General features: G+C 74.1%; 43 protein-coding genes and 1 pseudogene (1 of these 44 running past the window's edge). 23 read left to right on the forward strand and 21 right to left on the reverse strand.

Annotation, left to right across the window (positions count from 1 at the left end; genetic code table 11):
• Positions 1 to 1,370, reverse strand: partial view of a carboxyl transferase domain-containing protein gene (locus QPK52_RS17680; protein WP_410538449.1) — the 5' portion only. It extends 262 nt beyond the left edge of the window; the window shows 1,370 of its 1,632 coding nt (coding positions 1–1,370); it begins with the start codon at positions 1,368 to 1,370; the stop codon falls past the left edge of the window.
• 87 nt (positions 1,371 to 1,457) lie between these two features.
• On the opposite strand from QPK52_RS17680, the gene QPK52_RS17685 reads away from it, so the two are divergent.
• The 3 genes from QPK52_RS17685 (at position 1,458) to tesB (ending at position 4,486) form a co-directional block, all read left to right on the forward strand.
• The gene (locus QPK52_RS17685) at positions 1,458 to 2,150 is read left to right on the forward strand and encodes a TetR/AcrR family transcriptional regulator (RefSeq protein WP_410538450.1); all 693 of its coding nucleotides are present in this window, start codon (positions 1,458 to 1,460) and stop codon (positions 2,148 to 2,150) included.
• Positions 2,151 to 2,349: 199 nt separating this feature from the next.
• On the forward strand, positions 2,350 to 3,507 hold the full coding sequence (locus tag QPK52_RS17690) for an acyl-CoA dehydrogenase family protein (RefSeq protein ID WP_410538452.1): 1,158 nt from the start codon (positions 2,350 to 2,352) through the stop codon (positions 3,505 to 3,507).
• Between the two features lie 55 nt (positions 3,508 to 3,562).
• The gene (gene tesB, locus QPK52_RS17695; protein WP_410538453.1) at positions 3,563 to 4,486 is read left to right on the forward strand and encodes an acyl-CoA thioesterase II; all 924 of its coding nucleotides are present in this window, start codon (positions 3,563 to 3,565) and stop codon (positions 4,484 to 4,486) included.
• Positions 4,487 to 4,584: 98 nt separating this feature from the next.
• On the opposite strand, the gene erm is transcribed toward tesB, so the two are convergent.
• Positions 4,585 to 5,352: an ErmE/ErmH/ErmO/ErmR family 23S rRNA (adenine(2058)-N(6))-methyltransferase gene (erm, locus tag QPK52_RS17700; RefSeq protein ID WP_410538454.1), complete on the reverse strand. Its 768-nt coding sequence runs from the start codon at positions 5,350 to 5,352 to the stop codon at positions 4,585 to 4,587.
• 505 nt (positions 5,353 to 5,857) lie between these two features.
• Positions 5,858 to 6,652: a phosphatase gene (locus QPK52_RS17705; protein WP_410538455.1), complete on the reverse strand. Its 795-nt coding sequence runs from the start codon at positions 6,650 to 6,652 to the stop codon at positions 5,858 to 5,860.
• Positions 6,653 to 6,813: 161 nt separating this feature from the next.
• On the opposite strand from QPK52_RS17705, the gene speB reads away from it, so the two are divergent.
• Positions 6,814 to 7,794, forward strand: a complete 981-nt coding sequence (gene speB, locus QPK52_RS17710; RefSeq protein WP_410538456.1) for an agmatinase — start codon at positions 6,814 to 6,816, stop codon at positions 7,792 to 7,794.
• Between the two features lie 129 nt (positions 7,795 to 7,923).
• On the opposite strand, the gene QPK52_RS17715 is transcribed toward speB, so the two are convergent.
• Positions 7,924 to 8,526 (reverse strand): TetR/AcrR family transcriptional regulator, encoded by a 603-nt coding sequence (locus QPK52_RS17715; RefSeq protein WP_410538457.1) that lies wholly within the window; start codon positions 8,524 to 8,526, stop codon positions 7,924 to 7,926.
• A 71-nt stretch (positions 8,527 to 8,597) separates the two neighbouring features.
• Between QPK52_RS17715 and QPK52_RS17720 the strand changes: the two genes are divergently transcribed.
• Both QPK52_RS17720 and QPK52_RS17725 read left to right on the forward strand, forming a co-directional pair.
• The gene (locus tag QPK52_RS17720; RefSeq protein WP_410538458.1) at positions 8,598 to 9,512 is read left to right on the forward strand and encodes an oxidoreductase; all 915 of its coding nucleotides are present in this window, start codon (positions 8,598 to 8,600) and stop codon (positions 9,510 to 9,512) included.
• Positions 9,513 to 9,920: 408 nt separating this feature from the next.
• Positions 9,921 to 10,208, forward strand: coding sequence for a hypothetical protein (locus QPK52_RS17725; RefSeq protein ID WP_410538459.1), 288 nt, complete (start codon positions 9,921 to 9,923; stop codon positions 10,206 to 10,208).
• Positions 10,209 to 10,604: 396 nt separating this feature from the next.
• On the opposite strand, the pseudogene QPK52_RS17730 reads toward QPK52_RS17725, so the two are convergent.
• Positions 10,605 to 11,021: pseudogene (locus tag QPK52_RS17730) on the reverse strand (ankyrin repeat domain-containing protein); the annotation flags it as partial.
• Between the two features lie 198 nt (positions 11,022 to 11,219).
• On the opposite strand from QPK52_RS17730, the gene QPK52_RS17735 reads away from it, so the two are divergent.
• A complete protein-coding gene (locus QPK52_RS17735; RefSeq protein WP_410538460.1) occupies positions 11,220 to 15,098 on the forward strand; it encodes an ABC transporter ATP-binding protein in 3,879 nt (1,292 codons plus the stop codon).
• Between the two features lie 56 nt (positions 15,099 to 15,154).
• On the opposite strand, the gene QPK52_RS17740 is transcribed toward QPK52_RS17735, so the two are convergent.
• Together QPK52_RS17740 and QPK52_RS17745 are read right to left on the reverse strand one after the other, a co-directional pair.
• On the reverse strand, positions 15,155 to 15,376 hold the full coding sequence (locus QPK52_RS17740) for a hypothetical protein (protein WP_410538461.1): 222 nt from the start codon (positions 15,374 to 15,376) through the stop codon (positions 15,155 to 15,157).
• Positions 15,377 to 15,393: 17 nt separating this feature from the next.
• On the reverse strand, positions 15,394 to 15,936 hold the full coding sequence (locus QPK52_RS17745) for an NUDIX domain-containing protein (protein WP_410538462.1): 543 nt from the start codon (positions 15,934 to 15,936) through the stop codon (positions 15,394 to 15,396).
• Between the two features lie 173 nt (positions 15,937 to 16,109).
• On the opposite strand from QPK52_RS17745, the gene QPK52_RS17750 reads away from it, so the two are divergent.
• Complete coding sequence (locus tag QPK52_RS17750) at positions 16,110 to 17,525, forward strand: S28 family serine protease (protein ID WP_093654279.1); 1,416 nt, start codon at positions 16,110 to 16,112, stop codon at positions 17,523 to 17,525.
• 103 nt (positions 17,526 to 17,628) lie between these two features.
• Here QPK52_RS17750 and QPK52_RS17755 read toward each other — a convergent pair whose 3' ends face one another.
• Positions 17,629 to 18,765, reverse strand: coding sequence for a LacI family DNA-binding transcriptional regulator (locus QPK52_RS17755; RefSeq protein WP_410538464.1), 1,137 nt, complete (start codon positions 18,763 to 18,765; stop codon positions 17,629 to 17,631).
• A gap of 118 nt (positions 18,766 to 18,883) precedes the next feature.
• On the opposite strand from QPK52_RS17755, the gene QPK52_RS17760 reads away from it, so the two are divergent.
• From QPK52_RS17760 to QPK52_RS17770, 3 genes are read left to right on the forward strand one after another with little or no spacing between them, the layout of a single operon-like run.
• The gene (locus QPK52_RS17760) at positions 18,884 to 20,053 is read left to right on the forward strand and encodes a Gfo/Idh/MocA family protein (protein WP_410538465.1); all 1,170 of its coding nucleotides are present in this window, start codon (positions 18,884 to 18,886) and stop codon (positions 20,051 to 20,053) included.
• Positions 20,050 to 21,228: a dihydrodipicolinate synthase family protein gene (locus QPK52_RS17765; protein ID WP_410538466.1), complete on the forward strand. Its 1,179-nt coding sequence runs from the start codon at positions 20,050 to 20,052 to the stop codon at positions 21,226 to 21,228. The genes QPK52_RS17760 and QPK52_RS17765 overlap by 4 nt, the downstream gene beginning before the upstream one ends.
• On the forward strand, positions 21,225 to 22,115 hold the full coding sequence (locus QPK52_RS17770) for a sugar phosphate isomerase/epimerase family protein (RefSeq protein ID WP_410538467.1): 891 nt from the start codon (positions 21,225 to 21,227) through the stop codon (positions 22,113 to 22,115). The genes QPK52_RS17765 and QPK52_RS17770 overlap by 4 nt, the downstream gene beginning before the upstream one ends.
• Before the next feature lie 102 nt (positions 22,116 to 22,217).
• On the opposite strand, the gene QPK52_RS17775 is transcribed toward QPK52_RS17770, so the two are convergent.
• A complete protein-coding gene (locus QPK52_RS17775; RefSeq protein ID WP_410538469.1) occupies positions 22,218 to 22,454 on the reverse strand; it encodes a hypothetical protein in 237 nt (78 codons plus the stop codon).
• 465 nt (positions 22,455 to 22,919) lie between these two features.
• Here QPK52_RS17775 and QPK52_RS17780 point away from each other — a divergent pair, with 465 nt between their 5' ends.
• Both QPK52_RS17780 and QPK52_RS17785 read left to right on the forward strand, forming a co-directional pair.
• On the forward strand, positions 22,920 to 25,142 hold the full coding sequence (locus tag QPK52_RS17780; RefSeq protein ID WP_410538470.1) for an ATP-dependent RecD-like DNA helicase: 2,223 nt from the start codon (positions 22,920 to 22,922) through the stop codon (positions 25,140 to 25,142).
• Positions 25,143 to 25,274: 132 nt separating this feature from the next.
• Positions 25,275 to 26,579, forward strand: a complete 1,305-nt coding sequence (locus QPK52_RS17785; RefSeq protein ID WP_410538471.1) for a citrate synthase — start codon at positions 25,275 to 25,277, stop codon at positions 26,577 to 26,579.
• A gap of 473 nt (positions 26,580 to 27,052) precedes the next feature.
• On the opposite strand, the gene QPK52_RS17790 is transcribed toward QPK52_RS17785, so the two are convergent.
• The 7 genes from QPK52_RS17790 to QPK52_RS17820 all read right to left on the reverse strand — a co-directional run bounded on the left by QPK52_RS17790 (position 27,053) and on the right by QPK52_RS17820 (position 34,561).
• Complete coding sequence (locus QPK52_RS17790; protein WP_410538472.1) at positions 27,053 to 28,966, reverse strand: ABC transporter ATP-binding protein; 1,914 nt, start codon at positions 28,964 to 28,966, stop codon at positions 27,053 to 27,055.
• On the reverse strand, positions 28,963 to 29,400 hold the full coding sequence (locus QPK52_RS17795; RefSeq protein ID WP_410538473.1) for a lasso peptide biosynthesis B2 protein: 438 nt from the start codon (positions 29,398 to 29,400) through the stop codon (positions 28,963 to 28,965). Before QPK52_RS17795 ends, QPK52_RS17790 begins: the two co-directional genes overlap by 4 nt.
• Complete coding sequence (locus tag QPK52_RS17800) at positions 29,397 to 29,648, reverse strand: lasso peptide biosynthesis PqqD family chaperone (RefSeq protein ID WP_410538474.1); 252 nt, start codon at positions 29,646 to 29,648, stop codon at positions 29,397 to 29,399. Before QPK52_RS17800 ends, QPK52_RS17795 begins: the two co-directional genes overlap by 4 nt.
• Positions 29,645 to 31,534 carry an asparagine synthase-related protein gene (locus QPK52_RS17805; RefSeq protein ID WP_410540373.1) on the reverse strand — a complete coding sequence of 630 codons (1,890 nt, stop codon included), beginning with the start codon at positions 31,532 to 31,534 and terminating at the stop codon, positions 29,645 to 29,647. Before QPK52_RS17805 ends, QPK52_RS17800 begins: the two co-directional genes overlap by 4 nt.
• Positions 31,535 to 31,553: 19 nt before the next feature.
• On the reverse strand, positions 31,554 to 31,673 hold the full coding sequence (locus QPK52_RS17810) for a keywimysin-related RiPP (RefSeq protein ID WP_107436728.1): 120 nt from the start codon (positions 31,671 to 31,673) through the stop codon (positions 31,554 to 31,556).
• Between the two features lie 282 nt (positions 31,674 to 31,955).
• A complete protein-coding gene (locus tag QPK52_RS17815; RefSeq protein ID WP_410538475.1) occupies positions 31,956 to 34,256 on the reverse strand; it encodes a heavy metal translocating P-type ATPase in 2,301 nt (766 codons plus the stop codon).
• A gap of 86 nt (positions 34,257 to 34,342) precedes the next feature.
• The gene (locus QPK52_RS17820; protein ID WP_093654300.1) at positions 34,343 to 34,561 is read right to left on the reverse strand and encodes a heavy-metal-associated domain-containing protein; all 219 of its coding nucleotides are present in this window, start codon (positions 34,559 to 34,561) and stop codon (positions 34,343 to 34,345) included.
• A 394-nt stretch (positions 34,562 to 34,955) separates the two neighbouring features.
• Between QPK52_RS17820 and QPK52_RS17825 the strand changes: the two genes are divergently transcribed.
• A complete protein-coding gene (locus QPK52_RS17825; protein ID WP_410538476.1) occupies positions 34,956 to 35,669 on the forward strand; it encodes a DUF4328 domain-containing protein in 714 nt (237 codons plus the stop codon).
• Between the two features lie 146 nt (positions 35,670 to 35,815).
• Here QPK52_RS17825 and nhaA read toward each other — a convergent pair whose 3' ends face one another.
• A complete protein-coding gene (gene nhaA, locus QPK52_RS17830) occupies positions 35,816 to 37,177 on the reverse strand; it encodes a Na+/H+ antiporter NhaA (protein ID WP_410538477.1) in 1,362 nt (453 codons plus the stop codon).
• 392 nt (positions 37,178 to 37,569) lie between these two features.
• On the opposite strand from nhaA, the gene QPK52_RS17835 reads away from it, so the two are divergent.
• The 5 genes from QPK52_RS17835 to QPK52_RS17855 all read left to right on the forward strand — a co-directional run bounded on the left by QPK52_RS17835 (position 37,570) and on the right by QPK52_RS17855 (position 47,378).
• The gene (locus QPK52_RS17835; RefSeq protein WP_410538478.1) at positions 37,570 to 38,676 is read left to right on the forward strand and encodes a PucR family transcriptional regulator; all 1,107 of its coding nucleotides are present in this window, start codon (positions 37,570 to 37,572) and stop codon (positions 38,674 to 38,676) included.
• 247 nt (positions 38,677 to 38,923) lie between these two features.
• Positions 38,924 to 39,592 carry a hypothetical protein gene (locus tag QPK52_RS17840; protein WP_410538479.1) on the forward strand — a complete coding sequence of 223 codons (669 nt, stop codon included), beginning with the start codon at positions 38,924 to 38,926 and terminating at the stop codon, positions 39,590 to 39,592.
• A 70-nt stretch (positions 39,593 to 39,662) separates the two neighbouring features.
• Positions 39,663 to 41,726 (forward strand): flotillin family protein, encoded by a 2,064-nt coding sequence (locus QPK52_RS17845; protein ID WP_410538480.1) that lies wholly within the window; start codon positions 39,663 to 39,665, stop codon positions 41,724 to 41,726.
• A 196-nt stretch (positions 41,727 to 41,922) separates the two neighbouring features.
• Positions 41,923 to 46,911: a DNA repair ATPase gene (locus QPK52_RS17850; RefSeq protein WP_410540374.1), complete on the forward strand. Its 4,989-nt coding sequence runs from the start codon at positions 41,923 to 41,925 to the stop codon at positions 46,909 to 46,911.
• The gene (locus QPK52_RS17855) at positions 46,908 to 47,378 is read left to right on the forward strand and encodes a helix-turn-helix domain-containing protein (RefSeq protein WP_410538481.1); all 471 of its coding nucleotides are present in this window, start codon (positions 46,908 to 46,910) and stop codon (positions 47,376 to 47,378) included. Before QPK52_RS17850 ends, QPK52_RS17855 begins: the two co-directional genes overlap by 4 nt.
• Positions 47,379 to 47,516: 138 nt before the next feature.
• Here the strand turns inward: QPK52_RS17855 and QPK52_RS17860 are convergent, their stop codons facing one another.
• Positions 47,517 to 48,641 (reverse strand): GGDEF domain-containing protein, encoded by a 1,125-nt coding sequence (locus tag QPK52_RS17860; protein WP_410538482.1) that lies wholly within the window; start codon positions 48,639 to 48,641, stop codon positions 47,517 to 47,519.
• A 214-nt stretch (positions 48,642 to 48,855) separates the two neighbouring features.
• On the opposite strand from QPK52_RS17860, the gene QPK52_RS17865 reads away from it, so the two are divergent.
• The 3 genes from QPK52_RS17865 (at position 48,856) to QPK52_RS17875 (ending at position 51,640) form a co-directional block, all read left to right on the forward strand.
• A complete protein-coding gene (locus tag QPK52_RS17865) occupies positions 48,856 to 49,344 on the forward strand; it encodes an XRE family transcriptional regulator (RefSeq protein ID WP_410538483.1) in 489 nt (162 codons plus the stop codon).
• Positions 49,345 to 49,520: 176 nt separating this feature from the next.
• Positions 49,521 to 50,372, forward strand: a complete 852-nt coding sequence (locus QPK52_RS17870; RefSeq protein ID WP_410538484.1) for a phosphate/phosphite/phosphonate ABC transporter substrate-binding protein — start codon at positions 49,521 to 49,523, stop codon at positions 50,370 to 50,372.
• A complete protein-coding gene (locus QPK52_RS17875) occupies positions 50,369 to 51,640 on the forward strand; it encodes a ferritin-like domain-containing protein (protein ID WP_410538485.1) in 1,272 nt (423 codons plus the stop codon). The genes QPK52_RS17870 and QPK52_RS17875 overlap by 4 nt, the downstream gene beginning before the upstream one ends.
• A gap of 107 nt (positions 51,641 to 51,747) precedes the next feature.
• Here QPK52_RS17875 and QPK52_RS17880 read toward each other — a convergent pair whose 3' ends face one another.
• From QPK52_RS17880 to QPK52_RS17890, 3 genes are all read right to left on the reverse strand, one after another.
• Positions 51,748 to 53,064 carry an SPFH domain-containing protein gene (locus QPK52_RS17880; RefSeq protein ID WP_410538486.1) on the reverse strand — a complete coding sequence of 439 codons (1,317 nt, stop codon included), beginning with the start codon at positions 53,062 to 53,064 and terminating at the stop codon, positions 51,748 to 51,750.
• Positions 53,061 to 54,812 carry an SPFH domain-containing protein gene (locus QPK52_RS17885; RefSeq protein ID WP_410538487.1) on the reverse strand — a complete coding sequence of 584 codons (1,752 nt, stop codon included), beginning with the start codon at positions 54,810 to 54,812 and terminating at the stop codon, positions 53,061 to 53,063. The genes QPK52_RS17880 and QPK52_RS17885 overlap by 4 nt, the downstream gene beginning before the upstream one ends.
• 264 nt (positions 54,813 to 55,076) lie before the next feature.
• A complete protein-coding gene (locus QPK52_RS17890; RefSeq protein WP_410538488.1) occupies positions 55,077 to 55,799 on the reverse strand; it encodes a hypothetical protein in 723 nt (240 codons plus the stop codon).
• Positions 55,800 to 56,564: 765 nt separating this feature from the next.
• On the opposite strand from QPK52_RS17890, the gene QPK52_RS17895 reads away from it, so the two are divergent.
• A complete protein-coding gene (locus QPK52_RS17895) occupies positions 56,565 to 57,491 on the forward strand; it encodes a DUF5937 family protein (protein ID WP_410538489.1) in 927 nt (308 codons plus the stop codon).
• Positions 57,492 to 57,671: the final 180 nt, after the last annotated feature.

A 57,671-nucleotide genomic window follows, 5' to 3' on the forward strand; every position in this document is an offset into this window, starting at 1 on the left:
AGCACCGACGCGGCCTGCTCGCCGCCCATCACCGAGATCTTGGCGTTGGGCCACATCCACATGAAGCGCGGCGAGTACGCCCGGCCGCACATCGAGTAGTTGCCCGCTCCGTAGGAGCCGCCGACGACGACCGTCAGCTTGGGCACCCGGGTGCAGGCCACGGCCGTCACCATCTTGGCGCCGTGCTTGGCGATGCCGCCCGCCTCGTACTGGCGGCCCACCATGAAGCCGGAGATGTTCTGCAGGAACACCAGCGGTATGCCGCGCTGGTCGCACAGCTCGATGAAGTGCGCGCCCTTCTGGGCGGACTCGGCGAACAGGATGCCGTTGTTGGCGACGATCCCGACCGGGTGGCCGTGGATGCGGGCGAAGCCCGTCACCAGCGTCGTGCCGTACTCGGCCTTGAACTCCGCGAACCGGGAGCCGTCGACGACACGGGCGATGACCTCGCGCACGTCGTAGGGGGTGCGCGGGTCCACGGGGACCGCGCCGTAGAGCCCGGCCGGGTCGACCTTCGGCTCCTCCACCGGCTCCACCGGCCACGGCAGCGGGCCGCGGCGGGGGAGGGTGACCACGATGTCCCGCACGATGCGCAGGGCGTGGGCGTCGTCCTCGGCGAGGTGGTCGGTCACCCCGGAGGTGCGCGAGTGGACCTCGCCGCCGCCCAGCTCCTCGGCCGTGACGACCTCGCCGGTGGCCGCCTTCACTAGCGGCGGCCCGCCCAGGAAGATCGTGCCCTGGCCGCGCACGATCACGGCCTCGTCGCTCATCGCCGGCACGTAGGCGCCGCCCGCCGTGCACGAGCCGAGGACGGCGGCGATCTGCGGGATGCCCGCGCCGGACATCCGGGCCTGGTTGTAGAAGATCCGCCCGAAGTGCTCGCGGTCGGGGAAGACCTCGTCCTGCATGGGCAGGAAGGCGCCGCCGGAGTCCACCAGGTACACGCACGGCAGCCGGTTCTCCAGGGCCACCTCCTGCGCGCGCAGGTGCTTCTTGACCGTCATCGGGTAGTACGTGCCGCCCTTGACCGTGGCGTCGTTGGCGACGACCACCACCTCGCGGCCCGACACCCGCCCGATGCCGGCGATCACGCCCGCGGCCGGGGCCTGGCCGTCGTACATCCCGTCCGCCGCGAGCGGAGCCAGCTCCAGGAAGGGGGACCCCGGATCCAGCAGGGTGTCCACCCGGTCCCGCGGCAGCAGCTTGCCGCGCGCGGTGTGCCGCGCCCGTGCCCGCTCGCCGCCGCCCAGCCGTGCCGCGGCGAGCTTCTCGCGCAGTCGCGCGGCCAGCTCGCGGTGCGCGGCCTCGTTCGCCCTCGCCGCCTCTGACGCCGGATCGACGGCGCTGACCAGCGGAGGTGCCTGCTGCATGCCCTTCGAGCCCCCTTGCTCGGTTAGTGAGCGTTAACCTCGTCCATCAGGTTAACGCCCGCTAACCCGGCTGTCTACAATTCCCTCATGACCACCAGGACCGACGCCCCCACCCGCCGAGAGCAGATCCTCGGCGAGGCCGCCCGCCTGTTCGCCGAGCGCGGCTTCCACGGCGTCGGCGTGGACGAGATAGGCGCGGCGGTCGGCATCAGCGGCCCCGGTCTCTACCGCCACTTCGCGGGCAAGGACGCGATGCTCGCGGAGCTGCTGGTGGGCATCAGCGAGCGGCTGTACTCGGGCGGGCGCAGGTGCCTGGCGGAGTCCGGCGAGGCGGGCCTCGCGCCGGGGGCGACGCTGGACGCGCTCATCGGCCGCCACATCGACTTCGCACTCGACGACCGCGCCCTGATCACTCTCCACGACCGGGAGCTGGACCGGCTGCGCGACAGCGACCGCAAGCTGGTGCGCCAGCTCCAGCGCCAGTACGTGGAGCTGTGGGTGGGCGTCGTGCGCCAGGTGCATCCGGAGCTGCCGGAGAAGGAGGCCCGCGCCTCCGTCCACGCCGTCTTCGGCCTGCTCAACTCCACGCCCCATCTGAGCCGCCCCTCCTCGCTGCCGGACCGCGACGCGGCGGCCGCACTCCTGCACCGGCTGGCCCGCGGCGCCTTCGCCGCGGCCGCGGCGGACGGCGGTGCGACCGGCGGCGCGGGCGGCGTGTACCGCGTGGAGGGCGGCGCGGAGGGCGGCGTGAACGACGGCGGGGCGGGCGCCGAGGGCTGAGGCCCGTCCCGGGTCTCGCCGCGAGCCCCGCCCGGGCCCCGCGCAGGCGCCCGCCGTGCGCGCATGGCCGCGCATGACCGCGTATGACACCGCCCACAGCGGCGGACAACCACCGGAACACCCCTGGACAGCCGATTCGGCCCTTCGGTAGCTTGCGTCTGAGCAAGCGCTTAGTTTTCCGGCCCCAGGAGGCGATGACGTGCGTCGCACGGTGTTCAACGAGGACCACGAGGCGTTCCGCGAGACCATCCGCGACTTCATCGCCGCCGAGGTCGTGCCCCACTACGGCCAGTGGGAGAAGCAGGGCTACGTCCCCCGCGAGCTCTACCTGAAACTCGGCGAGCTGGGCGTCTTCGGCATCGAGGTGCCCGAGGAGTACGGCGGTGCCGGCGAGACCAGCTTCAAGTACAGCGCGGTCATCTACGAGGAGACCGCCCGTGCCGGCGTCAGCTTCGGCGGCTCCGGCGTCCACACGGCGCTGTGCCTGCCCTATCTGCTGAAGTACGCGAACGAGGAGCAGAAGCGCCGCTGGCTGCCGCCCTTCGTCACCGGCGAGATGATGACCGCCATCGCCATGACCGAGCCCGGCGCCGGCTCGGACCTGGCCGGCATGAAGACCACCGCGAAGCTGTCCGAGGACGGCACGCACTACATACTCAACGGCGCCAAGACATTCATCACCGGCGGCGTCCAGGCCGACCGCGTCCTGGTCTGCTGCCGCACCGCCCCGCCGACCCCCGAGGACCGCCGCGGGGGCATCTCCATCCTGGTGGTGGACACGAAGAGCGAGGGCTACGCCGTCGGCCGCAACCTCGACAAGCTGGGCCTGAAGTCCTCCGACACCGCCGAGCTGTCCTTCACCGACGTCCGTGTCCCCGTCGAGGACCTGCTCGGCGAGGAGGGCAAGGCGTTCTCCTACCTCACCCACAACCTCCCGCAGGAGCGCCTGGGCATCGCGATCGGCGCATACGCGCAGTCCGCCGCCGCCGTCCGCTTCGCCCACGAGTACGTCAGGGACCGCACGGTCTTCGGCAAGCCCGTGGCCTCCTTCCAGAACACCAAGTTCGTGCTGGCCGACTGCCAGGCGGACGTGGACGCCATGCAGGCGGTCGTGGACCGCGCGCTGGACGCCCTGGACGCCGGGGAGCTGACCCCCGCCGACGCCGCCTCCGTCAAGCTGTTCACCACCGAGACCGCCGCCAAGGTCATCGACAAGTGCCTCCAGCTGCACGGCGGTTACGGCTACATGCGGGAGTACCCGATCTCGCGCCTGTACGCCGACACCCGCGTCACCCGCATCTACGGGGGCACCAGCGAGGTCATGCGGTCCATCATCGCCAAGTCGATGGGCCTGTGAGCGGCCGGGAACGGGGCGGCCGGGCACGGAACCGAGCGGAGGACACCTACCTTCCATGACGAACGACGGCACGGGCGCGGGCGCCGGCGAGGCGCCCCCGTCCGCCCTGCTGGACCTGGTCGGCCTGCTCGACCTGGAGCGGATCGACCGCGACATCTTCCGCGGCCAGAGCCGTTCGGCGGTCGTCCCCCGGGTCTTCGGCGGGCAGGTGGCCGCGCAGGCGCTCGTCGCGGCCTTCCGCACCGTCCCCGACGACCGGCTCGCGCACTCGCTGCACGCCTACTTCCTGCGCCCCGGCGACCCGGACGCGCCGATCGTCTACACGGTCGACCGCATCCGCGACGGGCGGTCCTTCACCACCCGCCGGGTCGTCGCCGTCCAGCACGGGCAGCCGATCTTCCATCTGTCGGCGTCCTTCCAGACCGGCGAGGACGGGCTGGAGCACCAGGAGCCGATGCCGGCCGCCCCGGACCCGGAGACGCTGCCGGACTCCACCGAGCTGCTGCCGCGCCACGCCCATCTGTTCAGCGACCCCGGCGTCGCCGACCGCCTCGCCGAGGCGCGCGCGGCGGTCGACCTGCGGTACGTCACCGAACCGCCGTACGCGACGGCCGGGCAGCCGCGCGAGCCGCGCTCCCAGGTCTGGTTCCGCACGGCCGGCAAGCTCGACGGCGACCTCGACCGGCCGATGCTCCACCTCTGCCTGGCCGCCTACATCTCCGACATGAGCCTGCTGGAGCCCGTCCTCCTCGCCCACGGCCGCGGCGGCTGGACGGTCGGGGACGTGGTGGGCGCGAGCCTGGACCACGCGATGTGGTTCCACCGTCCCTTCCGGGTGGACGAGTGGCTGCTGTACGACCAGTCCAGCCCCACCTCCCAGTCCGGCCGCGGCCTGGGCCACGGCCGGATCTTCACCGCCGACGGACGGCTGGCGATCACGGTGATGCAGGAGGGCGTGGTGCGGGTGCCGCGCGGCTGAGGCCCGTACGGCGGGGCGCCCGTGCGGCGGGCCGCTCAGGGGTTCCCGCCCGGCCCCGCATCCTCGCCGGGGCCCGGCGAGGACGTCCCACAGGCCGTTCAGCCCCGTCCCAGTTCGTCGAACAGCACCAGCCACTGACGCGGGGCGACCAGCCCCACGGGGGTGTCCGTGCCGACCCCCGCCGCCGCGCAGGCGGCCCGGACCCGGCGTGTGCGGTGCCGCCGCGCCAGCGTGGCCGCCAGCGAGCCGCCCACCCCGGTGAAACCGTGCTCCACGAAGGCCCGGTAGCCGGGGAGCCGGTCCGGGGGCAGCAGGGGCGTGGAACGGCGCTCGATCCGGAGCGCGGCCGAGTCGGTGCGCGGCACGGGCACGAAGCTCCCGCGCCCGACCCGGCAGCCCAGCAGCCAGTCGTGGCAAGGCCAGCTGAGCACCGTCAGCAGCGGCCAGCGGCCGTAGTCCCCGGTGTGCTTGCGCGCGTACTCCCGCTGGGTGAGCAGCGTCGCGGAGGTCAGCGCGGGGGCTGCCAGGCACCACCGCACGATGTCGGTCGTGCGCGAGTAGGGGATGTTGCCCACCACGGCGAACGGCTCGCGCGGAGGGGAGGCCCGCAGGAAGTCGCCCCGTACGGGGCGGACCTCGGGGCGTCCCGCGAAACGGCGTTCCAGCCGGGCGGCCAGGCGCGGGTCGATCTCGTACGCCACCACCTCGCGGCAGGTACGGGCCAGCGCGGCGGTGAGCGGTCCCTCCCCGGCGCCGGGCTCGACCACCAGGTCGCCGGGGCCGACCCGGGAGAAGCGCACCAGGCGGCGTACGGCGTCGGTGTCGTGCAGGAAGTTCTGGGAGAGCGTGATGCGGCGGCGTGCCACGGGCGAAGTCCTCTGTTCGAGGACAGGCCGGGCCGGGCGCGGCGGAGCGCGTGCGTGGACGGTTCCACAAAGGTGCGGGCGCGCGGGGCTTCGGGCCTGTCCGGGTCCACGGGAGACACCGGGGCCCGGGCACGCATGCGGAAGGACCGCGCGGGGACGCGGGGAGCGCGGGGGAGCGGGCGCGTACGCGTGACGGCGTACGCGAAGGGCGCGTCCGTACGGAGGGGCGCCCGGGGGCGCCTGCGGACGGCTGCTCGGGGTCAGACGCTCGACGGGTCCCGGCGTGCCGGGGCCGAACGCCGACCGCGCGGGCGGCTGGTCGTCTGCGGACACCAGCCGGAGCGCCGCGCGACGGCGCCCGCACCGCTGATGATCGCCATGAAGGCTGCGGAACCCATGGCCGCGACGCTAGGGGCCGCACCCGCCGGCGGGCAACCGGATTTACGGGCCGCCGGCAGCCCGCGGGCGTCCGCCGCCGGACGGCCGGGCGCCCCGCCCGCCCCCGCTACGCGGGCGTCAGCCCCGCCGCGTCCAGCAGGTACGCCGTCATCGGCTCGTAGTAGCGCGGATTGATCACGTGGTCGTCCAGGGGGACGGCGACCGCGAGGGTGCCCTCCGCCTCGCCGATGAAGAGCGCCGGGTCGTTGCAGTCGGCGAAGCCGACCGTGGGGATGCCGCGCTGCGCCGCGCAGCCCGCCCAGCCGTGGTCGGCGAAGACCAGGTCCGGCAGGGGCTCGCCCTCGCGCTGGAGGGCGTCGAGGATCGCGGTCATCGGCTCGGGGGAGTGGGTGTGCCACAGCGTCGCCCCGCGCTCGTGCATCGCGATGTCCGCGAGCTGCACCACCACGCCCTGGTCCGCGATCAGCCCCAGCGGCACCCGTACGATCTCGCACCCGGCCAGCCGCAGCGCGTTCGCCACCTTGCTGTGCAGATCGATCAGCGCGCCCGGGTGGCCGGTGGCGAACAGCACCCGGTGGCCGGCCTCCGCGGCCTTGCGCAGCTCGACCGCGGCCCGGTCCAGGGCGGCCACCGTCAGCTCCGGGTCGATGGTGTCCTGGCCCTGGCGGTGCCCGGGGTCGTCGACGACCCCGCAGCGCTCGGCCATCACCGCCAGCACGTCCTGCTCGTCGGCCCAGCGGTCGCCCAGCTCCAGACCCAGCCAGTAGTGCCGGTCGCCGTTGGCGAGCCTGCGGTAGTGGTCCAGGTTGTTCTCGCGCGGGGTGGCGACGTCCCCGGCGATACGGGTGCGGACGAGGTGGTCGATCAGCTCGGAGCGGGAGGGGGCGGCGGTTATCGGCATGGGGGCATTGTCTCCCGAGGGGGCCCGCCGGGCGATCCGCTTCCGCCCGCGGCGCCCCGCAGTGCACCCGCCGCCTCCTGTACGGGCCGTCCAAAAGGGGACGGGCGGCTGTCGGATCCGTACATGTCCGCCGAGGCGGGCCCCTGCCTACCCTCGGCCGCATGAGCAGCGACCAGCAGCAGCCCCGCGGACCCGTCGACTCCTCCCGCGTCCCGCGCTTCGCGGGCCCGGCGACCTTCGCCCGCCTGCCCCGCCTGGACGAGGTGGGCCGCGCCGACGTCGCCGTCGTCGGGGTGCCCTTCGACTCGGGCGTCTCCTACCGGCCCGGCGCCCGCTTCGGCTCCAACGCCGTCCGCGAGGCGTCCCGTCTGCTGCGCCCGTACAACCCGGCCCAGGACGCCTCGCCCTTCGCACTCGCCCAGGTCGCCGACGCGGGCGACATCGCCGCCAACCCCTTCGACATCCACGAGGCGGTCGAGACGGTGGAGCGGGCGGCCGGTGAGCTGCTGGACACCGGCGCCCGGCTGATGACGCTGGGCGGCGACCACACCATCGCCCTGCCGCTGCTGCGCGCGGTGGCCCGCAGGCACGGCCCCGTCGCCCTGCTCCACTTCGACGCCCACCTGGACACCTGGGACACCTACTTCGGCGCCGAGTACACCCACGGCACGCCCTTCCGGCGCGCGGTGGAGGAGGGCATCCTCGACACCTCCGCGCTCTCCCACGTCGGCACCCGCGGCCCGCTGTACGGCAAGAAGGACCTCACCGACGACGCCAAGATGGGCTTCGGCATCGTCACCTCCGCCGATGTGATGCGGCGCGGCGTGGACGAGGTCGCCGACCAGCTCCGCCAGCGCATCGGCGACCGCCCGCTGTACGTCTCCATCGACATCGACTGCCTCGACCCGGCCCACGCGCCCGGCACCGGCACCCCGGAGGCGGGCGGCATGACCTCCCGCGAACTGCTGGAGATCCTGCGCGGGCTGGCCTCCTGCAACCTGGTCTCGGCCGACGTGGTCGAGGTCGCCCCGGCGTACGACCACGCCGAGATCACCTCGGTGGCCGCCTCCCACACCGCCTACGAGCTGACGACGATCATGTCCCGGCAGATCGCGGCGGGCAGGGAGTCCGCGCAGAGGTAGGCCCGCGGCCGTCCGTCCCCGTGGTCTCACCGTCCGTCCGCACGGTGGCCACGGGGCCGCGGAGGCAGGCATCGCGGGCTCGGCGTGCGGCGGCCGAGGTCCGCACAGGGCGTACGCGCGCCGGGCGGGTCAGCGGGGCTTGAGGCCGTGCAGCAGGTGGTGGATCAGGTCATTGGTCATGCCGAGGGCCTCGGCCGGTTCGAGCATGCCGCCCGCCGTGAAGCCGGCGATGCCGTGGAGGGCGGCGCCGGTGAAGAGCGTGAGGCGTTCCGGGTCGGCCTCGACGATCTCGCCGCGCCGCTGCGCGTCCGCGATCACCCGTTCGAAGAAGCCCACCGTCCGGTCGACCCCGGCGGCCATCTGCCCGGCGGCCTCGGGCTCGTGCTTGCGGGCGTACATGAGGGCCAGGAGTTCGGCGTTCTCGGCGGCGAAGGCGAGGTAGGCGCGGGCGAGGACGGTCAGGCGGGGCTGGAGCGGGAGCGCGGGGTCGTCGGCGCCTTCCAGGATCCGGCCCAGCCGGTCGTAGCCGGCCAGGGCCAGGGCGTCGAGCAGGGCCTGTTTGTCCTTGAAGTGGCGGCCGGGCGCGGCGTGGCTGACGCCTGTCTCGCGGGCCAGTTCGCGCAGGGACAGGGAGGCGACCCCCTTCTCCCGCAGGGTGCGCTCGGCGCTCTCCAGCAGGGCGGCGCGCAGGTCGCCGTGGTGGTAGGGGCGGCTTCGGGGCATGTGGGCCATCGTATCCCGATGTTGACGACGACATCTTTGTAGTCATTGCCATCATTGTTGTCATCGTCTACTTTGAGGTCATGGCAAACGACGGGAACAAGCGATGGAACGCCGCCCTCCTCCCCGGCCTCGCCGGCCGCACGGCCGTCGTCACGGGCGCCAACAGCGGCATCGGGCTCACCGCGGCGGACGCCCTGGCCCGCGCGGGCGCGCACGTGGTGTTCGCGGTGCGGGACGTGGAGCGGGGCCGCGCGGCGGCGGCGACGGTGGACGGCAGCACGGAGGTGCGCCGCCTGGACCTGGCGGACCTTTCCTCCGTGCGCGACTTCGCGGCGGGCTGGCAGGGGCGCCCCCTGGACCTGCTGATCAACAACGCCGGGGTGATGATGATCCCGCGGCAGAGCACGCGGGACGGCTTCGAGATGCAGTTCGGCACGAACCACCTCGGCCACTTCGCACTGACGAACCTGCTCCTGCCGTACGTCACCGGCCGCGTCGTCACGGTGTCCTCCTCCGCGCACCGCTGGGGCGGCGCGCGGATCCGCTTCGACGACCCGAACCTGGAAGCGGGTTACTCCCCGCGGGGCGCCTACGCCCAGTCCAAGCTGGCGAACCTGCTGTTCACCCTGGAACTCCAGCGCCGCCTGACGGAGTCGGGCTCCCCGGTCCGCGCCCTGGCCGCCCATCCCGGATACGCGGCCACCAACCTCCAGAGCCACGCGGCCAGCCCCCTCGCCCGCGCCTTCATGCGGCTCGGCAACAGGTTCCTCGCCCAGGACGACCGGGCGGGCGCCCTGCCGACCCTGTACGCGGCGACGGCCGACCTCCCCGGCGCGAGCTACGTCGGCCCGGACGGGGTGGCGGAGACGCGGGGCGGGCCGACGCTGGTGGGGCGCAGCGCGGCGGCGAGTGATCCGGTGGCGGCGCGGCGTCTGTGGGCGATGTCGGAGGAGATGACGGGGGTCGGCTTTCCGGTGGTGCCCGCGGAGCGCTGAGAGGGTGCTCCGCCGGGGCGCAGGGCCGGGTCTGCGCGCGGCCGGAGGCGGGTGGGGCCGTCCCGGCCGGGCGGAGGCGGCCGCGACGGCTGTTGCGGCTGCAACCGCTTCCGGAGTTGTGGTCGCGGCGCGTCGCCGCACGGGTTCCACCGACCGGGACCCCCTGGTTTTCGGTCACGTTTGGAGCAGTGCGTATCCGGACGTAAGCACAGGGTTTCGAAGGCGGCGAAAACGATCGATCACATCGTCGCTGGTGACCGGCGTGCGCACCCCGTACCCCCGGGGGTTACAGCAGGCTACTGGTTTAACACGCAACGTTACTCGAAATGATCGTCGAAGGTGCATCCGGCGACGCTTCCCGACAGACTCACGTTCGCTATCCGTTACACCCCGACGGAAGGACGCGTCATGCGGAACGCGGTGAAGTGCGCCCTGGTGAGCGGCCTGCTGGCCGCGGGCACGCTCGCCCCGCTGTGCGGTGCGGCGCTCGCCGCGCCGGCGCCCCACGCGCCCTCGGCGCTGGTGCTCGCCACCGCGCCGGAGCGCACGGGGGAGGCGGACGGCGCGGGCGGGCCGGTCTGCGCCTTCGAGGGCTCCGGAAGCCCGGGGGAGTCAGGGAGCCGTTCCACACCGGAGATCCTCTGCGTGTGGCCGGACGGCGCGGAGGGAGGCGGCGCGGAGGTGTTCGCCATCTGACGAAACCTTCCGGCGGAAACCGGGGTCCGCACCGCCTGGGACCCCACTGAGACGGCCGGTCGCCGTGCACGCCCCGGACAGGCGGCGCGAGCGGTCCGGCGGGCCCCGCGGTCCCTCCTCACCGCGGGGCGGGCCGATCGAGCGGACGGGCGGAGAGCCGGTCCTGTGGGGGGTGCTGGCACGCACCGCCCGTCGACGCCGCGGCCCCACCAAGGGCGCGGTCCGGAGAGAATGCCTGGCTCTCCGGGCCGCGCCCCCTGTCGTTCACCACCCGCCGCCGACGCGGCCCTCACCACCGGGGAGCCGGTCGGCTTTCGCACACACGGTTGCACGGTCGGCACGCGGCGGCCGCCGGTGCCGCGCCACCGGTCCCTCCGCGGCGAGCCGCCGCCCGCCCTCCTCCGGGCGGAGCGCCGCGAGCAGCAGGGCGGTCGTCTCGGCGTGGGACTCGCGCAGGGCCCAGTCGAGCGGGGAGAGGCCGGTGCCCCCGTCCTCACGGAGCAGGGGATCGGCACCATGGCTGAGGAGCGTCCGCACCGTCCCGGTGTGTCCCCAGCAGGCGGCCGCGCACAGCGGGGTGCCCTCCTGGCCGCGCCCGCTCTCGGTGTCCGGGTGGGCTCCGGCCGCCAGGAGCGCCTCGGCCACGTCGCCGTTGCCCTGGACGGCCGCCGCGTAGAGCGGGGTGGTGCCCTCGGCGTCGGCGGTCTCGGCGGGAGCCCCGGCCCGCAGCAGCGCGGTCACCTGTGGAAGGTCTCCACTGCTCGCCGCCCACACCAGTCGCGCCGACAGCCTCTTGCGACGTCGCCTGTTCACGGCCGTCACCCTACGGTCCGGTGCCGGTCCGGTGCCGGTCCGGTGCCGGATCACCACCGGAGAACGGGAAGCCCGGTCCGCCTGCCCTCCAGCGGGATGAAATACGGTCGCCCGCGCGTTGGTCCACTGGTGCAGTGGACACACAGGGCGACGCACGGTCGCACACGGCGACGCACGGCCAGCGGGAGGTAACCGGAAGTGGCGGGTACGCAGGCGGGGGAGACCGGGAAAGCCGGGGGCAAGGGGGAGGCCGGCGACGCGCGGCGGCCGGGCTGGGCTCGGCGGCTGACCGCGTACTGCTGGCGGTACCGCCGCAACGTGCTGCTGTCGCTGGGCGCCTCGCTCGCCGGCATGGCCGTGATGGCGCTCGTCCCCCTGGTCACCAAGGTGGTCATCGACGACATCGTCATAGGCGGCGGTGACGGGCTCGGCCTGTGGATCGGCCTGCTGGCCGCCGCCGCGGTCGCGGTGTACGGGCTGACGTACGTGCGCCGCTACTACGGCGGCAGGCTCGCGCTCGACGTCCAGCACGACCTGCGCACCGAGATGTACGACTCCATCACCCGCCTCGACGGGCGGCGGCAGGACGAGCTGTCCACCGGCCAGGTCGTCGGGCGGGGCACCAGCGACCTCCAGCTCATCCAGGGCCTGCTGTTCATGACGCCGATGATGATCGGCAACATCCTGCTCTTCGTCATCTCGCTGGTCGTGATGGTCTCCCTCTCCCCGCTGCTGACGCTGGTGGCGCTGGCCGTCGCGCCCGCCCTGACGTTCATCGCCCGGCGCAGCCGCGACCGGCTCTTCCCCGCCAGCTGGTACGCCCAGGCCCAGGCCGGCGCCGTGGCCGGTGTGGTGGACGGGGCGGTCGGCGGCGTGCGCGTGGTCAAGGGCTTCGGGCAGGAGGAGCAGGAGACCGGCAAGCTGCGCGCGGCCGGCCGCGAGCTGTTCGCCGCCCGGCTGCGCACGGTGAAGCTGAACGCGCGCTACACCCCCGCCCTGCAGGCGGTCCCGGCCCTCGGCCAGGTCGCGATGCTCGCCTTCGGCGGCTGGATGGCCACCCGCGGCCAGATCACCCTGGGCACCTTCGTCGCCTTCTCCACCTACCTCGCCCAGCTCGTCGGGCCGGTGCGGATGCTGACCATGATGCTGACGGTCGGCCAGCAGGCGCGGGCGGGCGTCGAGCGCGTCCTGGAGCTGATCGACACCGAGCCGGCCATCCGCGAGAGCGAGGACGCCCGCGAGCTGCCCGCCGACGCCCCCGCCACCGTCGAGTTCGACCGCGTCGGCTTCGCCTACGACACCGGCCCCGACGCGCGGCCGGTGCTGGAGGACTTCTCGCTGAGCATCTCGCCCGGCGAGACCGTCGCCGTCGTCGGCACCTCCGGAAGCGGCAAGTCCACCGTCTCGCTGCTGCTGCCGCGCTTCTACGACGTGACCTCGGGCGCGGTGCGGGTCGGCGGGCACGACGTGCGCGAGCTGACCTCCGCCTCGCTGCGCGCGGCCATCGGCCTGGTGCCCGAGCACAGCTTCCTGTTCTCCGACACCGTCCGCGCCAACATCGCCTACGGCCACCCCGACGCCACCGACGAGCAGGTACGGGCCGCCGCGCGCGCCGCCCAGGCCGACGGCTTCATCTCCGACCTGCCGGACGGCTACGACACCGCCGTCGGCGAGCAGGGCCTGACCCTCTCCGGCGGCCAGCGCCAGCGCATCGCCCTGGCCCGGGCCATCCTCGCCGACCCCAGACTGCTGGTGCTGGACGACGCGACCTCCGCCGTGGACGCCCGGGTGGAGCACGAGATCCACGAGGCGCTGCGCGGTGTGATGGCCGGCCGCACCACCCTGCTGATCGCCCACCGCCGCTCCACCCTCTCCCTGGCCGACCGCATCGCCGTGCTCGACGGCGGGCGGCTGGTGGACGTCGGCACCGACGCCGAGCTCCAGGAGCGCTGCGAGCTGTACCGCAGGCTGCTCAGCGACCCCGACGAGCTGGGCGGCGTCGAACGCGACCCGGCCGGGCAGGTCGCCGCGTCCCGCGGGGCGTCCGGGGAGGTGTCCGGGGACGCGGCGGAGGACGGTGAGTCCGACGGCCGGGCCGACGGCGTCACCCCCGAGCTGTGGATCAGGGAGGGTGACCCGGAGGACACCGCCGCCACCACCCCCGGCGCGCCCGCCCCCGCCACCGGCGGGCCGGGCTTCGCGGGAGCCCTGGCCGGGGTCCCGGCCACCCCCGAGATGCTCGACAAGGTCGCCGCCCTGCCCCCGGCCACCGACACCCCCGGCATCGACGAGGAGCGCGCCACCGCCGCCGAGTCCGCCTACGGGCTGCGCCATCTGCTGCGGGGCTTCCGCGGGCCGCTGCTGCTGAGCCTGCTGCTGGTCGTGATCGACGCGGTCGCCGGTCTGCTGCTGCCGGTCCTGGTGCGGCACGGCATCGACGAGGGCGTCCAGCAGGCGGCGCTCGGCGCGGTCTGGGCCGCCTCCGCGCTGGCGCTGGTCGTCGTCCTCGTCCAGTGGGCCGCGCAGACCGGGGAGACCCGCGCCATCGGCCGCACCGGCGAGCGGATCCTCTACACCCTCCGGGTCAAGATCTTCGCCCAGCTCCAGCGCCTCGGGCTCGACTACTACGAGCGCGAGCTGACCGGGAAGATCATGACCCGGATGACCACCGACGTGGACGCCCTGACGACCTTCCTGCAGACCGGGCTGGTCCAGGCGATCGTCGCGGTGCTGACCTTCTTCGGCATCATGGTCGCCCTCGTCGTCATCGACGCGGGGCTCGCGCTGGTGGTCCTGGCGACCCTGCCGCCGCTGGTGATCGGCACGGTCTTCTTCCGCCGCCAGAGCATCAAGGCCTACGAGCTGGCGCGCGAGCGCGTCAGCGGCGTCAACGCCGCCCTCCAGGAGGGCGTCGCCGGTCTGCGGATCGTGCAGGCGTTCCGCCGCGAGGAGCGTGACGCGCGACGCTTCGCCGAACTCAGCGACGGCTACCGCCGGGCGCGTGTGCGCGGCCAGTGGCTGATCTCGGTGTACTTCCCCTTCATCCAGTTCCTCGCCTCCCTGGCGACCGCCGCCGTGCTGATCGTCGGCGCGAACCGGGTGGGCGACGGCACGCTGACGGCGGGCGCGCTGGTGGCGTACCTGCTCTACATCGAGCTGTTCTTCGCCCCCGTGCAACAGCTCTCGCAGGTCTTCGACGGCTACCAGCAGGCGGTCGTCTCCCTGGGCCGCGTCCAGGAGCTGCTGCGCGAGCGGACCACGACGCCGCTGCCCGAGAAGCCGCGCGAGGTGGGCCGGCTGCGCGGCGAGATCGTCTTCGAGAACGTCGCCTTCCGGTACAACGCCGGGGACGGCGCGGGCGCGGACGCCGACGGCGGCGAGAACGCGCTGTCCGGCGTCGATCTGACGATCCCCGCCGGGCAGACGGTCGCCTTCGTCGGCGAGACGGGCGCCGGCAAGTCCACGCTGGTCAAGCTGGTCGCCCGGTTCTACGACCCGACCTCGGGCACCGTCCGGGTGGACGGGGTCGACCTGCGCGAGCTGGACCTGGCCGGCTACCGCCACCGGCTCGGGGTGGTGCCGCAGGAGTCGTACCTCTTCCCCGGCACGGTGCGCGACGCCATCGCCTACGGCCGTCCCGACGCCACCGACGCCGAGGTGGAGGCCGCCGCGCGGGCGGTCGGCGCGCACGACATGATCGCCACGCTCTCCGGCGGCTATCTGCACCCGGTCGCCGAGAAGGGGCGCAACCTCTCCGCCGGCCAGCGGCAGCTGATCGCCCTGGCCCGCGCGGAGCTGGTGCGCCCCGACATCCTGCTGCTGGACGAGGCCACCGCGGCCCTGGACCTGGCCACCGAGGCGCTGGTCAACCAGGCCACCGACCGCCTGGCGGGCCGCCGCACCACCCTGGTCGTCGCCCACCGCCTCACCACGGCCGCCCGCGCGGACCGGGTGGTGGTCCTGGACCACGGCCGGGTGGTGGAGGACGGCACCCACGCGGAACTGCTGGAGCGCGGCGGGCGGTACGCGGAGCTGTGGCGCACCTACGCGGGCGTGCCGGCGGGCGCGGGGGTGTGAGCGCGGAGGCATGAGTGCGCCCCTTCGCCGAGCGCGCCCCGGACGAAGGGGCGCGCTCAGCGGCGGTTGCGCGGGTGGTCGCGGGCCGTGCGCTCGTTGCCGCGCCGGTGGTTCCCCGTCCAGCGGGCCATCACCTGCTGCGGGTCGCCCGAGTCCACCTCCGCCAGGAAGCGCCGGGCGCGCTCACCGCGCAGGGTGGTGACCGGGCGGCCGTGGTGGGCGACGGTCACCGTGCCGTCGCCGTACGCGTCGTAGGAGAAACCTCCGGGTGCGGGCATACGGGCGACCGTACGGGTCAGGGGCGGCAGAGCGCAGCCAGGTATTCGTCCACCGTCTGCACCACACCGCCCTCCAGCGGCTCGTCGCCCTCCCGCCAGTGGACGGCGGCGATCTCCTCGCCGGGTGTGAACGGGGCCGGGCCGCCGGCCTCGGCGGTGAACAGGGCGCCGTACATCACCCGGCGCTCGGGGCCGAGAGCGGTGCGGGCGAAACCGGCGAACCGCAGCCCCTCCGGCGCCACCTCCTGGCCGCTCTCCTCGCGCAGTTCGCGTACGGCCGCCTGCCGGGGCGTCTCGCCGGGCTCGATCCGGCCGCCCGGCAGCTCCCAGCAGTCGCGCCCGCGCACCCGCACCATCAGCAGCCGCCCCTGGTGCCACAGTGCCACCAGGACGTAGCCCACGCGCGCGTCGTCGAAGGCCGCGTCCTCCGGCTCCCGGTGGAAGCCCAGCAGTTCCATCCCCAGCGGCCCGCGCGCCAGCGGGGCCTGCCCGTCCGTCCCGGCATCCGTCCCGGTGTCTTTCCCGGCGCTCGTCGTGCTGTCCGTCGCGGCGTCGGTCATGGCGGTGAGCGTACGCCCGCCGCCGGTGCCCGCGGTACGGGGCCGGGAGCGGCCCGCGGAGCGGTGCGCGGCGGGCGCGGTCCCCGGATTCGGGCGCCAACCCGGTCTGGCGGGCCCGGTGTTGCGCCGGATAGGTTCGCCGCGTTCACGGACAAGCCCATGGGAGGGCATACATGCGCAAGGCGCTCAGAGCCCTGCTGACCCTGCTGGTGCTCATCGGCACCGTCAGCGTCGGCAGCGCGTCGGCGGGGGCCGCCACCGCGGCCGGGACCGACATCGAGGACCGCATCCTCGCGATACCGGGGATGCGCCTGATCGAGGAGAAGCCGGTCGACGGCTACCGCTTCTTCGTGCTGGGCTACCGGCAGCCCGTCGACCACCGCAGGCCCTCGGAGGGCACCTTCGAGCAGCGTCTGACGGTGCTGCACAAGGGCGAGGACCGGCCCACCGTCTTCTACACCTCCGGCTACGGGCTGCGCACCACGCCCTCGCGCAGCGAGCCGACGAGGATGACCGACGGCAACCAGGTCTCCATGGAGTACCGCTTCTTCACCCCGTCGCGGCCCCAGCCCGCCGACTGGTCCAAGCTCGACATCTGGCAGGCGGCCAGCGACCAGCACCGCATCTTCCGCGCCCTGCACCGGATCTACGACGAGGAGTGGATCTCCACCGGCGGCAGCAAGGGCGGGATGACGGCCACGTACTACCGCCGCTTCTACCCGGACGACATGGACGGCACGGTCGCCTACGTCGCGCCCAACGACGTCAACAACAAGGAGGACTCGGCCTACGACGAGTTCTTCGCCACCGTCTCCACCGCCGAGTGCCGCGAGCGGCTGAACGCCGTGCAGCGCGAGGTCTTCGTGCGCCGCGACGAGATCGTGGCCCGCTACGAGGCGTGGGCGAAGGAGGAGGGCTACACCTTCACCACCGTCGGCAGCGCCGACAAGGCCTTCGAGAACGTGGGCCTGGACCTGGTGTGGGCCTGGTGGCAGTACGGGTCGGAGTCCGACTGCGGCCAGGTGCCCGCGGCGAGCGCGAGCACCGACGAGCTGTACGCCTTCGTCGACCAGGTGGCGGGCTTCTCCTTCTACACCGACCAGGGCCTGGAGTACTACACGCCGTACTACTACCAGGCCGGCACCCAGCTTGGCGCGCCGAACTTCGACACCCCGCACCTGGACGGGCTGCTGCGCTACCCCGGCATCTACGACCCGCGCTCCTACGTCCCGCGCGACATCCCGATGAGCTTCGACCGGAAGGCGATGCGCGACATCGACAAGTGGGTGCGTAAGGACGCCGAGCGGATGCTGTTCGTCTACGGCGAGAACGACCCGTGGGGAGCGGAGCCCTTCCGGCTGGGCCGCGGCAGTGAGGACTCCTACGTCCTGACCGCGCCCGGCGCCAACCACGGCGCGAACATCGCCGGGCTGGAGGAGGACGACCGGGCCCTCGCCACCGGCGCCCTGATGCGGTGGGCCGGTCTGGACGCCGACGCGTCGGCGAACCGGAAGGCGGCGCCGCTCGCGCCGTACGACGCGAAGCTGGACCGGGCCGACAAGGCCGATCGGCGGATGCTGCGCCCGTAGGGCGCCTCCGTACACGGGAGCGGTGGGCGCGGCCGGTGATCCGGTCGCGCCCACCGCCGCATCCGGCCCGGGCAGGAGTCCGCCGACCGGCTTGCGGGGAAGGTCAGTCGGTGCGCGGGGCCGCGGTCGAGGCGCGGACCATCAGCTCGGTGCGGACGGTCGCCACGTCCCCGGGGGGCGCCGACTCCCGGCCCAGCGCCAGCCGTCCGGCGCGGGCGCCCGCCTCGTGGAGCGGGATGCGGACGGTGGTCAGGGAGGGGGACGCGTCCGCGCTGAAGGGCAGGTCGTCGAAGCCGGCCACGGAGACGTCCCCGGGGATGCTCAGGCCCGCCTCGCGCAGCGCGGCGCAGACGCCGAGGGCGACGGTGTCGTTGGCGGCCAGCACGGCCGTCAGGCCCGGCTCGCGGCGCAGCAGCTCCAGGGCGCCGTCGTAGCCGGAGGAACGGTCGTACGCGCCGTGCACGGTGAGGCGGTCGGCCTCCGCGAGCAGGCCTTGGCCGTGGTCGCGGCCGTGATCGCGGTCGTGGTCGGCCAGTGCGGCCCGGTGGCCCTCCAGCCGGTGCCGGGTGGTGGTCCGTTCGGCCGGGCCCGCCACGTAGCCGATGCGGCGGTGGCCGAGGGCGAGGAGGTGCTCGGTCAGGCGGCGGGCGCCGCCGCGGTTGTCGAAGGCCACGGTGAGCGGCGCCCCGGTGCCGCCCGGTCCGGTGCCCGCGGCGCCCTTCCCGCCGCCTTGGCCCCCGTCGCCGCCCGCCTCCGGCAGCGGCGGCCTGCCGCACAGCACCACCCGGGTGCCGGCGGCGGCCAGCCGGCGCAGCCGGGCGGCCAGCGCCTCGGCGTGCCCGGGGTCCTCCACCGCGCTGCCGGTCAGGACGACGGCGGCGGCGCGCTGGCGCTGGAGGAGCGTGAGGTAGGTCAGTTCGCGCTCGGGGGAGCCGCCGGTGTTGCACACCACCGCCAGTTTCCCGCCGGCCTTCTCCGGCCCCATCTCCGACTGGACCGCGCTTGCCATGATCCCGAAGAACGGGTCGGCGATGTCGTTGACGAGGACGCCGACGAGATCGGAGGTGGCCGCGGCCAGGGAGCTGGCCGGTCCGTTCACGACGTACTCCAGCTCCTCCACCGCGCGCAGCACCCGGCTGCGGGTGGCCCCGGCCACCGGGTAGTTGCCGCTCAGTACGCGCGAGACGGTGGCCGCCGAGACCCCGGCCCGGGCCGCCACGTCCGCCAGCGTCACTGCCATCGATTCCTCCGGTGCGGTTCTCGTCCGCGGGTGTTGTCTGCGGGTCTTGTCGTGGGTGCTGTGGGCAGGCTAGCTTGCCCTGGGATAGAAAGCGCTTTCTAAAGCGAGAGGGAAGCTCATGACACGCAGGGTCGTACGGATCGCCATGAACGGCGTCACCGGCCGGATGGGGTACCGCCAGCATCTGGTCCGCTCCATCCTCGCCATCCGCGAACAGGGCGGACTGGAGCTGGGCGACGGCGATGTGCTGTGGCCCGAACCGGTCCTCGTCGGGCGCCGCGAGCACGCGCTGAAGGCGCTCGCCGAGCGCCACGGTCTCGACCCCGACGCCGTGAGCTGCGACCTCGACGCCGTACTGGCCGACGAGAGCGTCGAGATCTACTTCGACGCCCAGGTCACCTCCGCCCGCGAGGCCGCCATCCGCAAGGCGATCGCCGCCGGCAAGCACGTCTACACCGAGAAGCCCACCGCCACCGGCCTCGACGGCGCCCTGGAGCTGGCCCGGCTCGCCCGCGAGGCCGGCGTCAAGCACGGCGTGGTGCAGGACAAGCTCTTTCTACCGGGGCTGCTCAAGCTCAAGCGACTGATCGACGGCGGCTTCTTCGGCCGCATCCTGTCGGTGCGCGGCGAGTTCGGCTACTGGGTCTTCGAGGGCGACTGGCAGCCCGCCCAGCGCCCCTCGTGGAACTACCGGGCCGAGGACGGCGGCGGCATCGTCGTCGACATGTTCCCCCACTGGGAGTACGTCCTCCACGAGCTGTTCGGCCCGGTGCGCACCGTCCAGGCCGTCACCGCCACCCACATCCCGCAGCGCTGGGACGAGCAGGGCAAGCCGTACCAGGCCACCGCCGACGACGCCGCCTACGGCATCTTCCAGCTCGACGGCGGGATCGTCGCCCAGATCAACTCCTCCTGGACGGTGCGGGTCAACCGCGACGAGCTGGTGGAGTTCCAGGTCGACGGCACCGAGGGGTCGGCCGTCGCCGGACTGCGCACCTGCCGCGTCCAGCACCGCTCCGCCACCCCCAAGCCGGTGTGGAACCCCGACCTCCCGGTGACCGAGTCCTTCCGCGACCAGTGGCAGGAGGTGCCGGACAACCACCCCGAGGGCGGGGAGTTCGACAACGGTTTCAAGGCGCAGTGGGAGCTGTTCCTGCGCCATGTGGCGCTGGACGAGCCCTACACCTGGGACCTGCTGGCCGGCGCCCGCGGCGTCCAGCTCGCCGAACTCGGCCTGGCCTCGGCCGCCGAGGGCCGCCGCCTCGACGTACCGGAGCTGAGCCTGTGATCCGCCTGCCCGACGCCTGCGGCGTCCTGCGCGAGTACGCCCCCCGCACCGAGCCCGCGGTGCCCGCCGTCCCCGCCGCCGGGAGCCCGCCGCTGGTCTCCCGCACGGTGTTCTCCGCCGCCCACGTCGTCGCCGACCCCTTCGCGGACACCACGCCCGACGGCCCGGCCGCCGTGGACTGGGACGCCACGCTCGCCTTCCGCCGCCATCTGTGGTCCCACGGGCTCGGGGTGGCCGAGGCCATGGACACCGCCCAGCGCGGCATGGGCCTGGACTGGGCCGCCGCCGCCGAGCTGATCCGCCGCTCCGCCGCCGAGGCCGCCGCCTGCGGGGGCCGTATCGCCTGCGGCGTGGGCACCGACCAGCTCACCGGCCCCGCCTCCTGTCTGGACGAGGTCCGCGCCGCCTACGAGGAGCAGCTCGCCGTGGTGGAGGAGGCCGGCGCCCAGGCGATCGTGATGGCCTCCCGCGCCACGGCCGCCCTCGCCCGGAGCCCCGAGGACTACCTGGAGCTCTACGGGCACCTGCTGCGCCAGGCGTCCGAGCCGGTGATCCTGCACTGGCTCGGCCCGATGTTCGACCCGGCGCTCACCGGCTACTGGGGCAGCGAGGACCTGGACGCCGCCACGGAGACCTTCCTCGCCGTCATCGCCGAGCACCCCGACAAGGTCGACGGCGTCAAGATCTCCCTGCTGGACGCGGGCCGCGAGGTCGCGCTGCGCCGCAGACTGCCGGGCGGAGTGCGCTGCTACACCGGCGACGACTTCAACTACCCCGAGCTGATCGCGGGCGAGGACCCCGCGGCCGGCGGACGCTTCAGCCACGCGCTGCTGGGCATCTTCGACCCGCTGGCGCCGCTGGCGGCCGAGGCCGTGCGGGTGCTGGACACCGGGGACCCGGCCGGCTTCCGCAAGCTGCTGGACCCCACCGTCGAGCTGTCCCGCCACCTGTTCCAGGCCCCGACCCGCTACTACAAGACCGGCGTGGTGTTCCTCGCCTGGCTGGCCGGGCACCAGGAGCACTTCACCATGGTCGGCGGGATGCAGTCCGCCCGCTCGCTGCCGCACCTGGCACGGGCGTACGAACTGGCCGACTCCCTCGGGCTGTTCCCCGACCCGGCACTGGCCGAGGCGAGGATGCGGCAGCTGCTGGCGGTCCACGGGGTGGCGGCATGACCGTGCCCTCGGAGTCCTCGGAGTCCTCGGTACTCCCCGATTCCCCCGGATCCCCCGGCGGCGGCACCGCCCGCTTCTCCATCAACCAGGAGACCGTCAGGCAGCTCTCCCTGCCCGAACTGGCCGAGGCCTGCGCCTCGCTGGGCGTCGGCGGCGTCGGCCTGTGGCGCGCACCGGTCCAGAAGTACGGGGTGGAGGCCACCGCCCGTCTGGTGCGGGACGCGGGCCTGACCGTCACCAGCCTGTGCCGCGGCGGCTTCCTCACCGCCGCCGACCCCGCCGCGCGCCGTACGGCGCTGGACGACAACCGGGCGGCGGTCGACGAGGCGGCCGGGGTGGGCACCGACACCCTGGTCCTGGTCTCCGGCGGACTGCCCGACGGCGACCGCGACCTGTACGGCGCCCGCGAGCGGATCGCCGACGCGCTGGCCGAACTGGCCCCCTACGCGGCCGAGCGCGGGGTGCGGCTGGCCATCGAGCCGCTGCACCCGATGTTCGCCTCGGACCGCTGCGTGGTCTCCACCCTCGGACAGGCCCTGGACCTGGCCGAGCGCTTCCCGGCCGAGCAGGTCGGCGTGGTCGTGGACACGTACCACATCTGGTGGGACGACCGGGCTCCCGCGCAGATCGACCGCGCGGGGGAGGGCGGCCGCATCGCCGCCTTCCAGCTCGCCGACTGGTGCACCCCGCTGCCGGCGGGCGTGCTGCTGGGCCGCGGGCAGCTCGGGGACGGCTCGATCGACTTCCGCTTCTGGCGCCGCCGGGTCGCGGCGGCCGGCTACACCGGCTGGACCGAGGTGGAGATCTTCAACGAGGCCCTGTGGGACCGCGACGGCCGTGAGGCGCTCGCGGAGACGGCGGAGCGCTTCCGCGCCCACGTCCTGTAGGGGCGGCACCGGGGCCACCGGACGGGCGCGGTCCGCCACCGTCGCGCCGCGGACCGCGCCGGGCCGCCGTCGCCTCCCGTCGTACGGGAGGCGACGGCGGCGTCACCGCGCGCCGCCGCGGTCCTGCTCGGCGCCCTCCGCACCCTTGCCGCCCTCGGCCTGCGAGGGGGTGGCGGCCGGGCCCTCGTCCTCCTTGCCGGCGGCCTTCCCGGAGGCGCCCTCACTCGCGGCGGACTTCGCCGCGGCGGCCTCGTGCCGCTCGCTCAGCCCGCGTGACTGGTCGATACCCTCCTCGTCGTCCCGCTCGCCCTCGGCCTGGGATGGCGTCCACCCGCTCATGCGCCGTCTCCTCACTGTCGTCACCGTCGTCCTCCGCCGCTCCCGTCCGCCGGAGGACCTGTCCTGCGGACCGGCCGGGCGGAGTCATCGAAAGCCCCTGTCGGGTACCCAGACCTGTGCCGATTCCACTTCCGGCCCCCGCCACGGAGATCCCGCGGAGATCCGGCGGAGATCCGGCGGAAAAAATCATGCTCCGCCGTGCAACCCTTCCGGTCCGTCACGGGTCATAACCGGTGTCGGTCGAACCGGGGAGGGATCTCGGGGGAGGGTGAGACCGGCGGGGGGACACGAGGGGCCGGGCCGCACAGGCCGGGCCCCTCGTAACATTCCGCGGCGCTCCGCTTCCGGCGGGGCCCGTTCCGCGCCCGTTCCGCGCCCGCACCGGAGCACCTCGCCCCGCCCCGTCCCCACGGCTCCCCGCGGCCGGGATTCCGGTTGTCGGTCCCCGGCGTTACGGTCTGTGACATGTCGTTCCAACCCGCCGTGCTCGAGGCCGTCCTCGAGCGCATCACCTACGCCAACGAGGAAAACGGCTACACGGTCGCCCGCGTCGACACCGGGCGCGGCGGCGAGCTGCTCACCGTCGTCGGCTCGCTGCTCGGTGCGCAGGTGGGGGAGTCGCTGCGGATGGAGGGCCGCTGGGGCTCGCACCCGCAGTACGGCCGCCAGTTCACCGTGGAGAACTACACGACGGTCCTGCCGGCCACCGTCCAGGGCATCCGGCGCTATCTGGGCTCAGGACTGATCAAGGGCATCGGCCCGAAGATCGCCGAACGGATCGTGGACCACTTCGGGCTGGAGACCCTGGAGGTCATCGAGAACGAGCCGGAACGGCTGATCGAGGTGCCAGGCCTCGGCCCGAAGCGGACGAAGCTGATCGGCGCGGCGTGGGAGGAGCAGAAGGCGATCAAGGAGGTGATGGTCTTCCTCCAGGGGGTGGGGGTGTCCACCTCGATCGCGGTGCGCATCTACAAGAAGTACGGCGACGCCTCGATCTCGGTGGTGCGCAACCAGCCCTACCGGCTGGCCGCGGACGTGTGGGGCATCGGCTTCCTGACCGCCGACCGCATCGCGCAGGCCGTCGGCATCCCCCACGACAGCCCCGACCGGGTGAAGGCCGGGCTGCAGTACGCGCTGTCGCAGTCGGCCGACCAGGGGCACTGCTACCTGCCGGAGGAGCGGCTGATCGCCGACACCGTCAAGCTCCTCCAGGTGGACACCGGCCTGGTCATCGACTGCCTGGGCGAGCTGGCGGGCGAGGAGGAGGGGGTGGTGCGCGAGCAGGTCCCCGACCCGGAGCACCCGGGCGAGCGGGTCTCGGCGGTCTATCTGGTGCCCTTCCACCGCGCAGAGCTGTCCCTGTCGGCCCAGCTGCTGCGCCTGCTGCGCACCGAGGAGGACCGCATCCCGGCCTTCCGGGACGTCGACTGGGAGGCGGCCCTGTCCTGGCTGGCGGGGCGCACCGGGGCCGAGCTGGCCCCTGAGCAGCGGGACGCGGTGAAGCTGGCGCTGACGCAGAAGGTGGCGGTGCTCACCGGCGGGCCCGGCTGCGGCAAGTCCTTCACCGTGCGGTCGGTGGTCGAGCTGGCCCGGGCCAAGAGGGCGAAGGTGGTGCTGGCCGCGCCCACCGGCCGGGCGGCCAAGCGGCTGTCGGAGCTGACCGGAGCGGAGGCATCCACCGTCCACCGGCTGCTGGAGCTCAAGCCCGGCGGGGACGCCGCCTACGACCGGGAGCGGCCGCTGGACGCCGACCTGGTGGTGGTCGACGAGGCGTCCATGCTGGACCTGCTGCTGGCCAACAAGCTGATCAAGGCCGTGGCGCCGGGTGCCCATCTGCTGCTGGTGGGGGACGTGGACCAGTTGCCGTCGGTGGGGGCGGGCGAGGTGCTGCGCGATCTGCTCGCCGAGGGCAGCCCGGTTCCGGCGGTGCGGCTGACGCGGATCTTCCGGCAGGCCCAGCAGTCCGGCGTGGTCACCAACGCCCACCGCATCAACTCCGGGGTTCCGCCGATCACCCAGGGCCTGCCGGACTTCTTCCTCTTCGTGGAGGACGACACCGAGGAGGCCGGCCGGCTCACCGTCGACGTGGCGGCCCGGCGCATCCCGGCGAAGTTCGGCCTCGACCCGCGCCGCGACGTGCAGGTGCTGGCGCCGATGCACCGGGGCCCGGCCGGCGCGGGCACGCTCAACGGCCTGCTCCAGCAGGCCATCACCCCCGGGCGGCCCGACCTGCCGGAAAAGCGATTCGGCGGACGGGTTTTCAGGGTGGGCGACAAGGTCACTCAGATTCGCAACAACTACGAGAAGGGGGCCAACGGGGTCTTCAACGGCACGGTGGGCGTGGTGACCTTCCTGAGCACGGAGGAGCAGCGTCTGACGGTGCGCACCGACGAGGACGAGGAGGTGGGCTACGACTTCGACGAGCTGGACGAACTCGCGCACGCCTACGCGGTGACCATCCACCGCTCCCAGGGCAGCGAGTACCCGGCGGTGGTCGTCCCGGTCACCACCGGTGCCTGGATGATGCTCCAGCGCAATCTGCTCTACACGGCCGTGACGAGGGCCAAACGCCTCGTGGTGCTGGTGGGTTCGCGCAGGGCCCTGGGCCAGGCGGTTCGGACGGTCTCCGCGGGCCGGCGCTTCACCGCCCTGGACCACCGATTGCGCGGCACGCCGCACCCCGCGTAACTTTCCGGAGGCACTCCGTGCCACCCGCGGGCCTGCTGACCGACCCCGAGTGCACCGCACTGCACCGAATGGGAGACAGTGGGACGAGGACAGGGCACTCGAAGATGAGGCACTACGTCGGTGAGGGATGACGTGAGCGAACACCGTGAAAGTGATGGCGCAGTAGTACTGCGGTACGGGGACGGCGAGTACAGCTTCCCGCTGGTCGGCAGCACTGTCGGTGACAGTGGTTTCGACATCTCCAAGCTGCGCGCCCAGACCGGTCTGGTGACCCTGGACTCCGGTTACGGCAACACCGCCGCGTACAAGTCGGCGATCACCTTTCTCGACGGCGAGAAGGGCATCCTCCGCTACCGCGGGTATCCGATCGAGCAGCTCGCCGAGCGCGGCACGTTCCTCGAGACGGCGTACCTGCTGATCAACGGAGAGCTGCCCACCGTCGACCAGCTGGCCGATTTCCGCAACGAGATCACCCAGCACACCCTGCTCCACGAGGACGTCAAACGGTTCTACGACGGCTTCCCCCGGGACGCCCACCCGATGGCGATGCTCTCCTCGGTGGTGAGCGCGCTGTCCACCTTCTACCAGGACAGCCACAACCCCTTCGACGAGCAGCAGCGGCACCTGTCCACCATCCGGCTGCTCGCCAAGCTGCCCACCATCGCGGCGTACGCGTACAAGAAGTCGGTCGGCCACCCGGTGGTCTACCCGCGCAACGACCTGGGCTACGTCGAGAACTTCCTGCGCATGACCTTCTCGGTCCCGGCCGAGGAGTACGACCTCAACCCGGTCGTGACCAGCGCCCTGGACAAGCTGCTCATCCTGCACGCGGACCACGAGCAGAACTGCTCGACCTCCACCGTGCGGCTGGTCGGCTCCTCCCAGGCGAACATGTTCGCCTCCATCTCCGCCGGGATCAGCGCCCTGTGGGGCCCCCTGCACGGCGGCGCCAACCAGTCGGTGCTGGAGATGCTGGAGCGCATCAAGGCCGAGGGCGGCGACGTCGACTCCTTCATCCGCCGGGTGAAGAACAAGGAGGACGGCGTCCGGCTGATGGGCTTCGGCCACCGCGTCTACAAGAGCTTCGACCCCCGGGCGAAGATCATCAAGGCGGCGGCGCACGACGTCCTCTCGGCGCTCGGCAAGTCCGACGAACTGCTGGACATCGCGCTGAAGCTGGAGGAGCACGCGCTGGCCGACGACTACTTCGTCGAGCGCAACCTCTACCCGAACGTCGACTTCTACACCGGCCTGATCTACCGGGCCATGGGCTTCCCGACCACCATGTTCACCGTGCTGTTCGCGCTCGGCCGCCTTCCCGGCTGGATCGCCCAGTGGCACGAGATGATCAAGGAGCCGGGCTCCCGCATCGGCCGTCCGCGCCAGATCTACACCGGTGTCGTCGAGCGCGACTACGTCCCGGTGGAGCAGCGCTGAGCGGTCGTCCGGGCCTTTAGGGCCGCCGCACAGCGGCCCCCGCGGGCCCCGTCCCCGCGCCCTCCGAGGGCGCGGGGACGGGGCCCGTCGTGTGTTCCCGGTGCGGTGGAGCGGTGGAGGAGGCGTGAAGGAGAGTGACGTAGCTCACATGAAAAGAGGGGTAACCATTCCGGGGGCTCGTGTGTCTTAAGGGGTGGCGTCGGTACTCCGGCGGAGCCGCCGCCGCCCGCCGTGTTCGTCTGTGGGGGACGAGGACGGTGGTCCGCGCAGGCGGTGTGCCTCGGGGGAGCTTGAGCGGCCCTCCCGCCCGCACACCGCCAGGCAGACACCCGGCCAGGATCCCGTGGGGGGAGTCCATGACCGGGAAAAGGAAGCGCCCCGTCAACGGGCCCGTGGGGGGACTCGTTGCTCGGGGCGCTTCTGCGTGCCGCTCCTGCCGCGCGACTCGCGCGACCTGTGCGGCCCGCGCGGTCCTAGGAGAGGCCGGAGGGCTCCTCCGCGGCCTCTTCCGCGGCCCGGGCGGGGGAGAGGCCCGCCACGAGTTGTGTGGCGGCGAGCCCGGCGTACAGCGCGTCCGAGCGCAGCAGATCGGCGTGGCGGCCCACCGCGCGCACCCGGCCGTCCTCCATCACCACGATGCGGTCGGCCCGCACCACCGTGGAGAGCCGGTGCGCGATGGCCAGGACGGTGGTCTCGGCGGCCAGTTCCACGACGACCTCGCGCAGGGCCTCCTCGTTGACCGCGTCGAGCTGCGACGTCACCTCGTCGAGCAGCAGCAGCCTGGGCCTGCGCAGCAGCGCCCGGGCGATGGCGATCCGCTGGCGCTCGCCGCCCGAGAGCGTCACCCCGCGGTGACCGACCTGCGCGTCCAGGCCGCCGGGCAGCCGCTCGACGAGGCCGTCGAGCCGGGTGCGCGACACCGCGCGCCGCACCTCCTCCTCGGCGGCGTCCGGGGCGGCCAGCAGCAGGTTCTCCCGCAGGGTCCCGGCCAGTACGGGCGCGTCCTGCTCGACGTAGGCGATCGCCGACCGCAGTTCGGCCAGCGGCCAGCGGCGGATGTCGCGCCCGCCGACGGCGACGGTGCCCGCGTCGTGCTCGTAGAAGCGCTCCAGCAGCGCGAACACCGTGGACTTCCCGGCGCCGGAGGGGCCCACGAGCGCCGTCAGACCGCCGGCGGGCACCTCGAAGGTCACACCCCGGTGCGCCGGGGAGCGGCCTTCGAGGCGCCCGCCGTAACCGAAGACCACGTCCTCGAAGGCGACGCCGAGCGGTGACGACCGCCCTCGGGAGGGCACACCGCCGGGGGACTCCCGCGGCAGCTCCTCCACCTCCCGGATGCGCCGCACCGCGGCCAGCCCGCCGCTCAGGCCCGTCCAGCCGTCGGTGAGCTGACCGAGCGGGCCCGTCAGGGCGAAGAGGTAGAGCAGGAAGGCGACCAGCGACGAGACCTCCATGGCCCCGGAGACGGTCCTGGCGCCGCCGACCCCCAGTACGGCGAGGAAGGCGAACTGCATCGCCACGGAGGCCGTGACGTCGGAGACCGAGTTCCACCAGGCCACCGCCACACCGCGGTCGTGGGCCCGCCGCGCCGCCTCGGCGACGGCGGCGCTCTCGCGCTCCTCGGCCCCGCTCGCCTTGACGGTTCGGAACGCCTGCAGCGCGCGGTCCAGCGCCGACCCCATCGCGCCGACCGCCTCCTGCGCCTGGTGCTGCGCCCGCTGGATCCGCGGCATGAGCAGGGCGAGCAGGCCCAGGGCGAGGAGCACGGCGAGGAGGGTGACCCCCAGGAGGACGAGGTCCACGACCGCCATCAGCACGACGGTGCCCAGCAGGACCAACACTCCGGTGACCGCGTCGGCGATGTTGCGGGAGAGCACGGTGCGCAGCAGCGAGGTGTCACCGGTGGCGCGCGAGAGCAGGTCGCCGGGGGTGAGCCGGTCGACGGCCTCGACCCGCAGCCGCAGCATCCGGCCGACGAGCCGCCTGCGGGCCCGCAGGACGGCGGCCTCGCCGGTGCGCGCCATCAGGTACCGGCCGGCCGCCGCGAGGAACGCCCCGAGGAGGACGACGAGGGTGAGCGCCACCAGCGGGCGGACGGGCGAGCGCCCGTCCGCGAAGGCGTCCACGGCGTGCTTGGCCATCATCGGCATGGCGAGGTCCGCGCCGGAGCCGAGCAGCGACAGCAGCCCCCCGGCGACCAGCACCCGCCGGTGCGGCCGGACCTGCTCCAGGAGCAGCCGCAGCGGGGAGGGGCCGCCGGCCGGTCCCGGCTCCTCCGTCCCTTCCGGCCCCGCCGCTGCCCCCGCCGGGACCGCCGCCGTCCGGTCCCCCGCAGGGTCCGCCGCCGGGGCCGCCGTGTGATCCGCCGGGGCCTTCGCCCGAGTCACCCGCCCGAGTCACCGCCGTCCCCTGCGCGCACCGTCACCGTCATCAGAGGCCGCAAGCCGTCCGGCTCCTGCTCCCCGACCGCCCTGCCCCCGGCCCGCACCCAGGCGTGCGCGAAGAAGGGCGGCGCGCTGCGCACCCCCGCGCACCAGTCGGGCCACACCCCCGACATCCGGCAGGCCAGGGCGATGGCGACGGAGCGCGGCAGGCAGCCGTACCAGCCGGCGCACCTGCGGCTGGTGGCGACCACCGCCTCGTACACGCGCAGGGTCTCCTCGTATCCGGCGGGACGGGCGCCGCGGCTGACACGGGTCAGCACCCGGCGCAGCCGTCCCGGACGCAGCCGGCTCAGCACGAGGGCCGCGGCGACGGCCGTGCGCACCCGGACGCCGCCGGGGCCGGAGCCGCGGCGGGGCATGGTCATCTCGGTGGTCACGGCGCGAGGAGCTCCGCCTCGACCAGCCGGCGGGTCAGCTCCGCGACGTCCGCCTCGGCCTCGGCGCGGCCGACGTCGTACTCCTCCAGCAGCCGCTCGACGGCGGCGTCCTCGTCCCGCCCCTGGGCGAGCGCGTGCACCACGACGGCGCCGCACTCGTTCAACTGCCAGTAGGTGCCGCTGCGTTCGTCGAGCAGTACGGCGCCGTACTCGGTGGCGGTGATGGCCACGCCCTGTCTGAGCTTCACGAGACTGCCTCGCTCCTCTCGGGATCGCGGTGGTCCTCCCCGGCCGGCCAGGCGTTCTCGGCCGTCCGCAGCCAGGTCTCGCAGGAGACCGTGGAGTCGACCGGGTACTGCTGGAGGACGGGGGAGTACGGGTCGTCGGCCAGCCGTCCGAGCCGGGCGGCGTCGACGAGCCCGCGCCGGGCCAGCAGGGAGCCCTCCCACAGCGCGCGCAGGCCGGCGGAGTGCTCGCGCAGCCCGCGCACGTCGTCGGCCGACATGTGGTCCTTGGTGGTCCGGGCCAGCAGGCGGGCGGGCACCACCTCGCGCATGGCCTCCACCAGCAGCGGCTTGTACCGCCAGGGGACGACCCGGTCCTCGACGCGGACGGCGAGGGCGGCCTCGACCACCCGGTCGTCGTAGAACGGCGCGGCCACCGGGAGGCCCGCGGTGACGCCCACGTCCTCCAGCGCCTGGAAGCCGCGGGCGCCGACCCGGACGGTGTCGAGGTCCGTGTGCCGCCCGGGGCGGGGGCCCAGCGGCTCGGCGTGCCCGGCCGCCGAGCGGAGCTCGTCGAGGATCAGCGCCGCGGCGTCGCCGGTGAGCCAGGGCGGCAGCGACTGCCGGGGCCCCCAGGACAGCAGCGGGCCGCGGTCGGCGGGCGGCTCGTGCGTGACGGCGCCGGCCAGCCAGGCGGCGTACGAGGGGCGGGCCAGCAGGGCGCGCAGGGTGGGCCACAGGGGCCAGCCGTACTGGTGCCGCAGCGCGCCGATCCGGTTCCACGCCTTCAGCGGGCTGCCCGGGAGCAGTTCCCGGCAGGCCGGGGGCAGGCCGTTGAAGAGCTCGTCGCCGCCGTAGCCGGTCAGGTGGTACCGGGAGCCGGTGGCGGCGGCGCGGCTGAGCAGCAGGTACGCCCTCGCCCGCGCGGGGGCGACGGGGAAGGGCTCGTCGAGCAGCTCCCGGGCGTTCCCCCGCAGGTCCGCGTAGAACAGCGGGGCGTCGCCGGCCGGGACGACACGGTGCTCGACGGACCGGCCGGCGCCGCGGCGGGCGTCCTCCGCGCCCCGGCGGGCCCACATCTCGTCCTCCGAGTGGCCGTCCCGCGCGGCGACGGTCAGCAGTGCCGTCTCCCGGTCCCCCGGCGCCCGCAGGGCGAGGAAGGCGACGGAGGTGGAGTCCAGTCCGCCGGAGAACTCGCAGCTGATCCGGGTGTGCCCGGCCAGCTGGGCGCGGACGGAGTCCGCGAGCGCGGCGGCCAGGAGGGGGGCGCCCCGCCGTGCGCCGAGTTCCGGCTCGGGGGGCCGCCACCAGCGCCACACGGTGTGGCGGGGGCCGCCGGGGCCGTCGCGCAGGCCGAGCGCGTACGCCGGGTCGACCTCCTCCAGACCTCGCCACAGGGGGCGGTGCCGCAGCGGGTGCGGGACGAAGTCCAGCAGGCGCAGGGCGAGCGCGGCGTCGTCGATCCCCGCCCCGGTGAGGTGGGCCAGGAGCGCCGGCCGGTCGGAGGCGACGCGCCCGCCGGCGTACCGGGCGTGGTAGACGCGCCGGTGCCCGGAGGCCGTGCCCCGTACGCAGACGTCGTCCCCCACCCGGGAGACGACGTGGTGCAGGCCGGGCAGCCGCGTCAGCCGGCGGTGGAGGTCGGCGGTGTCGCGGGCCGGTCCGAGGATGCCGTGGAGGACGTCGTCGGGGACGCGGTACGGGCCGATCAGCACGAGGGCGTCGTCGCCGCGCGTGACACGGCTGACCTGCCGGAAGGGGAGGCGGAAGACGATCCAGGGGCGCCCCGAAGGATGGGGCACGGTCCCCACGCCCGCCGCCGCCTCCGCCGGGCGAAGACGCCCGGCCACGGCCTGCCCTTCGGGGGTGTCCGGGAGGACCGCGAAGAAGTCACGCAGGTGACCGGGCATCTTCTTCACCACGGGACGGTCAGACGAACCGGCGGCTGAAGTACTCCTTGTACTTGCCGACGAAGTAGCCCGCGGTCCTCTTGCGGAAGCTCCCCTGGTCGAAGAGGGCGGGCTTCACATAGGTCTTCTTCTGCTTCATGTCGTGCGCACTCTCCTTCGGTGGCGGAACGACCGTGTACTGGTGCGAACGTTCACGCACCGTGCACGGTCTGTTGCTGGAGTGACGGACGGGATCACACTCACAGCGGTACCAGCGGGGCCGCAACGCACTTTTGCGCCATCCTCGGCCGTTCGGCGGTGCCCCGGTTTGCCAAAGGAACTACTTAACGCTCATATGACCGGCACCCCGCCCATGCCGTCGGCCGGACCCGGTTGCGGGTCCGGCCGACGGCATGGGCGGGGCGGGGGCGATCGGGACCGGTCAGCGGAAGGCGCGCAGCCGGAGGCTGTTGGTGACGACGAAGACCGAGGAGAAGGCCATGGCGGCTCCCGCGATCATCGGGTTGAGCAGCCCGGCCGCGGCCAGCGGCAGGGCTGCGACGTTGTAGCCGAAGGCCCAGAACAGGTTGCCCTTGATGGTGGACAGGGTCCTGCGGGCCAGGCGGATGGCGTCCGCGGCGACCCGCAGGTCGCCGCGGACGAGGGTGAGGTCGCCGGCTTCGATGGCGGCGTCGGTGCCGGTGCCCATGGCCAGGCCGAGGTCGGCCTGGGCGAGGGCGGCCGCGTCGTTGACGCCGTCGCCGACCATGGCCACCGAGCGGCCCTCGTCCTGGAGGCGCTTGACGACGTCGACCTTGTCCTGGGGCATGACCTCGGCGATCACCCGGCCTCCGGAGGAGTCGATCCCGACCTCGCGGGCGACGGATTCGGTGACGGCCCGGTTGTCGCCGGTGAGCAGGACCGGGGTGAGCCCGAGGGCGCGCAGTTCCCGCACGGCCTCGGCGCTGGTGTCCTTCACCGCGTCCGCCACCGCCAGCAGTCCCCGAACCTTCCCGTCCCAGGCGACGGCGACCGCGGTGCGGCCCTCCGCCTCCGCGGCGGCCAGTGCCCCGGCCAGCCCGCTGGGGAGCTCCAGGGCGCTCTCCGCCAGCAGCCGCTCCCGTCCAACGGCCACCTCGCGGCCCTCGACGACGCCCCGGACGCCGAGCCCGGCGGCGTTCTCGAAGCGCTCCACCGCGGGCAGTGCGCCGACCCGCTCGGCGGCCCCGGCCGCGACGGCCTGGGCGATGGGGTGCTCGGAGGCGTGCTCCAGGGCGCCGGCCAGGCGCAGCACCTCGTCCTCGTCCTCGCCCTCGGCGGCGATGACGTCGCGCAGCTCCATCCTCCCGGTGGTGACGGTGCCGGTCTTGTCCAGGACGATGGTGTCCACGCGCCGGGTGGTCTCCAGGACCTCGGGGCCCTTGATGAGGATGCCGAGCTGGGCGCCGCGTCCGGTGCCGACCATCAGGGCGGTGGGGGTGGCCAGGCCCAGGGCGCAGGGGCAGGCGATGATCAGGACGGCGACGGCCGCGGTGAAGGCCGCGGCCGAGCCTCCGCCGGTGCCGAGCCAGAAGCCCAGGGTGCCCAGCGAGATCAGCAGCACCACCGGCACGAAGACGGCCGAGACCCGGTCGGCCAGCCGCTGCACCTCGGCCTTGCCGCTCTGGGCCTCCTCGACCAGCTTGGCCATCCGGGCGAGCTGGGTGTCGGAGCCGACGCGGGTGGCCTGCACGACCAGCCGGCCGGAGGTGTTGACGGTGGCGCCGGTGACCGCGTCGCCCGCCGAGACGTCCACCGGCACCGACTCGCCGGTCAGCATCGAGGCGTCCACGGCCGAGGAGCCCTCGACGACGGTGCCGTCGGTGGCGATCTTCTCGCCGGGGCGGACCAGGAAGCGGTCCCCGACGGCCAGTTCGGCGACGGGGATGCGCTCCTCGCGTCCTCCGCGCAGGACGGTGACCTCCTTGGCGCCCAGCTCCAGCAGGGCGCGCAGCGCCGCACCCGCGCTCCGCTTGGAGCGCGCCTCCAGATAGCGGCCGAGCAGGATGAACGTCGTCACCCCGGCCGCGACCTCCAGGTACAGGGCGGAGGCGGCGTCGGCGCGGGAGACGGTCAGCTCGAAGCCGTGCCGCATCCCGGGCATGCCGGCGTCGCCGAGGAACAGCGCCCACAACGACCAGCCGAGGGCCGCGGTGGTGCCCACCGAGACCAGGGTGTCCATGGTGGCCGCGCCGTGCCGGGCGTTCGTCCACGCCGCGCGGTGGAAGGGCAGCGCGCCCCACACCACGACCGGCGCGGCCAGAGTCAGCGACAGCCACTGCCAGTTGTCGAACTGGAGGGCCGGGACCATCGACAGCAGCACGACCGGCACCGACAGCGCCAGCGAGACCAGGAAGCGCTGCCGCAGCGAGGCGAGTTCGCGGTCGCCCCCGCTCTCACCGGCCCCTGCACCGGCTCCCGCCCCGGTCCCGCCGCCTTCCGGCCGTGCGGGAGCGGGCGGAGGAGGCGGCTGGGCGGTGTAGCCGGTCCTCTCGACGGTGGCGACCAGATCGTCGACGCTCACGCCGGGGGCGTAGCTGACGCGCGCCTTCTCGGTGGCGAAGTTGACCGTGGCGGTCACGCCGTCCATCCGGTTGAGCTTCCTCTCGACACGGGCGGCGCAGGAGGCGCAGGTCATGCCGCCGATGGCGAGTTCGACCTCTGCGGCGGGGGCCTGCGTACCGGATGTCGTGGTGGTGGTCATGCTGTCTCCCGGACGGGGCCGGACCGTGCCGGCCGCGCGGGCGCGCGGCGGTACGGTCCAGCGGTGGCGGTGCGGTCGCGGGGCGGTCAGGCCCGGCCGGCGAGCTCGTAGCCCGCCTCGTCGACGGCGGCGCGTACGGCCTCGTCGTCCAGTTCGCGGGTGGAGGTGACGGTCACCAGACCGGTCGAGGCGACGGCCTTCACCTCGGTGACGCCGTCGATCCCGGAGATCTCGCTGTTGACCGCGCCCTCGCAGTGGCCGCAGGTCATGCCGGTGACCTTGTAGGTGGTGGTGACGGTGCTCATGGCTTCTGCTCCCTCGGATCAGTACGCGGAAACGCCCGATGGCCGGGCGCGTGTTCCGACACTCCCGACTTTATACCCCTAGGGGGTATTAGCCAAATGGGTCCGGGCCCCGGCTCCGTCCGGCTCCCCGGAGAACCGGGCGTGGCCCGCTCCGGGGCCGGTAGGGTGCGGCGGACGATCACCGAGGGGCGGGGGCGACGGCATGGCGTGCGCGGAGTGCGAGGACAGGGCGAACGGGGAGCGCGGCGGAGAGGGAGGGGGCGCGACGGCCGGGAGGCGATGCCCGGCGTGCGGCGACACGGCGCCACCGCCCGCCGCATCCGCTCCGCCCGCCGGGAAGGGCGCGCCCGCAGGACAGCCCTGGTGGGTGGTGACGGACGAGGAACTGCGGACGATGGAACGCACCCGCCGGAAGCAGGGGGAGTCGCCGTATCTGCGCTGGCAGTCCACCCGGACCCTGGCGACCGTCACCGTCGCGCTGCTGGGGGCGGTCGTGGCCTCGGACCTGTGCGCGCTCCTCGCCGGGTCCCGGTTCGCCGGGCTCCTGAAGGAGGCGGCGGATTCGCCGCGGTACGGCTCCACCGGGGCTCTGGAGAGCGCGGAGTCGCTGTACTTCACCATCGGTGTGGTCCAGTTCGCCGCGGTGGTGGCGGCGGGGATCCCGTTCCTGATGTGGTTCCACCGCTCCCGGCTCAACGCGGAGACCTTCGACGCCGCGAGCCAGCGGATGAGACCGGGCTGGGCGATCGGCGGATGGTTCGTGCCCGTGGTCAACCTCTGGTTCCCCAAGAAGATCGCCAACGACATCTGGGACGCCAGCACCCCGCCGGGGCCGGACGGCACCGTCCGCGAGCGCCTTCCCGGCGGACTGCTCAACTGCTGGTGGCTGCTGTGGCTGCTCACCTGGGCGTCCAGCCGGTTCGCGTCCCGCAGGTACGCGGACGCGCAGACCTTCGAGGAACTCGGGAGCGCTGTCTCCTCCTACCTCTTCGCCGACGGGGTCGGCGTCCTCGCCGCCGTGCTGGCGATCCTCGTCGTCCGCAGGATCACCGCCATGCAGCACGCCCTCCAGGAGCACCGTGTGGCCCTCGCCGCGACTCCGGTCTGATCCGCCCGCCTGCCCCACCCGGGCCGCCGGTGCTCCTGGAAGACGCTCCGGACGGCGGAGAGGACGGAAAGGGGCCGCGCCCGCCGGTGGGCGGGCGCGGCCGGAGCGGTGCCGGAAGCGGCGGCCCGAAGGCCGGGCGGGCGCCGTCAGCCCTCGCCGACCTCGCGGTCGACCCGGCCGGCGGCGTCCTCGGTGACCCTGCCCCGCGGCCGCTCGTAGATGTCCGGGATGCCGTCGTGGTCCTCGTCCCGGTTCTCCTCCTCCCACAGCCGCTTGTAGCGGGCGTCGCGGAACTTGAGGAAGACGGCGGCGGCCACCGCGGCGGCCAGCGAGCCGATCAGGACCGCCGCCTTGACCTGCTCGGCGACCTCGGCTCCGGCGAAGGCCAGCTCGCCCACCAGCAGCGAGACGGTGAAGCCGATGCCGGCGAGCAGCGCGACGCCCACCACGTCCGCCCACTCCAGGTCCTCGCTGAGCCGGGCGCGGGTGAAGCGGGCGGCCAGGTAGGTGCCGCCGAAGACGCCGAGGAGCTTGCCCGCGAACAGGCCGAGGATCACGCCCAGCGCCTCGGGCTGGCGGAAGGTGTCGCCCAGCGCGTCGCCGGAGACGCTGACGCCCGCCGCGAAGAGCGCGAACACCGGCACCGCGAAGCCCGCCGACAGCGGCCGCACCAGGTGCTCGATCCGCTCGGCGGGGGACTCCTTCTCGGTGGGCCAGCCCTCGCTGCCCTTGGCCGGGATCACCCGCAGCAGCATGCCCATCGCCACACCGGCGATGGTGGCGTGCACCCCGCTGGCGTGCATCAGCGCCCAGATGACGAGGCCCAGCGGCACGTACACGTACCAGCCGCGCACCCGCAGCTTCTGGTGGAGGAACCAGAACACCGCCAGCCCGGCCAGCGCCCCGCCCAGGGCGGGCAGGTTCAGCGCGGAGGTGTAGAAGACGGCGATGACGAGGATCGCGCCGAGGTCGTCGACGATGGCGAGGGTGAGGAGGAAGGCCCTGATGCCCGACGGCAGGTTGGTGCCGATCACGGCCAGCACACCGAGGGCGAAGGCGATGTCGGTGGCCATGGGGATGGCCCAGCCGTCCATCTGGCCGCCGCCCGCCGCGTTGACCGCGACGTAGAACAGGGCGGGCACCACCATGCCGCACACGGCGGCGACCACCGGGAGCGCGGCGGCCGCCGGGCGCCGCAGCTCACCGAGGAGCAGTTCGCGCTTCAACTCGATGCCGGCGACGAAGAAGAAGATCGTCAGCAGGCCGTCCGACGCCCAGTGCCCCACGGAGAGGTCGAGGTGGAGGGAGGGGATGCCGAAGTGGAAGTCCCGGACGGACTCGTACAGGTTCCCCCAGGGAGAGTTCGCCCACACCAACGCCACCACCGCGGCGGCCAGCAGCAGCATCCCGCCGACGGTCTCGGTGCGCAGCGCCTCAAGCAGGAACCGGCGCTCCTGGAACGACGGCAGCCCGAAGAGGGAGGTGCGCTCTTTGGGGGCATTGGACATGGAGTGACCTCCCGGGGTCGGTTTCGGGGTACGTGGACAACGTCGCCGACCAGACTTCCCGGCACACCGTTAGTGATCTTGATTGTCATACCACCGTACCCACAACCTGCTGTTTCCGCGCAAGAGCGGATCCGTGCACGACTGCGCGGGTACCGTCGGGTAATGCCCGGCAACTCCCGGTCCATGTCGGCGAATGCCCCGGCCGCCCCGGTTTCGCCGGTGACGGTGATCACACCGCCCTCCGCCGCGGCGACCGGACGGGATCCTTCCCCGCGGCATGCGCCGCCACCCCTGCCACGGCGGCCCCACCCCTCCCTTACGCTGTGCCGGTGAACCGGCCGTACGGCCCGGGGGCGAGCGGAGTGCGGGACGGAAGAGGGGCGGTTGCACCGATGAGACGCGGTGGGATCCCCGACTCCTTCCTCGGCGGTTACGCGGAACTGCTCACCGAGATATCCCGGACCGGGCGGCTGCTGCGCCGCGCCGAACTGGACACCTTCCGGGAGATGGGCGAGCGGGTCGCCGAGCAGGGCTACGGCCTGCGTGAACTGGTCGGCCTCTACCTCGCCGAGACCCGCCGGCTGTGGGGCGCGCTGCCGGGCATCGCCCGGTCGGCCACGGCCGCGGAGCGGGCCCGCACCGGCGACGCCCTGCTGGCCGCGCTGGAGGCCGCGGTGGCCGCGCTGGGAGAGGGGCACGAGCGGGCCCAGCGGCTGGCGGTGCGGCAGGAGGAGGCCGAGCGCCGCGAGTTCGTGGACGACCTGCTCTACGGCCGCAGCGACCTGGGCCGGCTCGCCGAGCGCGCCCAGCGCTTCGGCCTGCGGCTGGCCCGCGCGCACGCGGTCGCCGTGGCCCTGGGCACCGAGAAGTACGACGACGTGCACCCCACCGTGCGCCGCATCGAGCGCGAGCTGGTGGGCCGCTTCGGCGAGCGCGACGTACTGCTCGCCACCAAGGACGGGCGGCTGGTGTGCATCGCGGCCAGCGCGGACAAGTCCGTCCTGCAGGCCTTCGCCCGGCTCGCCGAGGACCCGGGCCCGGGCTACCCCGCCGCCGAGCGGGTGGCGCTCGGCCGCTCCCACAGCGGCCCCAGCGGCGTGGTGCGCTCCTACGAGGAGGCGCTGGGGGCCCTGGACCTCGCCGACCGGCTCGGTCTGGACGGGGTCCGGTTCAACGCGGCGGAGATGCTGGTCTTCCCGGTGCTGCTGCGCGACCGCGCGGCGATGGCCGATCTGGTGCGCACCGTGCTGGGGCCGCTCACCCAGGCCCGCGGCGGGGCCGCGCCGCTGCTGGAGACCCTGTCGGTGTGCTCGGCGGCGGGCTATGTGAACGCGGAGGCCGCCCGCCGGCTGGGAGTGAGCGTGCGGACCCTGTCGTACCGCCTGGCGCGCATCCGGGAGCTGACCGGCTACGACCCCGGCGACGGCCTCCAGCGCTACACCCTGGAGACCGCCGCGATGGGCGCCCGGCTGCTGGGCTGGCCGGAGAAGCCGCTGTAGCAGCTCGCGGATCCCCGCGGCCGCCGGGCCGTCCGGTCGGACCGCTTGACCGGGCCGCCGCGCCGCCTCTGCCCGACCCTGCCCGAAGGGCGGGGGACGGCAGGACGGGCAACGGCTTCCGTGCCGGTGGTTCCCTCCTGTTGCCGGACGTAAGCACGGCGTAAAGATTGCCGGAACCTGGCAATGTGCGATCCGCTGGCGGACTGTCAGCATGAGGTCACGCCGCGACCGGTACGGGGGTGGAAAGATGAGCGAGTTCATGCGTGTGGCCATGAGCTTCCCCGCCAATCTGTTCGGGTTCGGACTTGTGGTGGTGCTCGTCTACTGGGTGACGGTGCTGGTCGGAGCGGTCGGCGTCGACGCCCTCGACGGGGGTGAGGACACCGGTGCCGACCACCGCGACCACTCCGCCACCGGCCCCGCTGCGCTTCTCGCGGCTGCCGGACTCGGCGGGGCGCCCGTCTCCGTCTCCTTGTCGCTCCTCATCTCGATTGCCTGGTTCGCATCACTGAGCGGTGCGGTGGCGGTCGAGCGGATCGGCGGGGGAGGCCCGGCGCGCCTGCTGGTCCTGCCCGCCGCGCTGGCCGCCGCCTGGGCGCTGACCCGGCTGCTGGTCCGCCCGCTGGCCAGGCTGGCGCCGCGCGAGACGGGCACCAGCCACCGCGACCTCGTCGGCCGGGTGTGCACCATCCGCACCGGGCACGTCAGCCACCGCTTCGGACAGGCCGAGATCACCGCCGACGACGGCTCGGCCCATCTGGTCCAGGTCCGCGCCCGGAGCGAGGACGCCGCGGGCCTGGCCGCCGGAAGCACCGCGCTGGTCTTCGACTACGACCCCGACGGCGGCTTCTTCCACGTCATGCCCTGCGACCCCGTACTGGACCCCGGTCCGGACGCCGGCCGCCCGCCGCGCTGAACCCCGCGCGCCCACCGCGGACCCCTCCACCGGACCCCAAGCACACGACCTCACAAAGGACCCCACCGCCATGGACGTCATCTCCACGGGCCTCGGCGTGCTCATCGCCGTGCTCCTGCTCATGGGCATCGCCCTGCTGATCGTGGTCAGCCGCCTGTTCCGCAAGGTCGAACAGGGCAAGGCGCTCATCGTCTCCAAGATGCGCAAGGTCGACGTGACCTTCACCGGCACCGTCGTGCTGCCCGTGCTGCACCGGGCCGAGGTGATGGACATCTCGGTGAAGACGATCGAGATCGCCCGCACCGGCGGCGAGGGCCTGATCTGCCGGGACAACATCCGCGCCGACATCCGCATCTCGTTCTTCGTCCGCGTCAACAAGACCGTCGAGGACGTCATCAAGGTCGCCCAGGCCATCGGCACCGAGCGCGCCAGCGACCGGACCACGCTCCAGGAGCTGTTCAACGCCAAGTTCTCCGAGGCACTCAAGACCGTCGGCAAGCAGCTGGACTTCGCCGACCTCTACACCAAGCGCGACGAGTTCCGCGACCGGATCATCGCCGTCATCGGCACCGACCTCAACGGCTACAGCCTGGAGGACGCGGCGATCGACTACCTGGAGCAGACCCCGCTCAGGCAGCTCGACGGCAACAACATCCTCGACGCCCAGGGCATCCGCAAGATCACCGAGCTGACGGCCGTCGAGCACGTGCGCACCAACGAGTTCCAGCGCAACGAGGAGAAGGAGATCACCCGGCAGAACGTCGAGGCCCGCGAGGCCGTCCTCGAACTCGAGCGCCGCCAGGCCGACGCCGAGATCCGCCAGCAGCGCGAGATAGAGACCGTGCGCGCCCGCGAGGAGGCCGAGACCGCCCGGGTCCAGGCCGAGGAGCGCCTGCGCGCCCACACCGCGCACCTGAAGACCGAGGAGGCCCTCGGCATCCAGAACGAGAACCGCGAGCGCGAGATCGCCGTCGCCAAGCTCAACCGCGACCGGGTCGTGGCCATCGAGAACGAGCGCATCGAGAAGGACCGCCTGCTGGAGGTCATCGCCCGCGAGCGCGAGACCCAGCTGCGCCGGATCGCCGCCGACAAGGAGGTCGAGGCCGAGAAGCGGGACATCGCCGACGTGATCCGGGAGCGGATCGCGGTGGAGAAGACCGTCGCGCAGCAGGAGGAGGAGATCAAGAAGCTGCGCACCGTGGAGGAGGCCGAGCGCGAGCGCCAGGCCCTGATCATCGCCGCCGAGGCCCAGGCCCAGGAGCGGCTGGTCAAGGACATCAAGGCGGCCGAGGCCGCCGAGCAGGCCGCCGGGCACCGGGCCGCCGAGGAGCTGACGATGGCCGAGGCGCGCCGCAAGGCCGCCGAGATGGACGCGGCCGCCGCCGTACGCCTGGCCGAGGGCAGGAAGGCCGAGGCCGCCGCGGCCGGACTCGCCGAGGCCGAGGTCCAGGAGCGGATGGCCGACGCCATCGCCAAGACCCGCCACGCCGAGGCCGAGGCCGAGCGCGAGCTCGCCCTGGCCCAGGCCGACGGGCTGCGCGAGAAGCTCAAGGCCGAGGCCGAGGGGCTCACCGAGAAGGCCGGCGCCATGGCCCGGCTGGACGAGGCGGGCCGGGAGCACGAGGAGTACCGCCTGCGGCTGGAGGCGGAGAAGGAGATCCGCATCGCGGACATCGACGTCCAGCGGCAGATCGCCGAGTCCCAGGCGACCCTGATCGCCACCGGCCTGGAGAACGCCAACATCGACATCGTCGGCGGGGACTCGGTCTTCTTCGACAAGCTGGTGGGCTCCATCGCCGCCGGCAGGAGCGTCGACGGCTTCGTGAACCGCAGCGAGACCGTCCGGGCCATGGCGGGCGGCTGGCTCGACAAGGAGAACTCGACGTTCACGCGCGACCTGACCGCCATGACCGCCGGACTCGGCGCCGCCGGGCTGCGCGACCTGACACTGTCCGGCCTGCTGGCGAAGCTGGCCGCGAGCGGCGGCCCCGAGGCACCGGAGCTGGCCTCCCTGCTGGACGCGGTACGCGGCTCGGGTGTCGCCGACCTGCCGCTGTCGGCCCTGGCGGGAGGGGCGGACGGCGCGGCGGCCCGCACCCGCGCCGCCGCGAACGGCACACCCGCGGTCCGCTGACCCGCACACCGCCGAAGCGCGGCCGAAGCGCGGCCGAAGCGCGGCCGAAGCGCGGCCGAAGCGCGGCCGAAGCCGCGCCGAAGAACCGTTGAAGAGACCCGGACGAACGAGGAGTTGAGGGTACGTGGCAACCGAGGCACGCCGGACGCCGGACGCGCGGCCGGACGCGGGCGCCCACGAGGTGCTGCGGGACCGGATGGCGGCCGCGGCGGCGGATCTCGCGGCCCGGGCACGGGCCCTCAACGACCGCCGGGTCGAGGTCTTCGGCGGCGCCGGACTGGAACTGGCGGGCGCCGCCCGGCTGGACACCGGGCGGCCCCGGGTGCCGTGCGACGCGGCGGCCGTCGGCGGGGCGCTGCTGCTGGGCGCCAACCCGCCCGCCGGGCACGGGCGGCCGGAGTCGGTCGCCGACGTGCTCACCCTCCACCGCCTGCGCGTGGAGGGCGGCGGCCCGCCCGCCTTCGAGCCCGCCGGGCCGGACGCCGTGCCCGGTCTGCTCGACGACCCCCGCCTCCACCGCGACGTGGAGGAGCTGTTCCGCTACTACCGCCACGCCCGGCTGCTGCGGCTGCGCCGCACCGGACCGCTGCTGCTGGCCGTCTTCTCCATCGGCGAACGGGCCACCGACATCCGCGTCCTGCGCTGGCGCGCCGAGGACGGCGGCGCCGTCGCCTACCTCGACGCCAAGGGCGAGCGCGACCACCTCGACCGCGCCCCTCGTTCCGCCCGCACCGCCCAGGACGTCGTCTGGACGCCCGCCGCCCGCGAGGACCACGTCACCGGACGCCACCCGCATGTGGCGGTCGACGGCGGGACGCTGTACGTGTCGACCGTCGGCGGCGCCCTCACCGTCAAGACCGTCAACGACACCGAGACCGCCGAGGGCGTCCACAGCGAACCCGTCGAGGACCCCCTGCAGGCCCTGGCCGACGCCGAGATCGCCCACGCCCGCGTCGGCCCGCTCGTCCTGCTGCGCGTCCTGCCGTACAACGAGACCGCCCACCGCCACCTGGTCTTCAACACCCGCACCGGCGAGGTGCTGCGGCTGGACGGCATCGGGCGGGCGTGCCGCCGCCTCCCCGACGACCAGGGCGTCGTCTTCCCCGGCGGCTGCTACCTGGCCGACGCCCCCGCCGGTTCGGCCGCCCGCACCTTCGAGGCGGACACCGAGGGGATGGAGTTCGAGGCGGAGGTGCGCTCACCCAACGGCGAGGACGTGCTGTACGTCTTCCACGCCCCCGCCCGGGGCCGCTCCCTGCTGCTGCCGTACAACCTCATCCGCAAGGAGGCCGCCGCCCCGATCCCCGCCCTGGGCCACGCGCTCTTCGACGACGGCACCCTGGCCGTGCTCGGGGAGGCGGCCGGCGGGGAGGAGACGGCGGCGCACCCCGTGCGGCTGTGGAACACCCCCTACGCGCTCCGCCCCCGCGCCGCCGGCCCCGCCGGGGACGGGCCGCTGGCCCGGGTCGGCAACGCCGAGCTGGTGCGCGGCATCTCCGACTGCCTGTCCGTCGTACGGCTGGCCGAGGGGGTGACCGGATGGACGGCGCGGGGGGCGGGCGGGGGCGGACTGCCCACGGCGGCCGCCCTGGAGGCGGTCACCGCCGCCTGCGCCCGCGCCGCCGACCGCCACCACTGGCTGGACGCGCCCGGCCTGGCCGAGGAGCTGGAAGGGCTCGGCACACCGCTGCGTACGCTGCGCGAGGCCGCGGAGCAGGCCGTCGCCGAGTACGCGCGGGTGGCCGAGCTGCGCGAGAGAGCCGCCGCGGCCGTGGAGGAGACGGCCGCGCGCACCACCGCGCTGGTGCGCCGAGCCCGGGGCGAGGTGCCCGGCGAGGCGGCCGGCTGGGTCGCGCTCCTGGCCGAACTGCGCCGCGCCCGGGGAGCGGTGGAGACCCTGCGTGAGCTGCGCCACGCCGACCCCGGCCGGATCGACGCGCTCGGCGCGGAGCTTGACGAGGCGCTGGCCGCCACCGGCCGCCGGGCGGCCGCGGACCTCTCCCGCGCGGACGCCTTCGACGGAGTGGGCGCGGCCGTGGCCGAACTGGCCGAGCGTGCCGCCGCCGCGCCCACGGCCGCCGAGGCCGACGCGCTGGGCGAGCGGATCGCCGGGCACGCCGACGGCCTCGGCGCCGTCACCGAGGTGATCGGCTCCCTGGATGTGGGCGACGCCACCGTGCGCACGGCCGTGCTGGAGCGGATCGGCGAGGCCACGGCCGCCGTCAACCGCGCCCGCGCCGTGCTGGAGGGCCGGCGCCGGGAGCTGCTGGAGGCCGAGGGGCGGGCGGAGTTCGCCGCCGAGACGGCCCTGCTGGGCCAGGCGGTCACCGGCGCGCTGGCCGCCGCCACCACCCCCGCCGAGTGCGACGAGCAGCTCGGGCGGCTGCTGGTGCGCCTGGAGGACCTGGAATCCCGCTTCGGCGCCCACGAGGACTTCCTCGCCCGCCTGGCCGAGCGGCGCGAGGAGATCCGCGAGACCTTCGCCGCCCGCCGCCAGGCCCAGCTCGACGAGCGCGCACGGCGCGCCGAGCGCCTGGCGGTGTCCGCCGCCCGCGTGCTGGAGACCGTGGCACGCCGCTGCGCCTCCCTGGCCTCGGCCGAGGAGGTGGCCGCCCACTTCGCCGCCGATCCGCTGGTCGCCCGGATCCGCGCCACCGCCGAGGAACTGCGCTCCCTGGGCGACACCGCGCGCGCCGAGGAGCTGACCGCCTCCCTGGCGGCGGCCCGGCAGGAGGCGGACCGGGCCCTGCGCGACCGCGTCGAGCTGGGCGCCGACGCGGACGGGGGCGGAGGCGCCGGCACCGTACGGCTGGGCCGCCACCGCTTCGCGGTGAGCACACGACCGCTGGAGGTGACGCTGGTCCCGCACGGCGACGGACTGGCCTTCGCGGTCTCCGGCACCGGCTACCGCGCCGCCGTGCGCGACCCGGACTTCGCGGCCACCCGCGAGTTCTGGGACCAGCCGCTGGTCTCGGAGTCGCCGCACGTCTACCGCGCCGAGCACCTGGCGGCCACCGTGCTGGCGGACCTGCCGCCCGGCGCGACCGGGGCGGGGGACGCGGACGCCGAAGGACTGCTGCCCCTGGTGCGCCGGGCGGCCGGGACCGCGTACGACGAGGGGTACGACCGGGGCGTCCACGACCACGACGCCGCCGCGATCCTCGCCCAGGCGCTGCGGCTGAGGGCCGGGGCCGGGCTGCTGCGCTTCACCCCTCAGGCGCGGGCCGCGGCGCAGCTGTTCTGGGCGTACGGCGCGGACGGGGCGGCACGCGCCGCCTGGACGGTGCGCGCCCAGTCGCTGGCCCGCGCCCGCGCGGCCTTCGGCGCGCACGGCGCGCTGGAGCCGCTCGCCGCCGAACTGGGCCGCACGGCCCAGGAGTTCCTGGAGCGCGCCGGGCTGCCGGCACCGTCGCGCCCGGCCGCGGTGGGGGCGTATCTGGCCGAGGAACTGGCCTTCAGCGGCGGCCGGTTCGCCGTCGGCCCCGCCGCCCGCGCCCTGCTGGAGGGTTTCTACGCCTCCCTGGGCGGTGCTCAGTCGGCCCCGGCCAAGGAGTTCGCCGAGGACCTGCGGGCGCTGGGCGGCGGATCGCCGGGGGAGCCGGCGGCCCGCCACCAGCTCGCGACGGCGTGGCTGGGCGCGTACGCCGAGTCCGCGGCCCGGGAAGCACGCGAGGACGGGCGGGATGCCGCGCCGTCCCCCGACCTGCCCGAGGCCGTCGCCGTCGCCCTGTGCGGCGACGTGCTGGAGCACCGGGACGTCGACGCCCCGCTGACCGCCGTCGTCACCGGGCTGCTGGGCACCCATCCGCGGATCACCGGCGGCGCCCTGCCGCTGCGCCTGGACGAGTTCCTCGCCCGCACCGAGGAGTTCCGCACCGTCCGCGTCCCGGCACACCGCGCCTACACCCGCCGCCGGGCCGAACTGCTGGGCGCCGAGCGCGAGCGGCTGCGGCTGGACGCGTACGTGCCGCGCGTACTGCCCGCGTTCGTACGCAACCGCCTCATCGACGAGGTCTACCTGCCGCTGATCGGCGACAACCTCGCCAAGCAGCTCGGCACGGCGGGGGAGGACCGCCGCACCGACAGCCAGGGCCTGCTCCTGCTGCTCTCCCCGCCCGGCTACGGCAAGACGACGCTGATGGAGTACGTCGCCGCCCGCCTGGGCCTGGCCTTCGTCCGCGTCGACGGCCCGGCGCTGGGCCACCGCACCACCTCCCTGGACCCGGCCGCCGCACCGGACGCCACCGCGCGGCGCGAGGTCGAGAAGATCAATTTCGCGCTGGAGACGGGCAGCGACGTCCTGCTCCACCTCGACGACGTCCAGCACACCTCGCCGGAGCTGCTCCAGCGATTCATCCCGCTGTGCGACGCCCAACGCCGCCTGGACGGAGTGCGGTTCTCCGACGGCCGGCCGGCCACGTACGACCTGCGCGGCAAGCGGTTCGCGGTGTGCATGACGGGCAACCCCTTCACCGAGTCCGGCGCCCGCTTCCGCGTCCCGGACATGCTCGCCAACCGCGCGGACGTGTGGAACCTGGGCGACGTCCTGTCCGGCCGGGAGGAGCTGTTCGCGTTCAGCCACATCGAGAACTCCCTCACCGCCAACCCGGTGCTGGCGCCCCTGGCCTCGCGCGAACGCGCCGACACCGAGCTGCTGGTGCGGCTGGCCGCCGGCGACCCGGCGGCTCGCGCCGACCGCCTGTCCCACCCGTACGCGCCCGCCGAACTGGAGCAGGTGCTGGGCGTGCTGCGCGGGCTGCTGCGGGTGCGGCGCACGGTGCTGGCGGTCAACGCCGCCTACATCGCCTCCGCGTCCGGCGACGAGGCGGCCCGCACCGAGCCGCCGTTCCGCCTCCAGGGCTCCTACCGCGACACGGGGAAGCTGGCCGGGCGCCTGGCGCCGGTGATGACGGAGGAGGAGGTCGAGGCGCTGATCGACGACCACTACACGGCCGAGGCCCGCACGCTGTCGGCGGACGCCGAGGCGAACCTGCTCAAACTCGCCGAACTGCGCGGCCGTATGACGCGCGGGCAGGAGCGGCGCTGGCGGGAGGTGAAGGAGGCGTTCCGCGCCCGCGCGGCCCGCACCGGACGCGCCGCCGGCGCGGCGGAGACGGTCCCGGAGTCCGCCTCGGAGGCGGTTCCGGACGCGGTTCCGGAGGCGGCGGGAGGTGCGGCGCTGTGAGGGGCCGGCCCCGGCGCGGTGCCGCCCGCCCCCGGTGGGCCGGAGCGGAGTACGTCCACGACGAGGCGGACCGGGCCCGGGAGAAGGCGAGGGTCGCCGTGTGCCTGGGCCGCGCCGTGCACGGACGCCGCAGGGCGCTGGGCATCTCCCAGGCGGAGCTGGCCTGCCGCGCGGGCATGAGCCAGCCGCAGGTCTCCAGACTGGAGCTGGGCGGCGGCATGCCGACCCTGGCGGTGCTCGCCCGGCTGGCCAGAGCCCTGGACGCCTCCTTCGCGCTCACCTTCGACGGCGGCGAGCCGCGCGTGGTGTTCGAGCCGCTGGAGAGGCCCGCCCTCGTGGATCCGGCCCCTGCCGGTCCGGCCCCCGTGGACCCCGCCCCGCCCGCCGTCCGGATCGGTACGCAGTGGCATATGACGATCGCGGAGAGTGGCGCGAAGGCCGGGACAGGCGGGGGGAGATGCTCCTAGAGTGCCGGTATGACCGACAGCCGGGAGGCGCCGGCGGCCGCACCCGGCCGGGAGCCGGCGCGGCACGCCCCGCGCGCCGCGCATGCCGTGCGGGCCCCGCACGCTCGGCGCGGTCCGCTTCCCCCGCGGCTTCCGTCCCTACGCGCAGGAGGCCGGTGCGGCGCCCTCCGCCGCCTCCAGCGCCGCACGCAGCGCGCGGATGCTGGTCAGCCGGCGGTCCGCGGCCGGAGGCACCATCCAGTGCAGGCCCGGCGGGCGGGTGCTGGCGGCGTCGGGCACGACGACGTAGGAGCCGCGGCCCAGCACGCGGGTGCCGGGCAGCTCCCATCGCTCGGCGGCCCTGGGCGGGATGAGGAAGTACATCCGCGACCGGTCCCAGCCCCCCTCCGGCACTCCGCCCGGGACGCCCCCCTCCGCGGGCAGGTCGGCGATGACCGGGCCGGGCGGCCGGTCGCCGTGGCGCAGCAGCGCGTCGAGCACCCGCAGTCCCGTCCGCCCCGGTATCCGTACCGCGTCCCACCAGGTGCCCGCGGGCACGGCGCGGTGCGTCCCGCCGTACGGCAGCCAGCTCGGCCGGGCGGCGGGCGGTATCGCCTTGAAGGGGCCGTGCAGGAGGGCCGCAGGGCGCGGGTCGGGCGTGCCGGGGGCGCCGGCCAGCCGGATGCGGCCGCCTCCCTGGCGCTTGACCTCCCGCAGCGCCACGTCGGAGTCCAGCAGCAGGTCGGACAGCCCGCCCGGGGCGGGGTCGGCCGGATCCCAGACGGCGACGCCGAGCGAGACGGTCTGCCCGGTGATGGTCACGGTGGTGCCGCGGCTGACCGGGGCCGGCACGGACATCTCCCGCACGCCCTGCTGGACGAGCCGGGCCGCGGCCATCGCCTCCTCGGCGCCGGCGCCGGGCAGCAGGGCCAGGAACTCGTCGCCCGCGTGGCCTCCGTAGCGCCCGCAGACCGCTTCCCCGGCCGAACTCTGGACGGCGCTCCCCACACGGCGCAGCACGTCCGCCGCGGCGCGCAGCACGGCGTCCCCCGCGAGATGGCCGTAGGTGTCGTTGACGGACTTGAAGCGGTCGAGATCGCCCAGCAGCAGTGCGAGCGGCCTGTGCTGCCGGCGGGCGGAGGCGAGGGCCTGGGAGGCCCTGATCTCCCAGGCCCTCCTCACCAGCAGCCCGGTGAGGTCATCGGTCAGGGGGTGATGGCCGCCTCCCGGACAGCACGAGGGGGACGGCGCGTGCTCCTCGGTCGTCCTCGGCGCAGTACTCATCGATCCCCTTCTCCCCCGGTCGTGCGGTCCGGCGCATGGGCGGTGGTGAACCTGCGGTTGAACCGTTCATCATTCAACTCAACTGGTAGTTGAGCGAATGCGATGAGTGAGTTTAGGCTCTTGAATGACCGGGCTGTCAACTCCTGCCCGGTCGGCAGGAGTTATGATGCGGTGACGGCTCCTGGTCGGTTCCGGTGTGGTGGAGGTGGATGCGGTGTCCGACACCCGCGGGGATCGGACGCTGGCGGAGAGACTCGACCGGCTCTTCGACACCGTCCGCCCGGAGGGCCCCAAGGGCCGCCGGTACACCAACGAGGAGGTCGCCACCGCCGTCAAGCGCGCGGAGCCCGGTGTCCGGGTGGGCGGCGCCTATCTGTCGGCCCTGCGCAAGGGCACCAAGAAGAACCCCTCCACCGAGCTCCTGACGGCCCTGGCCCGCTTCTTCGGCGTCCCCGCCTCCTACTTCCTGGACGAGCGCGCCGCGGCCCGGACCGACGCCGAGATAGAACTCGCCAGGGTGGCCCACAACATGGGCGTCAGAAAGCTCGCCCTGCGCGCACTGGAGCTGTCCCCCGAGGGGCTCGCCGCCGTGACGAGGATCGTCGAGCACGTCCTGGAGAGCGAGCCCGGGGCGCGCACGCGGCAGGAGGAGCAGCCGTCCCCCGGCGCGACGCCGCCGGACGGCCGGCCCGCCGAGCACTGACCGCCCCGTTCCGCCCGTCCTCCCCCCGCCCCGCCCCGCCCGTGCGCCGCGGCCGCGCGGCAACGGACCGACGCGTCCGGCGGCCCTTCACACGCCCGCGCCCGGGGCGTGGTTGTCCGGATCGTCCCGTACTCCTAGGCTTTGCGGCGATCGCCGTCTTGTGAGGAGAGCGACCCTTGACGCTGCTGATGGGCGCCGTGGCCTACGACCCGAAGACCGTCACCATCTGGACCGGCTTCCGCGCCTGGCTGCGTGCCCGGGACCTGCCCTTCGACTTCCTGCTCTACTCGCACTACGAGCGCCAGGTCGAGGACCTGCTCGCCGGAAGGCTGCACGCCGCCTGGAACTCACCGCTGGCCTGGGTGCGCGCCGACCGCATGGCGCGGGCGGCGGGCCGGGAGGTGCGCGCACTGGTGATGCGCGACACCGACCAGGACCTCACCTCCGTCGTCGTCACCCGCCACGACTCGCCCGTCGCCACCCTCGCCGACCTCAAGGAGCGCACGGTGGCCGTCGGGGCGGTCGACTCGCCCCAGGCGACCCTGCTGCCGCTGGAGACGCTGCGCCGGGCGGGTCTGCGTCGGGGCGAGGACTTCCGCGTCCGCCGCTTCGACAACGGCACCGGTCTCCACGGCGACCACGTCGGCGGCGAGCGGGAGGCGGCGCGTGCCCTGCTGGCGGGCGAGGCGGACGCCGCCTGCCTCCTGGACGCCAACCACCTGCTGTTCGGGCGGGAGGGGACGCTGCCGCCCGGGAGCACACGGGTGCTGGCCCAGACGGAGCCGTACGACCACTGCAACATGACGGTCGCGGACGACGCTCCCGCCGACCTGGCCGAACGGTTCGGCGAGCTGCTGCTGTCCATGTCCTGCGCCGACCCCGAGGCGCGCCCCCTGCTGGAACTGGAAGGGCTCACCGCCTGGCGTCCCGGCCGCACCACCGGCTACGCGCCGCTGGAGGCCGCGGTGGACGAGACGGGCTTCTACGACCCTGCCGGGAGGGTCACCGCGGCGGAGTACGCGCCGTGACCGCGGCCGGCTCCGGCTCCGGCTCCGGCTCCGGCTCCGGAACCGGAACCGGGTCGCGGACACTCCGCCTCGGGGCGCTGGGCTTCGACCGGGGCGCGCACCTGCTGGTGCGGCGCGCGCTGCTCGACCTGCGCCCGGGCCAGGAGCTGGCGGTGGCCGGGGACGACCCCGCGCTGCCCGTCCACCTGCGCGCCTGGTGCCGCGCGCACGGCCACGAACTGCGCGTCCCGGACCCGGGCGGGGGTCCGGGCGGGCGGGAGGCCGACGGCGTCCGCGCCCGGATCGTCCGCGGCCGGGCGGATCTCGACCGCTGGTCGGACGCCGAGCGGGCCGGCGGCCCCGGCCCCGGCGGCCTCGCCGCCCGCCCCTCGCCCGCCTGGGGCCTCGCGGCACGCGGCGCGCTGGTCGAGAGCGGCGGCCCGGCCGGCCCCTTCGACCTGGCGGACCGCGACCACGTCTGGGCCGACGTCGCCCCCCACCTCTACGCCCGTGCGGCGGCCGAGCAGTGGGACCCGGGCCGGGCCGTCGACTGGGAGGCGCCCTTCACCCTCCCCGACGAGGTGGAGCGCGCCGTCGTCCAGGTGATGACCTATCTGGTGGAGAACGAGCAGGCCGCCCTCGTCGTCCCCGCCCGGCTGCTGGCACGCGTCCACCCGCACTTCCGCGAGGTCCTCCAACTGCTGGCCGTACAGGCGGCCGACGAGGCCCGCCACATGGAGGTCTTCACCCGCCGCGCCCTGCTGCGGGGCGGGGAGATGGGCACGTCCTCGGCCGGTGGACGGGAGTCGCTCAACACCCTGCTGACCGAACCGGACTTCTCACTGGCCTCGTTCCTGCTCTCCGTGCTGGGCGAAGGCAGTTTCCTGAGCCTGCTGGCCTTCCTGGAGCGCCACGCCCCCGACCCGGTCACCCGCCGCATCACGGCCCTGGCCCGCCGCGACGAGGCCCGGCACGTGGCCTTCGGCGTCGCCCACCTCCACCACCGGGGTACCGTCGACCCCGCCCTGCGCGGCAGGCTCCGCGCGGCCGTGGAGCGCCGCCACGACGCCCTCACCGACACCTCGGGCCTCAACGCGGACGTCTTCGACTCCCTGGTGGTCCTCGCGGCGGGCGAGTGGAACCCCGAGGCGATCGGCCGGGGCCACGACGCGGTCCTGGCCCTCCAGTCCGAGATGGACGAGGGCAGGCAGCGCCGCCTGGTCCACCTCGGCTTCCCCGCCGACGAGGCGGCCGAACTCTCCGCACTCCACACCCGCAACTTCATGTGACACCCCGGAAGACGCGGGCCGCCGCCCCCCGTGAGGGAGGACGGCGGCCCCGGGGCGCGCCCGCCCGGCCTGAAGGGGCCGGGCGGACCGGGTGGGCGGGGCGGGGCTCAGCGCTCGCCGTCCGCGGTGCCGGCGGACCCGGCACCGCGCTCCACCGGCGGAAGGGCGGCCAGCCGCGGCAGCAGCTGGGCCGTCAGGAGCGTGGACAGCGCCGAGGTGTCACCGCCACCGGCGCCGTCGGTGCGCACCACCACCGGCCGCGGCGCGCTGCCGGCCAGGGTCGCGCCGACCTCCAGGCGGCGGCGGGCCAGTTCGTACTGGAGGACCGCCCGGTTGTCGCGGTACGCCTGGGCCAGCCGGCGCTGGGCGCGCGCCTCGTTCTCGGCGGCGATCAGACCGCTGCGCCCGCGGGTCTCGATCTCGAACCGCACCCGCTGCGCGTTGGTCTCCTGCTCCTCCAGGAGCTGGGCCACCTCCTCGCGCGCCCGGTTCAGGGCGGCCTTCACCTCGACGATGCGCGCGTCGCGCACCTTCTTCGCCCGCTCGATGTCCATCCGGAGGCTGTCGATGCGGCGCTTGCGGGTCAGGCCCCACTCCTGGTCGTACGCGGCGCGCTCCTTGGCGACCCGCTCCCGGGTGGCCAGGTGCTGCTGGTACTGGGCCGGGAGCTGCACGTCGGGGATGTTGCAGCCGGTGATGCGCACCCCGTAGCGGGAGAGCTGGCGGTTGAGCAGCTCCTGCATGTCGGCCACGTCCGAACCCCGCAGGTCGTAGGCCCGTTCGGTGCGCATCCTGCGCGCCCGCTGCCGGATGGCGTCCTGCACCGCGCTGGAGAGCACCAGGTCGAAGTTGCCCGCGCCGATGGTCCGCACGAACAGCACCGCGTCGGTGATGCGGAACTTCAGGAAGAACTCGATCGACCGCAGCGGCACGTTCTCCTGGGTCGGGCAGGCCATCACCGGGGCCGAGTAGGGGATCTCGGTGGCGGTGTCCACCACGAACTCCACCCGCGACCACGGGTGCCACAGATAGTGGCGGCCGGGGTCCAGGGTGCGGGTGACCGCGCCGTAGCGGGTCAGGACCCCGTTGGTGCCCTGCTCGATCTCCACGATCGAGGAGCGCCACCACCACAGCCCCCCTGCCAGCAGGGCGAGGACGCCCAGGACGTAGGAGAGCGCGGCCAGGGAGCCGCGGACGGCGCCGGTCAGCCCCTCGGAGCCGCCCGCGCTCAGCAGTACGCCGGTCAGCAGCGCGAACACCCCGAACCACAAAGGCAGCAGCCACCACAGCCGGCGGCGGTGGCGGGGGATGATGACCGGGACCAGGGTGCCCGCCTCGCCGCCGCGCAGCAGCTGGGCGATCTCGCTCCAGGGGGCCACCGCCTCGGAGATGACCGACCTGCGGGTGGTGGACACGGCGCTCACTGCGCGCCCTCCTCGGTGTCGTCGGACGCTGCGGTCGCTCCGGGTGCTTCGGGTACTCCGGTCTCCCCGGGTGCTTCAGGCGCTGCGGGCGGTCCGGGCTCCCCGCCGGGCGCCGCTTCCCCAGCGGCCTCCACGCCCCCGGCGGCCGCGGTGCCTCCGGCCGGCACGGTCGGCCGCTCCTCCTCCAGCAGGGCGCGGATCTCCTCCTGGCGCCGTTCGATGCGCTCGGAGACCTCCCGCAGCCGGGCGCGGACGGCGGCCATGTCGGCCTCCGTGAACAGCTCCGTGCCGTGCTCGCCGATCATCTCCCGGGCCAGCCGCAGGAAGTCGACCCCGGCCGTGCCGTCGGACTCCTCCGCGCCACCCACCCGCACCAGCTGCGGCAGGTGGTCCGCCACCTGCTCCAGGGTGTCGAGCATCTGCTGCCGGTAGCGGTACTCCAGGATCTCCGGGGCCTCGGCGGCGGTCACCGCGCGGATGTCCAGGGCCTGCGCCTCCAGCAGTGCGGCGTTGGCCTTCGCCTCCGACTCGGCCTGCACGTAGCGCTGCCGGGCCAGCGCCTGGGCCCGGTTGGTCTCCCGCTCGACGGCGGTGTCCATCTGGGCCTGGTACTGGGCGATCTCGGCCTGGATCGCGGAGAACGTCTCCTGGAGGGTGGCCAGTTCCTTGGTGAGGTCGCCCTCGTCCTGCTCCTTGCGGAGCTGGAGCGCGTACTCGTGGGTGTAGGCCTCCTTGGCGACCCGCACCATCTCCGGGGCGGCCAGGTCCATGCGGTAGTTGCGGTCGGAGGGCTCGGCGTGCGTGATGTTGGCGTTGGTCAGCTCCACCGCCGGCTGGAACTGCTGGTTGAGCTGCTCCAGGAGCCGGCCGGTGTCCTCGCCGACCATGTCGTAGATGCCGGCGGCCTCCTGCTCGTAGATCAGGCTGCGGATGGTCTCGCTGACCGCGTTGCTCAGCTTCTCCTCGAAGCCGCGGACCGCGCCGAGGGTGTAGACGAACTCCACCGGGTCGTTGATCCGGAACTGGATGAACAGGTCGATCGACGCCTTCACCCCGCTGCGGGTGGGGGCCTCGCGCACCGGGGCGTTGAACGGGTACTCGCGGGTGGTGTTGAGGATGTACGACACCCGCTTCCACGGGTTCAGCAGGATCACCCGGCCGGGGCCGACCACCTGCTCCAGCTTCCCGAAGCGGGTGATCAGCGCCTGGCAGCCGTCCGGCACCATCACCATGCCCTGCCGCCACCAGACGAAGACCACCGCCGACACCGACAGCACCCAGTAGTGGACGCCGAAGAGGGGATTGGTCAGCGCGCTGCCGCCTGCGGCGGACACCACGGAGGAACCCACCGCGCCCACCACCAGCAGCATGAGCACCGGGAGCATGCTCAGCAGGGAGCGTCCGCGCGGGAGCACCATCGGGCAGATGACGTGCACCGGCACGCCGCCCTCGCGCTGCTGCTCGCTGCGGTTGAGCGCCTCCCCGGCCTCCACCAGCGGAACGGTCCGCTGCGTCATCACGGTGGCGATGGAGCCGCCGCCCTGCTCCCGTGCGGCGGGGAAGTCGGCGGGGTCCATGCCGTCCTGCTGCGAGGGGCCGCCCTGCCGGGAGGATCCGCTCTCGGCGGTCCCGGCGTCCCGGCCGTCTCCACCGTTCCCGGTCCCGCCGCGCCGTCGCCGGCGCAGCTCCTCCTCGGCCACGGCCCGCGGATCGGCCCCCTGGGCCACCGTCTGTGCGATTCTGCGCATGTCCTGGGTTCGTGCCACGTCTGCCCTTCGCCGTCTCCGGTCGTTTTCGTCCCGTACGGGTGTTCCACTCCATCTCACAGCATGCGGCCCGCCGCGGGCGGATACGGGGCCCGATCGTGACCCGGACGGGACCTTCCGGGCCGTTCGGACCATCCTGGCGGAGCCCGGCCCGGACGGCGTGAACACCACGGGCGGCGCTGCGCGGAACAGGCCGGGCGGCCCGGGAATCCCGGGCCGCCCGGCCTGTCTCCCAGCCGTGCCGTCTCAGCGGAGGCGGTCGAAGGAGGGGCCGCGCGGGTTCACCTTGACGGCCATGTCGACGGTGTACTCGCCCGATCCGTCACTCCTCTTGTTGACGATCTGGCACTTGTGGCCGGTGTCCGCGTCGAGGTCGACGACCTCGGCCTCGGGAAGCTCCTCGCAGCGCATCTCCTCGCTGTAGCGGTGGTTGTCCTCCCAGAGTTTCGCCCTCACGCCTTCACCGGTCAGCAGGCCCTTGCCCGGCTCCGCGTTGTACTGGATGAAGAAGGACCCCTCCTTGTAGGAGTCGGAGATCGTCACCGTCCAGGGGATCTCGACGTCCGCGTAGGCGACCGTGCACTCGGTGGCGGCCTTCGCCTTCAGGGTGATCTCGCCGCCCTCGCAGGAGCCGCTGGTGCTGCCCATCGCGCCGGCCATCCGCACGGTCCGCTTCCGGAGCTCGTGGATCACCTTCTCGGTGAAGTCGGCGTCCCGCGCCGGGCTCGGGCTGATGGTGGGGCTGGTGCCCACGGGCTCCCCGGCGGGGGACTCCACCACGACCGGGAGCCGCTCCCCCTCTTCGGCCCGGCCGCTCTCGCCGCTCTGGTCGCTCTGGTCGCTCTTGCTGTTCCCGGCCTCCGCACTGCTCTGCGTGCCGGAACCCCCGTTGCCGTCCTCGCTTCCCCCGCAGCCGACGGTGAGCAGGCCGACGGCCAGGATCGCTGTGACGGTTCGTATGTGTCGCATGCTCCGCCACCCTAGTGGGAGGAGGGACGCGGACCTGCAGTCGGCCACCCGGCGGGCGGAGCGAGCACGGACCCCCCTCCCGGACGGAGCACCCCATCGAGCCCGTAGGGCCCGCACGGACGGGTGCACAGGTGCCGGAGCGTACGGCACCGGCCGGAGCCCCGGGGCGCGGGCCCCCCGCCGCGGGACGGGAGGCGCCGGCCGCGTTCCGGCAGCGCCTGCCCGATACGAGGGAGGAGGCGGTGCTCGGCCGCTCGGCCGGGAGTTGCCACCTGGCCGGGCGAGCTGCGGCCCGGCGCTCGAAGACCTCCCCGGTCAAAGGCGGGAGACGGGTCCCGGAGACGGCCCGGATGCAGGGCTCCGGCTGCAACGGCCCAGGGACGACGCTCGACTCGTACGCGTACAGCGACAGTGCCGGGGACCTCCGGCCGCGATCCGCGAGATCCGCGGTGACGGCCGGTGAAACGCGCTGTGCTGGACACCGGCGTCTTCTCACGCCTCTTGCGCGGTGTCGAAGCGGACCGCGGTGGTCGCGTCATCGATTTCATCCGGCGGCCCCGGGGGCGGAGGGGTGGCGCGATGGCGGCGGAGCGGCCGAAACGCGGGTGTTGCGGCCGGTAAGGGCTTTCCCCCACCCTGCTCCGTGGGCAGGGTGACGGTCAACGGGGGGTGAGTCTCCTGCTGAGGATCCACTTCACACCTGAGGATCTCGCACGCGTCCGTCTTGCGAGAAAACCCGATCCGCTGTGGGAGGTCGTCTGCAGCTTGCACCGCCTCCAGACCTCGCGGGGGCGCTGGGCCTACGCCGACTGGCACCGGCAGGCCATGGAGGCGCTCACGGGAACGCCCGTCGGCAGGGCGGTGCGCCGGTTACTGGTGCCGATGCTGCCCCGCGCACGCTACTTCCCCGACTTCCTGAACCCGCACGAGTCCGCGGAGGGTCTGGAGCAGGGGCTCGCGGCGATCGTGGACACCCCGCCCGAGCGGGTGGCCCGCGAGACGGCCAGGTTCGGCCGGGAGCACCGCGCCCCGGGCTGGGCTCCGAAGCTGGTGGAGCGCGAGAACAGGGAGGAGCTGGCCCGGGCCCTCCGCGCCTACCACGACGCCGTCGTCGCTCCCCACCACGACCGCGTCTGCGCGGAGATCGAGGGCGAGTGCGCCCTGCGGGCCCGTGAGGTACTGGACAGGGGCGTCCACGGACTGCTCGCCGAGCTGTCACCCGCCATGAGCTGGCGCGCGCCGGTCCTCCACGTCGACTACGTCGAGGACCGGGACCTGTATCTGGGCGGGCGCGGACTGTGCCTGGTGCCCTCCTACTTCTGCTGGCGGACTCCGATCGCCCTGGCGGACGCCGCGCTGCCCCCGGTGCTGGTCTACCCCGTGCAGCGCCCGGCGCCCGCCGCCGTCGTACCTCCCCCGGAATCGTCCCTGGAGGCGCTGCTGGGGAAGACCCGGGCGGCCGCGCTGAGGGCCCTCGTGCCCGGAGCGACCACGTCGGAGCTGGCGCGGTGCCTGGGCGTCTCACCCGCCACCGCCACGCACCACACCACGGTGCTGCGCGACGCGGGTCTGGTCGCGAGCCGGCGCCTGAGCAACAGCGTGCTGCACACGCTCACTCCGCTGGGAGCGGCCGTACTCCGCCACCCGTCGAGGTCCGTCCCCTCCGTACCGGCCGCATCCCCGAGTCTCTGACAGCCGGCCGTAAGCGCACCGTGCACCACACGAGCACCACGGGCACCGCCGGAACACCGGGGTCCGCCGCTCTCCCTGGGCCTTTCGGGCCCTGTCGAAAGACATGGCCGGGCCGTCCGCCGCTCTGCGAGCGTTTTCCGCGAACACAGCCGGTGCGGGCGTTCGCCGCCCGCACGACGA

It is taken from the genome of Streptomyces sp. KL2, from assembly GCF_046529545.1.
GTDB classification, from domain to species: Bacteria; Actinomycetota; Actinomycetes; order Streptomycetales; family Streptomycetaceae; genus Streptomyces; species Streptomyces radiopugnans.

What these genes read in the sequence shown, in the direction of transcription:
- QPK52_RS17685 (WP_410538450.1), top strand. Translation starts at nt 1,458, where the DNA reads ATGACCACCAGGACCGACGCCCCCACCCGCCGAGAGCAGATCCTCGGC.
- tesB (WP_410538453.1), top strand. Translation starts at nt 3,563, where the DNA reads ATGACGAACGACGGCACGGGCGCGGGCGCCGGCGAGGCGCCCCCGTCC.
- QPK52_RS17705 (WP_410538455.1), bottom strand. Translation starts at nt 6,652, where the DNA reads ATGCCGATAACCGCCGCCCCCTCCCGCTCCGAGCTGATCGACCACCTC.
- speB (WP_410538456.1), top strand. Translation starts at nt 6,814, where the DNA reads ATGAGCAGCGACCAGCAGCAGCCCCGCGGACCCGTCGACTCCTCCCGC.
- QPK52_RS17715 (WP_410538457.1), bottom strand. Translation starts at nt 8,526, where the DNA reads ATGGCCCACATGCCCCGAAGCCGCCCCTACCACCACGGCGACCTGCGC.
- QPK52_RS17720 (WP_410538458.1), top strand. Translation starts at nt 8,598, where the DNA reads ATGGCAAACGACGGGAACAAGCGATGGAACGCCGCCCTCCTCCCCGGC.
- QPK52_RS17725 (WP_410538459.1), top strand. Translation starts at nt 9,921, where the DNA reads ATGCGGAACGCGGTGAAGTGCGCCCTGGTGAGCGGCCTGCTGGCCGCG.
- QPK52_RS17740 (WP_410538461.1), bottom strand. Translation starts at nt 15,376, where the DNA reads ATGCCCGCACCCGGAGGTTTCTCCTACGACGCGTACGGCGACGGCACG.
- QPK52_RS17745 (WP_410538462.1), bottom strand. Translation starts at nt 15,936, where the DNA reads ATGACCGACGCCGCGACGGACAGCACGACGAGCGCCGGGAAAGACACC.
- QPK52_RS17750 (WP_093654279.1), top strand. Translation starts at nt 16,110, where the DNA reads ATGCGCAAGGCGCTCAGAGCCCTGCTGACCCTGCTGGTGCTCATCGGC.
- QPK52_RS17755 (WP_410538464.1), bottom strand. Translation starts at nt 18,765, where the DNA reads ATGGCAGTGACGCTGGCGGACGTGGCGGCCCGGGCCGGGGTCTCGGCG.
- QPK52_RS17760 (WP_410538465.1), top strand. Translation starts at nt 18,884, where the DNA reads ATGACACGCAGGGTCGTACGGATCGCCATGAACGGCGTCACCGGCCGG.
- QPK52_RS17770 (WP_410538467.1), top strand. Translation starts at nt 21,225, where the DNA reads ATGACCGTGCCCTCGGAGTCCTCGGAGTCCTCGGTACTCCCCGATTCC.
- QPK52_RS17775 (WP_410538469.1), bottom strand. Translation starts at nt 22,454, where the DNA reads ATGAGCGGGTGGACGCCATCCCAGGCCGAGGGCGAGCGGGACGACGAG.
- QPK52_RS17780 (WP_410538470.1), top strand. Translation starts at nt 22,920, where the DNA reads ATGTCGTTCCAACCCGCCGTGCTCGAGGCCGTCCTCGAGCGCATCACC.
- QPK52_RS17805 (WP_410540373.1), bottom strand. Translation starts at nt 31,534, where the DNA reads ATGCCCGGTCACCTGCGTGACTTCTTCGCGGTCCTCCCGGACACCCCC.
- QPK52_RS17810 (WP_107436728.1), bottom strand. Translation starts at nt 31,673, where the DNA reads ATGAAGCAGAAGAAGACCTATGTGAAGCCCGCCCTCTTCGACCAGGGG.
- QPK52_RS17815 (WP_410538475.1), bottom strand. Translation starts at nt 34,256, where the DNA reads ATGACCACCACCACGACATCCGGTACGCAGGCCCCCGCCGCAGAGGTC.
- QPK52_RS17820 (WP_093654300.1), bottom strand. Translation starts at nt 34,561, where the DNA reads ATGAGCACCGTCACCACCACCTACAAGGTCACCGGCATGACCTGCGGC.
- QPK52_RS17825 (WP_410538476.1), top strand. Translation starts at nt 34,956, where the DNA reads ATGGAACGCACCCGCCGGAAGCAGGGGGAGTCGCCGTATCTGCGCTGG.
- nhaA (WP_410538477.1), bottom strand. Translation starts at nt 37,177, where the DNA reads ATGTCCAATGCCCCCAAAGAGCGCACCTCCCTCTTCGGGCTGCCGTCG.
- QPK52_RS17835 (WP_410538478.1), top strand. Translation starts at nt 37,570, where the DNA reads ATGAGACGCGGTGGGATCCCCGACTCCTTCCTCGGCGGTTACGCGGAA.
- QPK52_RS17840 (WP_410538479.1), top strand. Translation starts at nt 38,924, where the DNA reads ATGAGCGAGTTCATGCGTGTGGCCATGAGCTTCCCCGCCAATCTGTTC.
- QPK52_RS17845 (WP_410538480.1), top strand. Translation starts at nt 39,663, where the DNA reads ATGGACGTCATCTCCACGGGCCTCGGCGTGCTCATCGCCGTGCTCCTG.
- QPK52_RS17850 (WP_410540374.1), top strand. Translation starts at nt 41,923, where the DNA reads ATGGCGGCCGCGGCGGCGGATCTCGCGGCCCGGGCACGGGCCCTCAAC.
- QPK52_RS17860 (WP_410538482.1), bottom strand. Translation starts at nt 48,641, where the DNA reads ATGAGTACTGCGCCGAGGACGACCGAGGAGCACGCGCCGTCCCCCTCG.
- QPK52_RS17885 (WP_410538487.1), bottom strand. Translation starts at nt 54,812, where the DNA reads ATGCGCAGAATCGCACAGACGGTGGCCCAGGGGGCCGATCCGCGGGCC.
- QPK52_RS17890 (WP_410538488.1), bottom strand. Translation starts at nt 55,799, where the DNA reads ATGCGACACATACGAACCGTCACAGCGATCCTGGCCGTCGGCCTGCTC.